The 57,671-nt window shown below is 38.6% G+C and carries 52 protein-coding genes, 1 tRNA gene, 1 rRNA gene, 1 riboswitch and 1 other annotated feature (2 of these 56 only partly in view); of the genes, 41 read left to right on the top strand and 13 right to left on the bottom strand.

Annotated features, from left to right (window positions below; all coding sequences use genetic code 11):
* Together ACZ5AE_RS23910 and ACZ5AE_RS23905 are read right to left on the bottom strand one after the other, a co-directional pair.
* A protein-coding gene (locus tag ACZ5AE_RS23910; RefSeq protein ID WP_464566993.1) for a methionine biosynthesis PLP-dependent protein crosses the window boundary here: on the bottom strand, positions 1 to 345 show its 5' portion. It extends 768 nt beyond the left edge of the window; the window shows 345 of its 1,113 coding nt (coding positions 1–345); the start codon lies at positions 343 to 345; the stop codon falls past the left edge of the window.
* An 82-nt stretch (positions 346 to 427) separates the two neighbouring features.
* Positions 428 to 540, bottom strand: a riboswitch (SAM riboswitch).
* A 98-nt stretch (positions 541 to 638) separates the two neighbouring features.
* Positions 639 to 986: a helix-turn-helix domain-containing protein gene (locus tag ACZ5AE_RS23905; protein ID WP_464566992.1), complete on the bottom strand. Its 348-nt coding sequence runs from the start codon at positions 984 to 986 to the stop codon at positions 639 to 641.
* A gap of 863 nt (positions 987 to 1,849) precedes the next feature.
* On the opposite strand from ACZ5AE_RS23905, the gene ACZ5AE_RS23900 reads away from it, so the two are divergent.
* The 20 genes from ACZ5AE_RS23900 to ACZ5AE_RS23805 all read left to right on the top strand — a co-directional run bounded on the left by ACZ5AE_RS23900 (position 1,850) and on the right by ACZ5AE_RS23805 (position 22,436).
* Positions 1,850 to 3,679 (top strand): polysaccharide biosynthesis protein, encoded by a 1,830-nt coding sequence (locus tag ACZ5AE_RS23900; RefSeq protein WP_464566991.1) that lies wholly within the window; start codon positions 1,850 to 1,852, stop codon positions 3,677 to 3,679.
* A 132-nt stretch (positions 3,680 to 3,811) separates the two neighbouring features.
* Positions 3,812 to 4,921 carry a DegT/DnrJ/EryC1/StrS family aminotransferase gene (locus tag ACZ5AE_RS23895; protein WP_464573725.1) on the top strand — a complete coding sequence of 370 codons (1,110 nt, stop codon included), beginning with the start codon at positions 3,812 to 3,814 and terminating at the stop codon, positions 4,919 to 4,921.
* A 67-nt stretch (positions 4,922 to 4,988) separates the two neighbouring features.
* Complete coding sequence (locus tag ACZ5AE_RS23890) at positions 4,989 to 5,738, top strand: YveK family protein (protein WP_464566989.1); 750 nt, start codon at positions 4,989 to 4,991, stop codon at positions 5,736 to 5,738.
* Entirely contained in the window at positions 5,725 to 6,405 is a 681-nt protein-coding gene (locus tag ACZ5AE_RS23885; protein WP_464566988.1) for a CpsD/CapB family tyrosine-protein kinase, read from the top strand. Before ACZ5AE_RS23890 ends, ACZ5AE_RS23885 begins: the two co-directional genes overlap by 14 nt.
* A gap of 103 nt (positions 6,406 to 6,508) precedes the next feature.
* Entirely contained in the window at positions 6,509 to 7,276 is a 768-nt protein-coding gene (locus tag ACZ5AE_RS23880) for a tyrosine-protein phosphatase (RefSeq protein WP_464566987.1), read from the top strand.
* Positions 7,277 to 7,364: 88 nt separating this feature from the next.
* Entirely contained in the window at positions 7,365 to 8,279 is a 915-nt protein-coding gene (locus ACZ5AE_RS23875; protein ID WP_464566986.1) for a beta-1,6-N-acetylglucosaminyltransferase, read from the top strand.
* 68 nt (positions 8,280 to 8,347) lie between these two features.
* Positions 8,348 to 8,965 carry a sugar transferase gene (locus tag ACZ5AE_RS23870; RefSeq protein WP_464566985.1) on the top strand — a complete coding sequence of 206 codons (618 nt, stop codon included), beginning with the start codon at positions 8,348 to 8,350 and terminating at the stop codon, positions 8,963 to 8,965.
* A gap of 140 nt (positions 8,966 to 9,105) precedes the next feature.
* Positions 9,106 to 10,275, top strand: coding sequence for a glycosyltransferase family 4 protein (locus ACZ5AE_RS23865; protein ID WP_464566984.1), 1,170 nt, complete (start codon positions 9,106 to 9,108; stop codon positions 10,273 to 10,275).
* 15 nt (positions 10,276 to 10,290) lie between these two features.
* Entirely contained in the window at positions 10,291 to 11,601 is a 1,311-nt protein-coding gene (locus ACZ5AE_RS23860) for a nucleotide sugar dehydrogenase (RefSeq protein WP_464566983.1), read from the top strand.
* Between the two features lie 50 nt (positions 11,602 to 11,651).
* Positions 11,652 to 12,836 carry an O-antigen ligase family protein gene (locus ACZ5AE_RS23855; RefSeq protein ID WP_464566982.1) on the top strand — a complete coding sequence of 395 codons (1,185 nt, stop codon included), beginning with the start codon at positions 11,652 to 11,654 and terminating at the stop codon, positions 12,834 to 12,836.
* Positions 12,833 to 14,380 carry a murein biosynthesis integral membrane protein MurJ gene (gene murJ / locus ACZ5AE_RS23850; protein ID WP_464566981.1) on the top strand — a complete coding sequence of 516 codons (1,548 nt, stop codon included), beginning with the start codon at positions 12,833 to 12,835 and terminating at the stop codon, positions 14,378 to 14,380. The genes ACZ5AE_RS23855 and murJ overlap by 4 nt, the downstream gene beginning before the upstream one ends.
* A 36-nt stretch (positions 14,381 to 14,416) precedes the next feature.
* Positions 14,417 to 15,562: a polysaccharide deacetylase family protein gene (locus tag ACZ5AE_RS23845; RefSeq protein ID WP_464566980.1), complete on the top strand. Its 1,146-nt coding sequence runs from the start codon at positions 14,417 to 14,419 to the stop codon at positions 15,560 to 15,562.
* An 81-nt stretch (positions 15,563 to 15,643) separates the two neighbouring features.
* Positions 15,644 to 16,639: a GNAT family N-acetyltransferase gene (locus ACZ5AE_RS23840; protein ID WP_464566979.1), complete on the top strand. Its 996-nt coding sequence runs from the start codon at positions 15,644 to 15,646 to the stop codon at positions 16,637 to 16,639.
* A 62-nt stretch (positions 16,640 to 16,701) separates the two neighbouring features.
* Positions 16,702 to 17,334 carry an acetyltransferase gene (locus ACZ5AE_RS23835; RefSeq protein WP_464566978.1) on the top strand — a complete coding sequence of 211 codons (633 nt, stop codon included), beginning with the start codon at positions 16,702 to 16,704 and terminating at the stop codon, positions 17,332 to 17,334.
* 31 nt (positions 17,335 to 17,365) lie between these two features.
* The gene (locus ACZ5AE_RS23830; RefSeq protein ID WP_464566977.1) at positions 17,366 to 17,593 is read left to right on the top strand and encodes an acyl carrier protein; all 228 of its coding nucleotides are present in this window, start codon (positions 17,366 to 17,368) and stop codon (positions 17,591 to 17,593) included.
* 230 nt (positions 17,594 to 17,823) lie between these two features.
* Positions 17,824 to 19,350, top strand: a complete 1,527-nt coding sequence (locus ACZ5AE_RS23825; protein ID WP_464566976.1) for an amino acid adenylation domain-containing protein — start codon at positions 17,824 to 17,826, stop codon at positions 19,348 to 19,350.
* Positions 19,343 to 19,576, top strand: a complete 234-nt coding sequence (locus ACZ5AE_RS23820) for a hypothetical protein (protein WP_464566975.1) — start codon at positions 19,343 to 19,345, stop codon at positions 19,574 to 19,576. The genes ACZ5AE_RS23825 and ACZ5AE_RS23820 overlap by 8 nt, the downstream gene beginning before the upstream one ends.
* Complete coding sequence (locus tag ACZ5AE_RS23815) at positions 19,573 to 20,637, top strand: 3-oxoacyl-ACP synthase III family protein (protein WP_464566974.1); 1,065 nt, start codon at positions 19,573 to 19,575, stop codon at positions 20,635 to 20,637. The genes ACZ5AE_RS23820 and ACZ5AE_RS23815 overlap by 4 nt, the downstream gene beginning before the upstream one ends.
* Before the next feature lie 38 nt (positions 20,638 to 20,675).
* Positions 20,676 to 21,044: a holo-ACP synthase gene (acpS, locus tag ACZ5AE_RS23810; protein ID WP_464566973.1), complete on the top strand. Its 369-nt coding sequence runs from the start codon at positions 20,676 to 20,678 to the stop codon at positions 21,042 to 21,044.
* Between the two features lie 60 nt (positions 21,045 to 21,104).
* Entirely contained in the window at positions 21,105 to 22,436 is a 1,332-nt protein-coding gene (locus tag ACZ5AE_RS23805) for an O-antigen ligase family protein (protein ID WP_464566972.1), read from the top strand.
* A 122-nt stretch (positions 22,437 to 22,558) separates the two neighbouring features.
* Here ACZ5AE_RS23805 and ACZ5AE_RS23800 read toward each other — a convergent pair whose 3' ends face one another.
* A complete protein-coding gene (locus ACZ5AE_RS23800) occupies positions 22,559 to 23,617 on the bottom strand; it encodes a lactonase family protein (RefSeq protein WP_464566971.1) in 1,059 nt (352 codons plus the stop codon).
* A 211-nt stretch (positions 23,618 to 23,828) separates the two neighbouring features.
* Between ACZ5AE_RS23800 and ACZ5AE_RS23795 the strand changes: the two genes are divergently transcribed.
* A complete protein-coding gene (locus ACZ5AE_RS23795; protein ID WP_464566970.1) occupies positions 23,829 to 24,527 on the top strand; it encodes a DsbA family protein in 699 nt (232 codons plus the stop codon).
* Position 24,528: 1 nt separating this feature from the next.
* Positions 24,529 to 24,951, top strand: a complete 423-nt coding sequence (locus ACZ5AE_RS23790) for a disulfide oxidoreductase (RefSeq protein ID WP_464566969.1) — start codon at positions 24,529 to 24,531, stop codon at positions 24,949 to 24,951.
* An 8-nt stretch (positions 24,952 to 24,959) separates the two neighbouring features.
* Here ACZ5AE_RS23790 and ACZ5AE_RS23785 read toward each other — a convergent pair whose 3' ends face one another.
* Positions 24,960 to 25,850 carry a DUF2935 domain-containing protein gene (locus ACZ5AE_RS23785; RefSeq protein ID WP_464566968.1) on the bottom strand — a complete coding sequence of 297 codons (891 nt, stop codon included), beginning with the start codon at positions 25,848 to 25,850 and terminating at the stop codon, positions 24,960 to 24,962.
* A gap of 86 nt (positions 25,851 to 25,936) precedes the next feature.
* Positions 25,937 to 26,218, bottom strand: a complete 282-nt coding sequence (locus ACZ5AE_RS23780; RefSeq protein ID WP_464566967.1) for a glutaredoxin family protein — start codon at positions 26,216 to 26,218, stop codon at positions 25,937 to 25,939.
* Between the two features lie 231 nt (positions 26,219 to 26,449).
* Between ACZ5AE_RS23780 and ACZ5AE_RS23775 the strand changes: the two genes are divergently transcribed.
* The 3 genes from ACZ5AE_RS23775 to ACZ5AE_RS23765 all read left to right on the top strand — a co-directional run bounded on the left by ACZ5AE_RS23775 (position 26,450) and on the right by ACZ5AE_RS23765 (position 29,945).
* Positions 26,450 to 27,046: a cell wall hydrolase gene (locus ACZ5AE_RS23775; RefSeq protein ID WP_464566966.1), complete on the top strand. Its 597-nt coding sequence runs from the start codon at positions 26,450 to 26,452 to the stop codon at positions 27,044 to 27,046.
* 202 nt (positions 27,047 to 27,248) lie between these two features.
* Entirely contained in the window at positions 27,249 to 28,667 is a 1,419-nt protein-coding gene (locus ACZ5AE_RS23770; protein WP_464573724.1) for an NAD-dependent succinate-semialdehyde dehydrogenase, read from the top strand.
* A gap of 156 nt (positions 28,668 to 28,823) precedes the next feature.
* Positions 28,824 to 29,945, top strand: coding sequence for an HAD family hydrolase (locus ACZ5AE_RS23765; RefSeq protein WP_464573723.1), 1,122 nt, complete (start codon positions 28,824 to 28,826; stop codon positions 29,943 to 29,945).
* Positions 29,946 to 30,218: 273 nt separating this feature from the next.
* Here the strand turns inward: ACZ5AE_RS23765 and serA are convergent, their stop codons facing one another.
* Positions 30,219 to 31,862, bottom strand: a complete 1,644-nt coding sequence (serA, locus tag ACZ5AE_RS23760) for a phosphoglycerate dehydrogenase (RefSeq protein WP_464566965.1) — start codon at positions 31,860 to 31,862, stop codon at positions 30,219 to 30,221.
* 100 nt (positions 31,863 to 31,962) lie between these two features.
* Positions 31,963 to 32,173: a binding site (T-box leader), on the bottom strand.
* 291 nt (positions 32,174 to 32,464) lie between these two features.
* Between serA and ACZ5AE_RS23755 the strand changes: the two genes are divergently transcribed.
* Genes ACZ5AE_RS23755 through thrB form a run of 3 tightly spaced genes read left to right on the top strand, consistent with a single transcriptional unit; the run spans position 32,465 to position 35,728 of the window.
* Complete coding sequence (locus ACZ5AE_RS23755; protein ID WP_464566964.1) at positions 32,465 to 33,760, top strand: homoserine dehydrogenase; 1,296 nt, start codon at positions 32,465 to 32,467, stop codon at positions 33,758 to 33,760.
* Entirely contained in the window at positions 33,757 to 34,827 is a 1,071-nt protein-coding gene (gene thrC, locus ACZ5AE_RS23750; protein ID WP_464566963.1) for a threonine synthase, read from the top strand. The genes ACZ5AE_RS23755 and thrC overlap by 4 nt, the downstream gene beginning before the upstream one ends.
* On the top strand, positions 34,814 to 35,728 hold the full coding sequence (gene thrB / locus ACZ5AE_RS23745; RefSeq protein WP_464566962.1) for a homoserine kinase: 915 nt from the start codon (positions 34,814 to 34,816) through the stop codon (positions 35,726 to 35,728). The genes thrC and thrB overlap by 14 nt, the downstream gene beginning before the upstream one ends.
* Before the next feature lie 28 nt (positions 35,729 to 35,756).
* On the opposite strand, the gene ACZ5AE_RS23740 is transcribed toward thrB, so the two are convergent.
* Together ACZ5AE_RS23740 and ACZ5AE_RS23735 are read right to left on the bottom strand one after the other, a co-directional pair.
* Entirely contained in the window at positions 35,757 to 38,297 is a 2,541-nt protein-coding gene (locus tag ACZ5AE_RS23740) for a bifunctional diguanylate cyclase/phosphodiesterase (protein WP_464566961.1), read from the bottom strand.
* Positions 38,298 to 38,372: 75 nt separating this feature from the next.
* A complete protein-coding gene (locus ACZ5AE_RS23735) occupies positions 38,373 to 38,516 on the bottom strand; it encodes a hypothetical protein (protein WP_464566960.1) in 144 nt (47 codons plus the stop codon).
* A gap of 157 nt (positions 38,517 to 38,673) precedes the next feature.
* On the opposite strand from ACZ5AE_RS23735, the gene ACZ5AE_RS23730 reads away from it, so the two are divergent.
* The 10 genes from ACZ5AE_RS23730 (at position 38,674) to ACZ5AE_RS23685 (ending at position 50,623) form a co-directional block, all read left to right on the top strand.
* Positions 38,674 to 41,913 (top strand): BTAD domain-containing putative transcriptional regulator, encoded by a 3,240-nt coding sequence (locus tag ACZ5AE_RS23730; protein WP_464566959.1) that lies wholly within the window; start codon positions 38,674 to 38,676, stop codon positions 41,911 to 41,913.
* 154 nt (positions 41,914 to 42,067) lie between these two features.
* The gene (locus tag ACZ5AE_RS23725) at positions 42,068 to 43,264 is read left to right on the top strand and encodes a substrate-binding domain-containing protein (protein WP_464573722.1); all 1,197 of its coding nucleotides are present in this window, start codon (positions 42,068 to 42,070) and stop codon (positions 43,262 to 43,264) included.
* 138 nt (positions 43,265 to 43,402) lie between these two features.
* A complete protein-coding gene (locus ACZ5AE_RS23720; RefSeq protein ID WP_464566958.1) occupies positions 43,403 to 44,158 on the top strand; it encodes an ABC transporter ATP-binding protein in 756 nt (251 codons plus the stop codon).
* Positions 44,155 to 44,862, top strand: coding sequence for an ABC transporter ATP-binding protein (locus tag ACZ5AE_RS23715; RefSeq protein ID WP_464566957.1), 708 nt, complete (start codon positions 44,155 to 44,157; stop codon positions 44,860 to 44,862). Before ACZ5AE_RS23720 ends, ACZ5AE_RS23715 begins: the two co-directional genes overlap by 4 nt.
* A 17-nt stretch (positions 44,863 to 44,879) precedes the next feature.
* Positions 44,880 to 45,740: a branched-chain amino acid ABC transporter permease gene (locus ACZ5AE_RS23710; RefSeq protein WP_464566956.1), complete on the top strand. Its 861-nt coding sequence runs from the start codon at positions 44,880 to 44,882 to the stop codon at positions 45,738 to 45,740.
* Positions 45,741 to 45,744: 4 nt separating this feature from the next.
* Complete coding sequence (locus ACZ5AE_RS23705; RefSeq protein ID WP_464566955.1) at positions 45,745 to 46,743, top strand: branched-chain amino acid ABC transporter permease; 999 nt, start codon at positions 45,745 to 45,747, stop codon at positions 46,741 to 46,743.
* A 12-nt stretch (positions 46,744 to 46,755) separates the two neighbouring features.
* Positions 46,756 to 46,935, top strand: a complete 180-nt coding sequence (locus ACZ5AE_RS23700) for a hypothetical protein (RefSeq protein ID WP_464566954.1) — start codon at positions 46,756 to 46,758, stop codon at positions 46,933 to 46,935.
* Positions 46,936 to 46,949: 14 nt separating this feature from the next.
* On the top strand, positions 46,950 to 47,960 hold the full coding sequence (locus ACZ5AE_RS23695; RefSeq protein WP_464566953.1) for a 3-oxoacyl-ACP synthase: 1,011 nt from the start codon (positions 46,950 to 46,952) through the stop codon (positions 47,958 to 47,960).
* A gap of 4 nt (positions 47,961 to 47,964) precedes the next feature.
* Entirely contained in the window at positions 47,965 to 48,867 is a 903-nt protein-coding gene (gene phaZ, locus ACZ5AE_RS23690) for an intracellular short-chain-length polyhydroxyalkanoate depolymerase (RefSeq protein ID WP_464566952.1), read from the top strand.
* A gap of 280 nt (positions 48,868 to 49,147) precedes the next feature.
* Positions 49,148 to 50,623, top strand: a complete 1,476-nt coding sequence (locus ACZ5AE_RS23685) for an acyl-CoA synthetase (protein WP_464566951.1) — start codon at positions 49,148 to 49,150, stop codon at positions 50,621 to 50,623.
* Between the two features lie 112 nt (positions 50,624 to 50,735).
* On the opposite strand, the gene ACZ5AE_RS23680 is transcribed toward ACZ5AE_RS23685, so the two are convergent.
* Positions 50,736 to 51,620, bottom strand: a complete 885-nt coding sequence (locus tag ACZ5AE_RS23680; protein ID WP_464566950.1) for a selenium metabolism-associated LysR family transcriptional regulator — start codon at positions 51,618 to 51,620, stop codon at positions 50,736 to 50,738.
* 215 nt (positions 51,621 to 51,835) lie between these two features.
* On the opposite strand from ACZ5AE_RS23680, the gene ACZ5AE_RS23675 reads away from it, so the two are divergent.
* The gene (locus ACZ5AE_RS23675; RefSeq protein WP_464566949.1) at positions 51,836 to 52,201 is read left to right on the top strand and encodes an SCP2 sterol-binding domain-containing protein; all 366 of its coding nucleotides are present in this window, start codon (positions 51,836 to 51,838) and stop codon (positions 52,199 to 52,201) included.
* A 138-nt stretch (positions 52,202 to 52,339) separates the two neighbouring features.
* A complete protein-coding gene (locus tag ACZ5AE_RS23670) occupies positions 52,340 to 53,593 on the top strand; it encodes a DEAD/DEAH box helicase (protein WP_464566948.1) in 1,254 nt (417 codons plus the stop codon).
* Positions 53,594 to 53,616: 23 nt separating this feature from the next.
* On the opposite strand, the gene ACZ5AE_RS23665 is transcribed toward ACZ5AE_RS23670, so the two are convergent.
* The 4 genes from ACZ5AE_RS23665 to ACZ5AE_RS23650 form a co-directional block, all read right to left on the bottom strand.
* On the bottom strand, positions 53,617 to 55,155 hold the full coding sequence (locus ACZ5AE_RS23665; RefSeq protein ID WP_464566947.1) for a solute symporter family protein: 1,539 nt from the start codon (positions 55,153 to 55,155) through the stop codon (positions 53,617 to 53,619).
* Positions 55,155 to 55,481, bottom strand: a complete 327-nt coding sequence (locus tag ACZ5AE_RS23660) for a DUF485 domain-containing protein (protein ID WP_464566946.1) — start codon at positions 55,479 to 55,481, stop codon at positions 55,155 to 55,157. The genes ACZ5AE_RS23665 and ACZ5AE_RS23660 overlap by 1 nt, the downstream gene beginning before the upstream one ends.
* Positions 55,482 to 55,785: 304 nt before the next feature.
* Positions 55,786 to 55,858 (bottom strand) — tRNA-Ala (locus ACZ5AE_RS23655).
* A gap of 80 nt (positions 55,859 to 55,938) precedes the next feature.
* The gene (locus ACZ5AE_RS23650; RefSeq protein WP_464566945.1) at positions 55,939 to 56,634 is read right to left on the bottom strand and encodes an MgtC/SapB family protein; all 696 of its coding nucleotides are present in this window, start codon (positions 56,632 to 56,634) and stop codon (positions 55,939 to 55,941) included.
* A gap of 572 nt (positions 56,635 to 57,206) precedes the next feature.
* Here ACZ5AE_RS23650 and ACZ5AE_RS23645 point away from each other — a divergent pair.
* Positions 57,207 to 57,671: ribosomal RNA gene (locus tag ACZ5AE_RS23645) — 16S ribosomal RNA — on the top strand; it runs 1,085 nt beyond the window's last position.

The following is a 57,671-nucleotide window of genomic DNA, read 5'->3' as shown; positions in this document are numbered from 1 at the left end:
CAATCCCCATTTTTGAAAGCCCTTTTCTAATAAACGGTAGGTTCCGCCATATAAATCCTCGCTAACCAGCCATTCATCACCAGACTGAAATAAGGAAAGAATTGTTAAAATTGCCCCCATTCCAGAGCTGCAGGCAAAGCCTTGATCTCCGCCTTCTAAATCGGCGATAGTTTTCTCAAGCAGCTGGCGTGTCGGATTTCCGGTTCGAATATAATCAAAGCCAGTTGACTGTCCAATCCCCTCGTGCCGGAATGCAGTTGAAAAATATACTGGGGGATTAACGGTTCCTGTTGTAGTTTCACTGCGGTTCCCAATTTGAGCAAGTTTCGTATCGATTTTATACATGGTTGTCTACACTCCTCATTAATATTAAAAAAAGGCCTTCTATAAGAAGAAGACCTTTGCATGTACAACACATCTGTCACTCTTCTTATCTCGCAAATTTGTAACAATTTGCAGGACTTAGCACCGTTTCAATGAAGGTCATTGAAGGTTGCTGAGGTGTCACCGGGCCCTTCCCTCAACCTCTCTTGATAAGAACATATTAATATTTAGATTATTTATAAAATTTACTACACTAAATGAATGGTGTCAATGTATTTTCTTTATTTTCTAATTAAGTTATTTAAGGAAGCGCTTTATTGCTTTTTTTCCCAGAGTTTAAATTTAATATAGTTAATGTATTCTCGAAAATCATCTTTGTCTATTCCATCTTCAATAGCTTTTTCAATAATTTTTTTCCACTCTTCATCTAATGGTTCATTTTCATTAGAATCAAAATCATCTCTATCAAGTCCTGTTAATAAATATTCAATAGAAACATCCAAGGGTTTAGTAACTTTCGTTAAAAAATAAATAGATGGATTTTTATTTAGGTTCCTTTCAATATAACTTAGATATGATTTTGAGACATTTGCAAGTTCAGCAAGCTCTGTAATAGATAAGCCTTTTTGTTTTCGTAAATTTTTTATTCGTTCGCCAATCATAGTAATCTCCTCTTTACCCAAATTTTCAAATTAATCATCAGTTTCAGGAATAGACCTGAAAGAAATTAAAAAACTTTTATTTGGCAGCTATGAAATACCAAAAATAGGCCGTAATGTAAAAATGTTTGCGGGAAAAATCCATTCAGAAAAAATTTTCTATATCCGGGGGTCAGTATTGCTCTTCATCTGTCGTAGTCACTAGCAGGAAGTTGAAGGGAATTCTATTTGTAATACAAGGAAGAAATAATTTGTTTTTTCTTTAAGAATGATTTCTTTACTATTTATATTTATTCTTGGACAATGAAAATTTCACAGTTAATGATATTATAACTTACAATTAATTCTTTTTAAAGAACAAATTAACGATTGAAATTACGAAGGTAGTTGATTTTATATTGGATTTTTTTGGGCTATTGCCGAAATGTTCTTTATTAGGAACGTTTGGTTGTTGTTGGAAATATTTATCTAATGCTGTTCTTTACGAAGAACACTTTGTTTGTTATAATGTGGATATCGAAGTAATAGGAAAAAAGATATGGGGAAATTGGCCAATGATTATATTGTTGGTGTTTTTTGAATAAAAATGTTCTTAATAAATCATTTTTTACTATTATTTAATGAATGGAATGTTAAATAAGTAATAGGTGAGGTCTCCTAACCATTATCAATGGAGACACTCGGTCATGCTGTGGGTTGAAATAAACCTTAGACGCTAGTCGTCAAGAGTGTGACGTGAGGGGGGGTTGGATGCCCCATTTTTAAATTAAAGCTTCTGAATATCCTGCTTCAGAAAGCTGGGTATTCAAAAGCTTTAATTTAAGATGCATTAAACTATTTTTTATGTACTTAAAAGGGGAGAGATTATGACCTATCGTCAAAGGCTGTCATTATTTTTTCTAGTTGATTCATGTGTTGTAATAATAGTGTTATTCATAAGTAGATTTCTAGTTGACGCAACAACAAATGTATTTACCAATCTGAATATCGTCACTTCAATCTCCATTTTATTAAGCCATCACCTCTTTTCTATTATTTTTAAACTCTATAAAAAAGCTTGGCAATATGCCAGTATTGGGGAGTTGCTCGTTATCTTCAAGGTGGTTACATTCACAATCATGACGGCGGCGGTTTTGCAGAAGCTGTTCTTCATTAAAATCGATTTCAGGCTCCTGGCAGTCATCTGGTCCCTTCATATTTTGTTTATTGGCGGCTCCAGATTTTGCTGGCGGATGTTTCGTGATTCCATCATCAATAAAAACCAAAATAAAAGCCTAACACTGATCATTGGCGCAGGATCAGCAGGAACAATGGTTGCAAGACAGCTTTTAAAAAATCGGGACACACATCTTCTTCCAATAGGCTTCATTGATGATGACCCCAAAAAACAAAAGCTTGATATTCTGGGTATTCCTGTAGTCGGGGGAGTTCCTTCGATAGAATTGGCGGTTCGAGACTTAAATATTAAAAACATTATTATAGCTATTCCCTCACTTAGCAGAAAAGACTTAAATGTTATTTTTCACGAATGCGCCAAGACGGCTGCTAAAACGCAAATCCTTCCGATGCTAGAGGATTTGGTGACCGGAAAGATATCTGTTAATCAGTTTCGCGATGTTCAGGTAGAGGATCTTTTGGGAAGGGAGCCAATAGAACTCGATATGGCCTCCATTTCAAAATACACCACGGGGAAAACGGTCCTAGTTACAGGTGCCGGTGGTTCGATTGGATCAGAAATTTGCCGGCAAGTTGCCCATTTTAATCCAAAAAAATTAATTCTTTTAGGCCATGGCGAAAATAGCATTTATACAATTGAAATGGAACTAAAGGAAAGCTTTAAGGGATCACCTATTCAATTCATTACTGAAATTGCCGACATTCAAGATGATATAAAAATAGATACGATTGTACGAATGCACAAGCCGGATGTTGTCTATCACGCAGCGGCTCATAAACATGTCCCCTTAATGGAACGCAATCCTGAGGAAGCAATAAAAAATAATCTGATTGGCACAATCAATATTGCAAATGCTGCATCTGCTCATGACGTAGAAACATTTGTGATGGTCTCCACCGATAAAGCAGTGAATCCTACAAGTGTAATGGGGGCTACGAAAAGATTGGCAGAAATGATTATTCAGTGGATGGCTCAACAAAGCAGAACAAAGTTTGTCGCCGTAAGGTTTGGAAATGTTTTAGGCAGCAGGGGAAGCGTTATTCCATTATTCAAAAGACAAATTGAAAGGGGAGGTCCAGTTACCGTTACCCACCCTGACATGGTTAGGTATTTTATGACTATACCTGAAGCTTCTAGACTGGTCATTCAGGCTGGGGCCCTTGCCAATGGTGGGGAAATATTTGTGTTAGATATGGGGGAACCGGTAAAAATAGTCGATCTCGCCAGAAATTTAATCAAGTTATCGGGAAATTCCGTGGAGGAGATAGGGATTGAATTTACTGGAGTAAGACCGGGGGAAAAGCTGTTTGAGGAACTATTAAAAGAGGAAGAAGTACATGAAGAGCAAATTTATCCGAAAATTTATGTAGGCAAATCCTCTGACTTATTAATAGAGGAAATTGAAGAATTACTTACTCATTTCAATAGCCTTGAGAGACAGGAGATAAGGGACAGGCTTTTAAAAATTGCTAATTATAAAACAGTTCCCATGCCCCCTGTCCAAACCATTTCGGGCTAGTTAAAGTATTGCCCGCTTCCTAATAAATGGCAGGATGATAGATTTAAAACGGTTATTGGAGATTAAATTTTGGGGGTGTTTATTTTGCAGCAAACAACCAAGAAAAGTAAAGTTCTTCTTTCTCCTCCCCATATGAGCGGGGTAGAAATGAAATACATCCATGAGGCATTCGAATCTAATTGGATAGCACCGTTAGGTCCAAATGTTGATGAGTTCGAAAAAGAAATAGCCAGTTTTACAGGTGTCAAGGGTGCTGTTGCCCTAAGTTCAGGAACCGCTGCCATCCATTTAGCCCTTTCATTATTGGATGTTCAAAAAGGGGATATCGTGTTTTGCTCAAGCCTAACATTTGTTGCGTCTGCCAATCCCATTTTGTATCAGGGAGCGGAGCCAGTTTTTATCGACTCGGAACCAGATACATGGAATATGTCTCCGGCCGCACTTGAGAAAGCATTTTTTGATGCTGCTGCTATAGGTAAACTTCCAAAAGCTGTCATCGTCGTAAACCTATATGGGCAATCCGCCAAAATGGATGAGCTTGTTTCCATCTGCCGGAACTACGGAGTTCCCATTATCGAAGATGCAGCTGAGTCACTAGGGGCCACATATAAAGGAAAGGCCAGCGGAACATTTGGAGAATTTGGAATCTTTTCGTTTAATGGCAATAAAATTATAACAACATCAGGCGGAGGCATGCTTATTTCCAATCATTCTGAAGCACTGAACAAAGCCAGATTTTTTGCAACACAGGCCAAGGATCCAGCCCCGCATTATCAGCATAGCGAAATAGGCTATAACTATCGAATGAGCAATATTTTGGCCGGACTTGGGCGCAGTCAGTTAAGTGTTTTGAATGAAAGAGTTTATGCAAGAAGAGCCATTTTTAATACTTATCAGCAGGAGTTAGCTCATCTTCCAGGTGTTTCTTTTATGCCGGAATTAGAGAACGCATTTTCTACTCGGTGGCTGACGGCACTAACTATAGATGAAGGTAAAACCGGCGTCTCCATAAAAGATTTACTAGCCATCCTCGAGTTGGAGAATATTGAAGCAAGACATGTTTGGAAGCCTCTTCATATGCAGCCCCTTTTCAGCAAATGTAAGTATTATCCACATGACGAACATGAAAGTGTTTCGGAAAGACTATTTAAAACAGGAATATGCTTGCCTTCCGGATCAAACATGGCATTTGAGGATCAAATGAGAGTGATTGCATGTATCAGACAAATAATAGATCCCTAATTAAAAATATGTTTATATCTGCAAAGGATAATAATTGAATTTCAGAATCATATAATTGGAGGACGATATGGGAGGCACTATTAGTCTAATAGAAATATTAACAATCCTTTTTAAAAGATGGAGATTAATTTTACTTATAACATTAATGGCAGGATTGATTAGCAGTCTTGTTTCTTTTTATTTAATGACACCGGTATATCAGGCTTCTACTCAAATCCTCGTAAATCAGAAGAATTCAGAAAGTAATTTTGACTATAGTTTATTGCAAGGTAATGTGGATTTAATCAATACGTATAGTGTAATCATAAAAAGTCCGGCTATATTAGAAAAAGTTATTGACAAATTAGACCTTAAACAAACTGAAGAAGAGCTAAATGAAAATATAACTATCACCAGTAAGGAGAATTCACAGGTCTTTTCATTGTCTGTCCAAGACCACGATTTAGCGAATGCAGTTGAAATTGTAAATACTATATCTGAAACATTTCAACAGGAAATCAAGGGTATTATGAACGTTGATAACGTTAGTATTCTTGCGAAAGCAGAAATAAAGAAATATCCTGTACCTGTTAGTCCGCGGCCATTAATAAATATTGCTGTAGCAGTAGTAATTGGGCTTTTGATTGGAATAGGAATCTCCCTGCTATTAGAGTACATGGACAATAGCTTAAAAAACGATCAAGATGTTGCAGCATATCTTAATTTGCCAGTACTTGGATCTATTCAGGCGTTGTCGGAAGTTCAAAAAAAAGGCATCAAAAGACCCACAATACAAAAAACAGGAAGTGAAACTGGTGTTACGTATGCAGAAAAATAAAGAAAAAAAAAGTGTCCATATAGTGGCCCATACCTATCCGAAATCCCCTATTGCTGAACAATATCGGCTCATAAGGAATAATCTGTATTTTTCATCAGTGGATAAAGAAATAAATTCAATTGTTGTCACTTCGCCTGAGCCATCTGACGGGAAATCAACAACTTCGGCAAATCTGGCGATAGTTTTATCACAGCAAGGAAAACAGGTTTTACTTGTGGATGCAGATTTAAGGAAACCATCAGTGCATTATGCTTTTAATGTCAGTAACATAGACGGGCTAACAAACATTCTTACAAAGGAAATTAATATATCTCAAGCAATTGTAAAGTCGTATGTTCCTAATTTAGACATTTTACCAAGCGGCCCAATTCCCCCAAATCCATCAGAATTATTAGGCTCAACCACTATGGAACTAGTATTAAGGGAACTAAAAGAAATGTACGAATATGTCATTTTTGATACACCGCCAACACTCGCAGTTTCAGACTCGCAAATTTTGGCAAATAAATGCGATGGAGTCATTATGGTTGTAGCAAGTGGAAAGACCAAAAGGGACAGGGCCATGAAATCAAAGGAGTTATTAGAGATGGCGGCATCTCCAATACTTGGCGTAGTTGTAAATGGGGTCGAAGGAAAACAAAATAATTATTATGGCCAATATGGGTAAAAAGCTGATCTGTAAATTGGACTTTACATCGCAATAAATCTATGTTTTTAAACAATTTAAGATTAATTATTAATAACTCTTTTATATAAGGGGTACACGGTACATGATCGATATACATTCTCATATTCTTTCTGACCTTGATGATGGTCCCCAAATTCTTAATGAGTGTCTTGATATGGTGAATGCAGCGGTAGAAGCTGGAATTACCCATTTATTTGCTACACCACATCATTTAAATGGACAATATGAAAATCCAAAGAAAGTTATTATGGGGTGTGTCAATGAGTTAAATCAGTATTTAATTAAAGAAAATATTCCTCTTACTGTTCACGCTGGTCAAGAGTTAAGGATTCATCGGGAAATATTTCTCTCATTGGAAAAGGATGAAGTACTCACCCTTGATAATAAAGGTAAGTACTTATTACTAGAATTTCCTTCGGGGGAGATACCCGATTACGCTCATAATGTTGTCTACGAGCTGCTATTGAAAGGAATTACGCCAATAATTGTACACCCGGAGCGAAATAGGGGATTTATTGACGATCATACCCAACTGTTCAATTTTGTTCAGGAAGGAGCTTTAACGCAGCTTACAGCAGGCAGCATAATCGGCATTTTTGGCAAAAAGATTAAATCCTTTTCGGAAAAGATCGTTGAGCATAATTTGGCACATTTTATTGCCAGTGACGCTCATAATACAACTTCAAGGGGCTTCCTTCTTCAGGAGGCAGACAAAACGATTACCAAAAAGTTTGGGATTGACCGAACTTTTTATTTTAAAGAAAATGCTGAGCTTCTTCTGAACGGTCAACAAATATATGTTGAAAAGCCAGTTCCTTTCAGAAAATTTTTAGATGTCTTTAAAATCTAATTATAAATATAGATATAAAACTCACTAAATTGTCGATGGGGTATTTGGGGGGGGAAGGTATTTATTAATTTCTAAGGGGATTATTAGAATGAATACTATACAACGAACAGCATATATTTTGCAAGTCCACACAAATCCAGAACAAGTAAATAAGTTTATTGAACAACTGATTTCAGAAGATTCAGCTGATGTATTTGTCCATATTGATAAAAGAAGCTATGAAAATATGTATCCAAAAATTATCAAAAGCCCATATGTTAAAGTCATTGACCAGAGTATTATTTGTGAATGGGGAGATATAAGTCAGGTAACGACTACTATTCTGCTGCTAAAAGAGGTATTACAGACAAAGATCAATTATGATTTTGTTTGCTTTAGAAGTGGTCAGGATTTACTTGTAAAAAATGGATTTAAAGACTTTCTAATGGAGAACAAAAACAACATATTTCTTTCTTTAAAAGAGGTCAGTAGAAAAAATCTTGGCTTGATAAAGATTAAATGGCCAAAGATAACACGAAGAAGGTATCCAGTAATTCACCCGTATAGAATTTTAAGGCGATTTTTACAGACCATGTACCAAAAAGGAATAAATATTTTACCTAATACAAATTATTGGCCAAAAGAATTTACTTTTTTTCGTGGTTCACAATGGTTTACTATTCCATATGAAGTTGCTCAATTTATCGTAGACTTTTTAGATAATAATAAGTGGTTTTATACATTTTTCAAAGATTCATTGATTCCCGATGAATGGTTTTTTACTACATTAATTATGAATTCCCATTTTAAAAAGAATGTGGTTAATAATAACTTACTATTCCTCATTATGGGAGAGGGTTTTAATTCAAATTCTCCCCGTTTCTTAAAGATAGAAGATAAAGATTTGATCAATGAATCGGGTCAATTTTTCGCGAGGAAATTTGATCAAAATATTGATAATTCTATCATTGAATATTATGCAAAAACGGTCCGATTTGTTAAAAATAAAATTTTTGGTTCCTAATCCAAAATGATAAAACAGTCAGTCTGAAGCATTTTATTCAAAGCATCAAATTAGGGAGGGATAGGTTTTTGAAAAGGATATTTGATCTCATCTTTGCTTCAATAGTTTTATTAATATTTAGTCCCGTTTTAGTAATTATTACGATACTCATTCGAATAAAACTGGGCTCACCAATCATTTTTAAGCAGCAACGGCCTGGCATGCATGGAAAGCCTTTTATTCTCTATAAATTTCGAACGATGACGGATAAAAGAGCTGAAAATGGGGACCTGTTAGAGGATGAATTTAGATTAACCCGCTTTGGAAACTTTCTCCGCAAATTTAGTTTAGATGAATTGCCACAGTTGATTAATGTATTAAAAGGTGAAATTAGCATAGTGGGACCAAGGCCATTATTAATGGAATACCTTTCCTTGTATTCTGATGAACAAGCTAAGCGGCTTTTGGTTAAACCGGGAATAACGGGATGGGCACAAGTAAATGGGAGAAACGCAATTTCCTGGGAAGAAAAATTTAAATTAGATGTATGGTATGTTGAAAACCAAAGCTTTTTATTGGATTTAAAAATTCTTTATTTGACAGTTATTAAAGTTATTAAATCAGAGGATATAAAAAATGATAATCATACCACCATGCCATCCTTTGAGGGTAATTCTGTAAAAAATTATGAAGACATTTCTATGTAATGAATAGTTAAATAATTTTCGATTGAAAAAAGCTGATTGGAAAACTCCAATCAGCTTTTAATTTACATTTCACAACTACTAGTTATTACATGCTATAGGAAGCAACTTCAAAATTAAAACAAGCAAGGTTGGTAGGGGACATGAAAATATTATATTTACATCAATATTTTTTAACAAACTCTTCAAACGGCGGAACAAGGTCATATGAGTTTGCGAAATATTTATCAGAAAATGGATATAAAGTAAATGTAATAACAGGAACTGAACGTGGAAACAAAGATGATGAATTACAAGATGGGTTGTCTGTATATTCAACCGGTACAAAATATAATAACAAGATGTCAAAGTGGAGGAGAATTATTGCATTTTTTGATTATATTTTTAAAGCGTTAATTAAAGGACTAAAAACAAAAAATATAGATGTTGTATTTGCTACATCTACTCCCTTAACAATTGGCTTCCCGGCTGTCTTGATAAAAAAAATACTCAGAAAAAAGTTAGTCTTTGAGGTGAGAGATGTTTGGCCAGATGTACCGATTCAGTTGGGGTACATTAATAACAGGTTTGTTGCTGGAGTCTTGAAGAAGCTTGAGGCTTGGATATACAAAAATTCCGAACATATCATAGTACTTTCTAAAGGAATGTACCAAAATCTTATTAATAAAGGGATTCCAGCTGAGAAGCTATCAATTATTGAAAATATGTCAAATCTATATCTATATGACAATGTACAAAACTTAAATAGGGAATCTCTTTTAGAGGAAAAGTTTGTTTGTATTCATCCCGGGACGATGGGGCATGTAAATGGTCTTGATTTTGTACTGGATGTCGCTAAAGAAATGATTGAATTAGATAAGGATGTTCTTTTTTTGCTGATAGGTGAAGGGAATCGGAAAGAGCATTTAATTAAAAGAGTGAAGGAAGAAAATTTAACAAACGTACTCATAAAAAATGCAATGCCTAAAGAACAAATCGTAGGGGTTATCAGATCTTCAGACCTTGGAATTATGTGTGTCGATAATAAATATAAAATCTTGGAAGATAATAGCGCGAATAAATTCTTTGACTTCTTAGCAGCTGGTCTCCCAATTTTAATTAATTATGGCGGCTGGCAACAAGAAGTGCTGGAAGAGTCAAGTTGTGGAAGGTCTAATAAAACTCCAAAAGAAATGGCGTTATCTATTCTAGAGTTAAAAACGAACCCAAAACTTAGGGGTGAAATGTCATTCAATTCGAGAAATCTGGCAGAAAATAAATATTCAGATACTATTGCAAAGAATAAGCTGATAAATGTCATTAAAAATATTTAAGAGGAGAAAAATGGCATGGATTTGTTCACTAAAATTGTAAATAAAGAAGAGAAAATCTCTGTGATTGGTTTAGGGTATGTCGGGCTTCCATTAGCAATTGAGTTTGCAAAAAAGTTTGATGTGGTGGGGTTTGATATCAGCCCGGATAAAATTGAAAAATACCTAAATGGGATTGATGTGACAAATGAGGTTGGTGAGGAAGCTCTTAAAGAGACAACATTGCATTTTACAAATAGTGAAGGGAATCTGAGAAATTGCAAATTTCATGTAATAGCCGTACCAACCCCAATTAATAGTGACAAGACACCAGACTTAACCCCAGTGATTAGTGCAAGTAAAACTGTAGGTAGAAACCTGACAAAAGGTTCCGTTATAGTGTATGAATCTACTGTCTATCCTGGGACAACTGAAGAAATCTGTATACCTATCATAGAAAAGGAGTCAGGATTGAAACTGGGTAAAGACTTTAAAGTGGGATATTCTCCTGAAAGAATCAATCCTGGGGATAAAATAAATACACTAACCAAAATTATTAAGGTGGTATCTGGTTCTGATGATGAGGCATTAAATATTATTTCAAGTTTATATGAATCTATCATCGAGGCTGGGGTACATCGAGCTGAGTCCATTAAGGTAGCGGAGGCAGCAAAGGTGATAGAAAACTCTCAGCGGGATATTAATATTGCCTTTATGAATGAACTTTCGATGGTTTTTAATAAGATGGATATTGAAACAAAAGCTGTACTCGAAGCAGCAGCTACAAAGTGGAACTTTTTAAAATTTACCCCGGGTTTGGTCGGGGGTCATTGCATCGGGGTGGACCCTTATTATTTTACTTACAAGGCTGAGCAATTAGGCTATCATTCTCAAATTATTCTTGCTGGTAGAAAGATTAATGACGATATGGGGAAATATGTAGCCTACAATATTATAAAAAATCTGATTAAAGCCGAGCAGCCAGTAAGCGGGGCAAAGGCAGCTATTTTTGGGCTGACATTTAAAGAAAATTGTCCTGATGTGAGGAATTCAAAGGTTATTGATATCATACATGAATTAGAGGACTTCGGGGTCAATGTGTTTGTGCATGACCCAGTGGCCAACAAAGAGGAAGTGTGGGATCAACACCGAATAAATTTGTTGGATAAAGAAGAATTAAAAGGTTTGAACTGTATTATATTGGCGGTTTCCCATACTCAATTTAAGGAGTATGGTTTTGATTTCTATGACCAATTGTATGCCGGCTGTAAAAAAGTAATGATTGATGTAAAAAGTGTACTAAATAGAAAAGAATATGAAAACAATGGTTACGTTTATTGGAGCTTGTAAATAGAAGAGGGTGACAAATAATAAATACGGCAAAAGTTAATGCGTATATTATGGCATTGTTCATTTTTCAATTTGGTTTGCTTCAGCCAATTGCATCAATTGTAAATTCACAGCTTCCTGTAGCTGGATTTACTGTAGTATTGCTAATATTAATGCTTTTAAATAATGGTTTTAGAGTGAAATACTACGTATTTCCTTTTTTTGTTATTTTGAGTTTGTTTTATTTATTAAATGGTTTGATATTAAGTGAAAATATAATGTTGACGGTAACTTTATTTATAGGTTTTATCCTTAAGGGTTTTTCTGGCTTCTTATTAGGAAGTTTAGATACCGATTCCAAAGAACTCTATACTGCATTTTTAAATTTGGCGGTATTAAATTTCATTGCGATCGGATCTTATCCTTTCGTTGGATTCTTAGACTCAATAAACTATATGAGATTTGGATATGCAATGATCCCTTCTGTTATTATGTTTTGGTTCGAGGCAGCTGGACAAAAAAAGACTAACCTAATATGGTGGGGAATGACGATTTTTGCTACTGCCATTACGATTATCTACGGTAGTCGCGGTACTATTCTTGTTCTATTATTGCTCATCTTATTTGTTTTTCTTTTTAGTAAAAAAATAGGAATGGGGAAAAAACTTTTTATAACTTTTTTTAGTGCTGCGTCTATTTATTTAGTAATTCAGTATCAGCTTCCAATTAAGTTTGTAAATTATCTATTTGTGGATCTGGGTATTAAATCTTACGCAGTAGAAAAGCTGAGGATGATGGTAATTGACGGACTTGCAGAATCAAGTTCGGGGCGTGACGAACTCTATAAAACGGTAATTTATTATATTAAGCAAAATCCAATAATCGGTTACGGTATCGGTTATTCTGAAAATGTATTAGGCCTATATCCGCATAATGTATTTCTTCAAATACTATTGGAATCCGGCTTTATTGCTTTATTTTTCTGGATTTGCTTGTGGGTTTACTGTAGCTATAAATACAGGATCATTTCAATGGAACAGGAAACGGAAATATTTAAAATTACAACTCTTGTTATTTCGACAGTATTAGGGCGATTGCTGGTCAGTTCCGATTATTGGATTAGACCAGAATATTGGTTTTTGCTGTCCATGCTGATCAACTACCAGATGAAATCTGCTCTAATAAAACCAAAAACAAACTCCATTTTTATTAATTACCATATCAACGCCGTAGGGACAAAAAGGATATATAAATGAAAAAAACAGTGATTTTTGTCATGCTGCTCACCCTGTTTTCAAAAGTCTTAGGTTTTTTGAGAGATATAATATTATCTTTTTATTATGGAACGTCCGATATTAGCGATGCCTATCTAATCTCCGATACTATTCCAATAATTATTGTATCATTAATCGGAACAGGCTTAGCAACCAGTTATATTCCGATGTACACACAGATAGAAAAAAATGAAAGTGTCGCAGCTTCTGACCGCTTTACAAATAATATTATTGGTTTCGTCATTTTATTATGTACTATTATACTGCTATTTTCACAATTGTTCACTGTGCAGCTTGTAAAGCTTTTTGCTTCCGGATTTAAAGGTGATAGTTTAAATTTAGCAGTTCAGTTTACGAAAATTAGTATCTTGGGAATTTACTTTTCCTGCTTGGTATATGTCTTTACAGGTTACTTGCAGCTTAAAGACAGATTTATTGCAACCTCGCTATTGGGAATACCATACAATATCGTTGTAACCCTGTCAGTTGTTTTAAGTGCTGGGATCAATAGGATTTTTCTTCCTATTGGCGGCATATTGGCCGAGGGATGTAAATTATTATTTTTATTGCCATATATAATGAAGAGCGGCTTTAAATATCAATTCGTTTTAAATTTTAAAGATAAACATTTAAAACACCTGATGTTTTTGGCCTTACCAATTATTATTGGAGTTTCAGTGAATCAAATTAATTTAATAGTGGATAAAACGTTAGCTTCCCGGATTGTTGTTGGCGGGATCTCAGCACTTACATACTCCAGCAGAATTAGTCAGTTAATTCAAGGGGTATTTGTTATGACCATTGCTACTGTTGTTTTTCCCGTCATTTCTAAAGCGGCTGCTGAAAGTAATCAAACAGGCTTTAAAGACTTAATTACAAAAGCCATTTGTTGGATTAATTTAATCGTTGTACCCGCATCTGTCATATGTATTTTATTTGCTGAACCAATAGTCAGGATTTTATTTGGCAGGGGTGCATTTGATCACAGCGCATTATTACTTACTTCTAGTACATTATTATTTTTCTCCATTGGTAATACGGCTATGGGCATTCGAGAAGTTCTGTCCCGGGCCTTTTATTCCTTGCAAGATACGAAAACACCAATGATTAACGCATCTATAGCCCTGTTATTAAATATTATATTGAATCTAACTTTATCAAAATTTATGGGGCTAGATGGAATAGCTTTAGCAACGAGTATCTCTGCAATAATTGGAGCGTTTTTGTTATTTGTTAGTCTGCAAAAAAAAGCAGGACGATTTAGCACTAAAGAGATGTTTTCGTCTTTTTTTAAAATCTCTATTTCTTCCATTGTCATGGGTGTGGTAATAAAGTTGGTCTTTCAAGTGTTAATGGGTCAGTTAGGATTAAGCTTTTCATTAATAGTTTCATTTTTGTTTGGGGCCATCTTGTATGCAGCCCTTATTTATTTTATGAAAATTGAAGAAGTGGATGTAGTGGTGCAGATAGCAAAAAATAAGATAAGACATCTGAAAAAGGAAAAAGAAAAAGGGGTTAGTTTATAGGCAGTGCTGAAAGAATCATTGCGGGGGGATTTGTAATTGTTAGATACGAAAGCCCATTTAAAAAAAGTACTTAATTATGTTAAAGAAAATAAATATATAGGACAATACCGCGCTGCAAATATCATTAATCAATTGCAGCATTCAAATAAGGAAAATAACGATCAATTAACAGAAACTTTAGTCCCCTATATAAATAAAAGCGGCATAGTATTAACATTTGATGATAGTTATCGGGTAAATCATTGGTATCAATATGGCAGGGAAATCTTTGGTTTTTATGATATAAAAGTCACTTTTAATATAAATGCCTTTCATCCATTCGAACATAATCGGATGCATACTCAACAAGAAATTGATATGCTTTTGGAACTTCAATCAAATGGTCACGAAATCGTGCATCATGGCTTTAAACATCGAAATGCAGCCCAGTATTCTAAGGAATTCGGTGTAAACAAATGGGTTGAGGACGATATTATACCACTGTTGGAGTGGATGGAAAATCAATCACATTCTAAAACAGGTAATAAATTCAAAAAACCTGTTTCGTTTGCCTATCCTGGAAGTGCTCATGATGAACAAACACTTTCAGCCATCATCCCTCAATATTTTAAAGTGGCACGGGGACATTTAAGTAACAATAACTTAGTTACGTTTGGACAATCCGGCTTTTTTCCTTCACTTTGCATCGATCAGAATTACTTTTTTCAAATAAAAGATATAAAAAAGGCCATCAAAATAGCTAAAAATACTAGGAAAAACTTAGTTTTTATGTGCCATTCTATTTTGCCGGAAGATTGTAAGTGGGATGATTTTGGCTGGGGAAAGGAATCGGAAATTGCCGGTAAATATAGAATTTCGCCCAGAATTCTAAAAGCAATTATTAATGAGGTAAAACAGAATGATATGGAGTTTTATACACTTGCAGAAGCTTCAGGGGTAGCAACCTTCATTGACTGTAATCTTGAAGAAGGCATAAGGAATATACTCTCTTGCGATGATAAATGGGTATTGATTAAAGATTTAGTCTCTATTAAGGAATTGGAATTAAGCAATAAGAATATTAGAAATCTTGACGGTATCCAATATTTTTTAGAACTGGAAAGCATAGATTTGAGAGGTAACAGTATAGAAGATTACAGGTTATTGGATAAACTGCCAAAGTTAAAAAGAATTTTGACATAGAAAAAGTACCTCTGGTGCATAAAACAACTATAGATAATGGCGGAATTTTAAACAGAAGAGTTATTTAAAGGGGAAAATGGTATGTACGAGGTCAAAGAAGTAAATTTAGATTTACTTAAAAGTTTAGAATCCAATAAGGATATAAAACAAACAGTATTTATGACTAAGGAATGGCTGACTTTCCTCGAGGATAATGGGAAAGGAAAGCCAGTGGTTCTACAAATAACAAAGGGGAATGAAACAATAGCATTTTTCGTTGGTATGGTCTTTAAGCAATTTGGGATAAAGATAATGGGGAGTCCCTTTGAAGGTTGGGCAACCTGTAACATGGGCTTTTGTGCAGGTGAAACTGTTGATAGGGTAAGCCTGATTGAAAGTGTAAAAAGGTATGCATTTAAAAATCTCAATTGTTTATATATGGAGATTGTAGATGTTCATATAGGCTGCGATAGCTTAAAAGAATTAAAGTATCATTATTTACCACATAGCACATACGTATTAAATATTAATCGTCCTGACGAAGAACTTTTTAAATCATTTAAATCGAATTGTCAAAGATTAATTCGTCAGTTTGAACGACGTGGTGCAACTATTTCCCAAGTAAAACCAACCATCGAATTTGCCAATGAATATTATGATCAATTAATAGATGTTTTTGAAAAGCAAAATTTAAAACCTAACTATAATAGAGAAAAAGTGATTGATTTAATCAAATCATACCAAGATAATCCTGATGGACTGCTTTGTTTAAAAGTATGTGATCCAGATGGAAAATGCATTGCAACATCCATTTTCCCAGGTTTAAATGATACGTGTTATTTCTGGGGCGGAGCCAGCTATAGGGAATATCAACATTATAGACCAAATGAGTATATGTTCTGGTATGCCATAAAGTATTGGCGTAGTCGTGGGGCTACAGCAATGGACATGGTGGGATTGAGGGACTATAAAAAGAAATTCAGCCCGGAGTTAGTTGTTTATCCGCGTATTATTATCTCAAAATACAGATTTCTCATACCTGCCCGAAATGGGGCTAAAAAAGCAATTCAGTTGTTTAGAAAAATCCGCGGTGCCTAATGAAAGATTTATAGTCATTAAATTTTACAGTTACTTATTATACCGGGAGGCAAAGGGGCATTATGGAAAGATTAATAATTATTGGTGCGGGTGGTTTTGGCAGAGAAATATTAACTTGGGCCAAGGATGTACAAAAAGAAAACAACTGTTGGGAAGAAATATGCTTTATTGATGATAATATAAATGATCTTAGTCAGTTTAATCTGGATAATAAAGTTATCAGCACAATTGAGGAATATGAACCCCAAAAAGGTGAATATCTAATCTGTGGGATAGGCAGTGTTACGGATAAAGTCCGCATATGCAATCAACTTTTAAAAAAGGGGGTTAAATTCACCAATTTAATTCATCCTACTGCCATAGTTGCTGAGAATGCAGCCTTGGGAATAGGTGTTATCTTATGCCCCTATTCCATTGTTTCTAACAATGCTGCAATGGGTGATTTTGTTACATTAGATAGTTACTCGATTATAGGTCATGATGCAAAAGTCGGGAACGGCTGTATGGTGGCAGGACACAGTAACATCATGGGCAACGTAAGAATAGAAGACTCTGTCTATGTAGGTGGGGGAGTAACGATCTTACCGCAAATTCGCATTCAAAAAAATGCAACAATTGGCGCTGGAAGTGTAGTAATACGTAATGTAAAAGAAAATATAACAGTATTCGGAAATCCTGCAGTAAAAGTTTATTAGAATATTAAATTATTTTGAAGGGGAGATTTATATGCAAATGGTAAAAGAGGAGTTAATTAACAAAATTGCAGAAGCCTTATTTGAAGAGGAAATTATTTTAACCAATGATACGGTTCTAGAAGAGTTAGATGGTTGGGATTCCTTGGGGCGATTAGGTATTGTTGCTTTATTTAAAGAGGAATTTGGAAAAACAATCGATTCAAAGTCCCTTCTTGATTGCAAAAAGGTTGAAGACATTATGAAATTAGTTTACTTGTAAACAATCATTTGCAAGGAAACTAATATTCGATGTCTTTTTTTTAAAAAAGGGGAGGATACCTAACTAGAAACGTAAAGTATGATAGTCCCCTTTTTGTTTTAAGGTCTGGAAGCCAGCAACTACACAACATCAACTAAACTTTGGTTAGGAAACAGGAATAAGTTAACTTTAAGTGCTCTTCAGCAGGATTTACAACATAAATAAGTGCATAGTTTGAGGAGTGGATTTCTTTGAGAATTAATGTATTAGAGTATCTAAGTGATACAGCAACCCAATATCCTAATAAGGCGGCAATCATTGATGGAGACAAGAGTATCACATTTTGCGAGTTACAATTAAAATCGAAATGGTTAGGTTATGTAATAAATAAAAGAGTAAATAAAATTAATAATCCTGTTGCGGTTTTTTTACCAAAAGGGTTGGACAGTATTGTTTCTTTTATTGCTGCCCTATACAGTGGAAACTTTTATGTACCAATCGATATCAAGTCACCGAAAGCAAGATTACATGCATTATTATCAAATCTGAATCCATCGCTAATCATTACAAATAAACAATATAAAAGTATTTTACTTTCCTATGGTGTACCTGAACAGATAATAATACAAGTTGACGATGTTGAACAGGGACCGGACGATTTTGATCAGAGTTTTTCGAATCAAATATTAAATCACCTAATTGATACAGATCCCATTTACACAATCTATACATCTGGTTCAACAGGAGTCCCTAAAGGAGTATTAATCTCTCATAAAGGTGTCATAGATTATATTGAGTGGGCTAAATCAACGTTTTATGTAGATGCTGAAACTATCATCGGTAATCAGGCACCTTTTCACTTTGATAATTCAACTTTGGATATTTATCTTTCAATGGCCACTGGTGCTACATTAGTAATAATTCCTGAACAGTATTTTGCCTTTCCTATAAAACTAATGGAATATGTTAATGAATTAAATATTAACTTCATATTTTGGGTACCATCAATATTAATCAATATAGCCAATTTGGATATATTGAATCATTTACCTAATTGCAGTTTAACCAAAATATTATTTGCTGGTGAAGTAATGCCTAATAAGCAGCTTAATTATTGGAGACGAAAGTTACCTAATGCACTGTATGTTAATCTGTATGGACCAACTGAAATTACAGTTGACTGTACATATTACATTGTGGATAAGGATTTTGATGATAATGAACCATTGCCAATAGGAATTCCATGTCGTAACAGCAATATAATTATCCTGAACAAGGATAATAAGAGGGTCGGAACCAATGAAATTGGTGAGTTATGTGTAAAGGGGAGTTCCTTAGCACTAGGGTATTGGAATGATCCAGTAAAAACTAACGCAAGCTTTGTACAAAATCCTTTAAATCAGCATTACGAAGAAAAAATATATAAAACTGGTGATTTAGTATTTATTAATGAAAATGGGGAAATCATGTATGTTGGTAGAAAAGACACTCAAATTAAACATATGGGATATAGAATTGAGCTTGGGGAAATAGAAACTGCTGTCTTAAGCATCGATTCAATATATAATGCCTGTGTTCAATATAATCAGGACAAAAAGGAAATTGTTTTAATATACGAGTCAAAAGATGAATTGAACGTTTCTAATATAAAAAAACAATTGATAACTTTATTACCAAAATATATGATCCCAAATACAATTATCTGGTTAGATAAACTACCAATAAATCCAAATGGGAAAATTGATCGATTAAGGTTAAAGGAGTTAGTTAATGGATAATAAAGTATTGAGTTTTTTAGATGAAATAAGGCCTGAATTTGACTTTCGGAACTCCAATAATTTTATTCAAAACGGGTTTCTAGATTCGTTTGATATCATTATTCTTGTTACCATGCTGGAGGAATCTTTCAATATTTCCATAAACGGAACAGATATTATTCCTGAAAATTTTAACGATATTGAAGCTATAAATAAACTTATATTGAAATGTGGTGGGATTGCATGAACTTTACTTTCCTAAATAAAAAAATAACAGGCATACTGACAGTGGTTCCAAAAAATGAAATAAAGTTTGAAGATGAAGCTGCAAACTATAACTTTCCCATTGAAAAGTCCTTAAGGCTAAAAAAAATAATGGGATATAATAAACATAGAATTGTTGATAAAGAGACATGTGTGTCAGATTTATGTGTTTATGGTTTAGAATATTTAATAGAATCCGAATTTTTGAATAAGGATGAAATAGACGCTTTAATTCTAATCACACAAACTCCTGATCATTTTATGCCTCCTACTAGTAACATCATTCAAGGGAGACTTGGCTTAAAACATGACATGATTTGTATGGACATTAATCAAGGATGTGCCGGATTTTTATTGGGATTAATTCAGGCTTTCATGCTTTTAGAACAAGACTCAATTAACAAAGTTGTCTTATTAAATGCAGATGTATTAAGCAGAAAGACGTCTTCAAAGGACCGTAATAGTTATCCAATTATAGGGGATGCTGCTTCAGTAACTGTTGTTGAAAAAGGAGATAACAGCAATCCTATAAACTGCAACATAAAAATGGACGGAAGTAAAGGAGACGCTTTGATAATACCGGCAGGAGGATTAAGGATACCTTCTACACCAGAGACTAGTAAACTTGAAGAAACAGGTGATGGGAACCTAAGAAGTAAGGAAGATTTTACAATGGATGGTACGAGTGTATTTAATTTTGTTCAAACAGAAGTCCCTCCAATGATTTATGATTTATTGGAATTAAGTAAAGCAAGCAAGGAAGAGGTTGATTATTTTATGTTCCATCAACCAAATAAGTTTATTCTTGAGAAGTTGGCGGATAGTATGGAAATCCCTTATGAGAAAATGCCGAATAATATTGTAGCTAACTTTGGAAATTCAAGCAGTGCATCCATTCCAACAAATATTACATTTAACTTGGGGAAAAAAATGCAAGAAGAATCATATAAGCTATGTTTAGCAGGATTTGGTTCAGGTTTAACGTGGAGTTCAATGCTAATTGAAGTGGGGAATTTAGGATTTTGCGAAATAATTGAATATTAAAATTTAATTTGATGCTTTGGAATTGGGGAAAACAATCTATGTACATTGGTGTTGATATGATCGAAATAGAGCGAGTTTCAAAACTCCTAAATTACGGGAACCAGATGTTAAATATATTTACCAAGAAAGAGTTGGATTTTGCCAATAACTTTGGGGCAAAAAGAAAAATTGAAACTTTAGCAGGTAAATTTGCTGCAAAAGAAGCTGCAGCAAAAGCACTTGGAACAGGATTTAACGAACTAATTAAGGCAAATGAAATTGAAATTTTAAATATGGACAATGGAAAACCCTACCTTGTGCTGCATAACGGGTCGTTTGAGTATGCGAATAAGTTAGACATACATGAATACCACATATCTATATCACATAATATGACAACGGCTATTGCATTTGTCGTACTCACATAAGGGTGTCAAAAGAAGTAAGTATTCTTTTTTTTGTAATAGTATAATTTTGAGGTAATTGTGATGGCCTACTTTATTGAAAAAGCGTACTATTCTTTATTTTATTTCTTTCTTGGTATATATGTATATCTCATTTATCCCTGGGGAAAAACATATTATTATGCGGATGTAAAAGCCTACTATTTCATTGGATGGATTCTTCTGATATGTGTTATTTACCTTTTAAGATTTTTATTGGGTAAAAAAAAGTTGATTTGGAAATTAGAAAAATTAGAAATACTTTTAGTTGTTTTCTTATGCTTGCTCTTATTCTCTACTTTTCAGTCTATTAAACCATCTTTGGTTGGGGAGGGGACGGAGCATCAAGGATTTCTTGTCATGCTTTCCTATATAGTATTATTCAGTTTGGCTTCACGAATAAATGCAGTGTATTTAGGAAGGCTTAGCAAAGTTATTATCATAGGTTCAGTCTTTGCTTCTTTTTATAGTGTTATTCAATATTATCATCTCGGCATTTTGCCTCAAGATTCAGTTTATAAGTTACAATTTGGTCAAAGGACTTATTCCTTTTTTGATAACCCGAATTATTTTGGTTCCTATTTGGTATTGGTCATTCCTTTGACTATAACAAACTATTTTTTATCGCAAGAGAGGAAATGGCGCGTTTTTTATTTTATCATTTTATGTTTTCACTTCCTTTCTTTAATTGAGTCACAGACAAGGAGCGCTTGGCTAGGAATAGGTATCAGTTTAACAATTATTTTAGTTTGGGTCTTCTGCAATTGGAAGGGGCTTAGGAAGAAATTAGCCTTTATATTAATTTCAGCATGTTTAATTTTTACTATCTCTGATCTAGTTTCACAACAGGGGTATTTTTCTCGTGCTTTAACAATTACAAATGATGTTCATAAAATCATCACGAATAATGATGCCGGTTCTGCTGGTGCTTCCCGTTGGGATATTTGGCAAATTTCTCTGCCCCTTATATCTGAACACTTTTGGCTTGGATCTGGTCCGAATACATTTGAACAGGTTTTTTATTCACAGGATTCAAATATAATAAAAGATTATTTAGGGAAAGGGAATGAAGTTCATGATGTAAACAATGATTATTTACAAATAGCCTTAACAATGGGAGTGCCAGCGTTAATATTATATTTACTAATCTTATCCATTATCGTTTTAACAGGGATTAAACAAGTCAGACAATTGGATATTCACCAGCAGTTGATTTCTATTGGCATATTGGCGGCAATTGTTGGATATTTAGTACAGGCATGTTTTAATATAAGCGTCGTTTCTGTGGCACCTTATTTTTGGCTGTTATTAGGGTTTTTCGTGAATAAGAATCGATTACAGTGCGTAGAAGAAAATCCTATTAGGGGTGCGGGTTAGGAATCCCTATTAAGCGGGCTTATCCTGGCAATAATAAAGAAACTCTAACCACCTTTGGTTAGAGTTTTACCATCTTAATGATGAAGTCAAATGAAACACTGCTTATTTCCAGCTCCGAACTTTTATACATGCAAAAACTTTACACATACCGGATATGGAACCTCGATATCTGATTTTAACAATGTAAGCTTTCCTGACTCAGAATCCCTTGCATATAGAACAAGATTGCCGGTTTCCTGATTCGAGGCAACAATGAATTTTTCAGATGGATCCAACGAAAAATCCCTCGGCCAGTCCCCCTCAGTAGACGCATGCTCAATAAACGTTAATTCACCTGTTTCCCCATTAACACTAAAAACAGCAATGCTGTTATGCCCGCGATTTCCTGCATACACGAACCTGCCATCGGAAGAAATATGGATTGCACTTCCCTGGTTATTCTCATTAAAATCCTCGGGAAGAGTAGAAATATATTGTTTTTCAGTAAAATGGCCATTTTCTGGATGATAGGTCAATACAATTACCTCAGAACTGAATTCTGTCATCAGATAGGCGATTTTCCCGTTTGGATGAAAGACCAAATGACGTGGTCCGCTGCCTGCTTTTAATGGCACTAACTTCACTTTTGTGAGTGTTCCGTCTTCCTCCACTTGATAGGCGATAAGGGCGTCAATTCCCAGTTCGACAACCGCTAAATATTTTTCATCAGGGGTGAGGCCTGCATAGTGGGTATGGGCTTTTTCCTGCCTTGGGTCCGGCCCGCGCCCTTCATGTTTGATACTGGATACAACAGGCTGCACGGAACCGTCTTCTTGGTTAATAAGATGTGACTCGACGGTTCCTTTATGGTAGTTGGCGCTGAAGACATATTTAGTCTGGCTGTCCACACTAACATGGCAAGGCGGTGAACCGGCGCTCATTTGACGGTTAATGACACTTAGGCTGCCATTTTCGTTGATTGAAAAGGCGGCCACACCACCAACTTCCCCCTCTTTCCCCACTGAGTAAAGAAAACGATTGTCGTTGCTAATCGTTAAGTATGTAGGGTTTTCCAGCTCCGCTGCCACTTTCACATTTTCAATCTTTCCTTCCTCGGTATTTAAGGTGAACGAGTAGACTCCTTTGCTATCTCCCTTTGTGTATGTTCCAATATAACCGGTGTACCTACTGTGATTCGTCATTGCTGTGCTCCTTTATATGAGTAATCTGTCTTATTTTATCAATTTTAGTTTAAAGTTATAAAAAATAACAACTTTAATAACTGCAATTCGCCTTCAATACATATATTTCGGAACCAATTATTTGCTTTATTCCAATAGATAAGTAATATTAAAACTATCTGGGAAAATAAATTCATCATATATAAAATAGTTTTTTCGAAGGAGTCTGATCATGGCAAATAATAAAAAAACAAACACGAAAAATTCATCATCAAAGTTTATTTTTTGGGTGGTAGGCTTAATTGCTTTTGGGATTTTGGCACTTATTTTTTTAGGCAACCACTCCAAAGATAAAGAAACCGTGAAATCGAATGAGATTGACTACAGCCATCAGCCGTTCTTAGGTAAGGAATCTGCCCCAGTATCTATCATTGAATTTGGGGATTATAAATGTCCGTATTGTAAGGAGTTTTCTGCATCCGCTGTTCCGTTTATTGAAAAGGAACTGATCGATACGGGAAAGGCTAAATTATACTTCTTTAATGATTCCTTTATTAACGTCGATTCTGAGCGTTCGGCAAAATTTGCGGAATCTGTTTATGCTGAACTTGGAAACGATACATTCTGGAAGTTCCATGATCTTCTTTATAAAAAGCAGCCTGAAGATCAGAAATATGAAAAAATCGATCTTTATACGGAAGAGTTCTTGACTGATACACTAAAGGAAGTGGCCAGTGACAAAGAAGTGGATAAGGTGGTTAAGCACTTCCAAGCCGACAAATCTAAGGATGCTTGGCAAAAGGATATGGATTATGTGAAAAAATTAAATGTTCAAGGAACACCCGCCTTATTTGTGAATGGTAAAAAGTTCGAAGGTCAATCCATCGACGACTTAAAAGAGATGGTCGAAAACGCCGCGAAGGGGAAGTAATATGAATAAATCCCTGCTTCTTTCCTGGATTGCCGCGCTTGTCGCCACTTTAGGGAGTTTGTATTTTAGTGAAGTGATGCATTTTATCCCTTGTACACTTTGCTGGTATCAGAGGATATTGATGTACCCGTTGGCAATAATGTTAGGGATTGCTGTATATCGTAACGATCTTGACATATATAAATATGTACTGCCATTATCAATCATCGGTATGCTGATATCCGGCTACCATACGCTGCTTCAAAGGCTTCCTTTCTTACAAAGGTTTGAAATGTGTACGAGCGGCGTACCATGCTCAAAGGACTATATTAATTGGCTCGGGTTTATCACCATCCCCATCTTAGCGTTCGTTGCCTTTACAATCATAACGATAAGTCTGGTGATCGTGGCGCACAGCCAAAAAGAAGAGACTATCCGCGGATAGTCTCTTCTTTATAACCTTTGCTGCTCTTGTTGTTTTACTTTCAATCGTTCTTCTAAAACATGCACGATTTGCAGGAAATGGTCTGCCTCTCTAACGACATGATCGGCTAATAGCGGATCAATGACATTTCTAATTTGGCAGGTTTTAATAAAATCTAGGCCGGCTTGCTTGAAAGCACGCAGTTCCTGAGTGGCTGTTTCACTGTCTTTATTAAGTTTGCCAATAATAGGATACGTAGGGCTTTTCTTATACAACATTGATTCAACATCTCGTGCCTGATTTAGGAGGACCTCAAAATCATCCCCAAATTTTCTGGCGGCAATCACCAGGTTCCGTTCAGATTGATCGAGAAGGGAGGCAATGAAGCGGGAATGCTCCATCATAATTTTTAGCCAAAAGACATTTTCTTTGATTATCGCATCTTGAATAGGGTCTAATATACCATCATTTAATTTTTTTAAAGTCCTCATAAAGTATTCAGCTTCACGGGCGATATGGTCTACAAGAAGCGGGAAGTTAAACCCCATGACTTTACAGTTGATGATTAAGATTAGCAGATTCCGCTTAAAGTTTCGCAATCCTAATACTAGCTGAATAGTATCTTCATTTAATTTCCGTACTGCTGTTACATTATAAGGAGTTTGATGAGCCCTTTTTTCTTGCTCAGCAAAGTATTGATAGAATCGATCTGTTTGCTGAATAAGCTGCTTGTCTTTTCTATTGAAGCCTTCCCCTAAAAAATAAGAATGCTCCTTCATAATCCTCAGCCAAAATTTATTTTCGGTTAAAGAACGTTCAATAAACATTTGCTCCGTAAGAGATTCGGGTGGTGATGCAAAGTTTTCCGGGGCAATTAACATTTTGTTAAATTCCTGTTCGCTCAGTCCCTGATAGACCATTAGCCGCCCTCCTTAAAACACGCATAGTACATTATATTTTGAGTTTTAGGGTTTATGTTAGGCAGCTTGGTCCAGTTTAAGAATTCTTACGCTAATCCAAGAAGCTTGTTTAATTTCTTCTCCTGAAAACCCAATATCAGTTTTCCATCAATAAAGGTAGCGGGGGTCGCAAAAATTTTCTTTTCCTTTAACTGATCCAAGTACTCCTTATTGGCAGAAGCATTCCGCTCTTCGAATTCAATTCCCTTTTCCTTTAAAAATGTTTTTACCTGATTGCAGTAAGAGCAGCCATTGCTGCTGTATACAATTACTTCATGAGGGACACCTGAAAAACCTCCATATTCAATCTTGTTATTAAAGATAATCAATCATTTACAATATTACAAGCTTGAAACATTATGTAAAAAAACAACCATAATATCCCAAAATTACAAACAACTAGTCGGTTAAAAAAGTTGGATGTTAATTCCAAGGGGCTAATGAAAGCTGAAATGTTAGGTGTTAGGTAATCCTTCCACATTTTGGTGAATGAATAAGTGTGTTACAACTGATAGCCTAGGATGTAGAGAAAACGAGCTACGAATCTAGGAGGTTATCAAATGAATAAACTTAAAAAACTAGTAATTGCAGCCGGATTAATGTTATCAATGTCAGCTTTTACTTTAAATGGACAAACAGAAGCAGCCACAACTACTCACACTGTACAATATGGTGAAACATACTGGAATATAGCAAAAGGATTCGGTGTTCCTGTTAATAGCTTAATGGCTGCGAATAATAGCAAACCGCTGATCGCAGGAAAAAATATTACTCTCCCAAACTCTCCAGTTACTTCTGCAGACAAAGAGTTAATGGCCCGTTTAGTCCGTGCTGAGGCTGTTGGTGAGCCATTTGCAGGGAAGGTCGCGGTTGCAGTTGTCGTCCTGAACCGAGTAAAAAGTGATCAATTCCCAAACAGCGTAAGGGAAGTTATTTATCAAATTTCAAATGGACATTATGCGTTTACTCCTGTAGAAAACGGTCAAATCAATCAGGCCGCTGATGCTGAATCAAAAAGAGCCGTAAACGAAGCAATTGCATTAATGGGTAAAGGAAATGGTTCTCTATTTTTCTATAATCCTAATACCGCCCAGAGCTCTTGGATTAAGTCACGTGCTGTGACTGTAAGAATCGGCAACCATGTATTTGCAAGATAATTTTAGTATTTGTAAAAAATTAATTTTTATTAAAGAGCAGTAATTCCAACATTTGGAATTACTGCTTTTTTGTTCCTTAATTTCTTATATATAGATGCTTCTAATAGCCGTGTGCTTGGTTGAGTTGATATAATAAAAGCAGTATAGAAGGGAAGGGGAGAATGCAATGGATACTTTAGGACAGAAATATCAAATATACCCAATGTATCTTGATGGTAAATGGGTGGGTCATGATTATGAAGCTATAACGGAAGTCGTAAACCCGGCGACCAAAGAAGTTATAGGAGCAGTACCAACTGGAGGTGCTTTTGAAGCGGAACAGGCTGTTGATGCAGCCCATAAGGCATTTAAAACCTGGTCGAAAAAAACAGCTGAAGAACGATATCAGCTTCTCATGAAATGGTACCAGTTGATTGATGAGAATAAACTTGAAATTGCTAAAATCATGACAATGGAGCAAGGGAAGCCTTTAAAAGAGGCAGTGGGTGAAGTCCAGTACGCCAATAGTTTCATTTCTTGGTTTGCGGAGGAAGGCAAGCGGGTTTATGGGGAAACGATACCGGCTTCTCATCCAAACAAGCGCATTCTTGTGCGCAAGGAGCCTGTCGGTGTTATTGCGGCGATTACTCCTTGGAACTTCCCGGCTGCGATGATTACTAGAAAAGTGGGTCCTGCTCTTGCTGCCGGTTGTACGGCCGTAGTTAAACCGGCTAATCAGACGCCTTTAACCGCGTTAAAGATAGCTGAATTAGCCCATGAGGCTGGAATCCCTGAAGGTGTTTTGAATGTAATAACAGGCCGATCGTCGGAAATTGGGGATGTTTGGTTGAAAGACTCTCGTGTTACAAAAATCACTTTTACCGGTTCGACAGAGGTTGGTAAAACATTAATGAGGGGCGCTGCCGAAACGGTGAAAAAAGTATCACTTGAGTTAGGCGGTAATGCACCGTTTATCGTCATGGACGATGCTAATTTAGCAAAGGCAGCGGCTGGCCTTGTCCAATCAAAATTCCGCAATGCCGGACAAACCTGTATTTGTACGAACCGAGTCTATGTACAAGAGGGTGTCGCAGAGGAATTTACGAAACTATTCCAAGCGGAATTGGAAAAGCTTAAAGTAGGAAACGGACTTGAAGACGGTGTTGATATTGGTCCATTAATCGACCAAGCAGCCCGCAGTAAGGTGGAAGAACTTTTACAAGATGCAATTGAAAAGGGAGGCAGGGTCGTTTATTCAGGGCTAAAGCCGGCAGAAGAGAATGGCTTTTTCTATGCCCCTACAATTTTAACGGATGTGCAAGATGACATGGAATGCATGAAGGATGAAATCTTTGGCCCTATTGCACCGATTGCGACCTTTAAAACGGAAGAAGAAGTGATTGAACGGGCCAATAATTCTAACTATGGTTTGGCTGCTTATGTCTATACTGAGAATTTGAGCCGTTCGTTTAGAATCACAGAGCAGCTAGAATATGGTATTGTCGGTCTCAACGATGCGCTTCCTTCCATCGCACAAGCACCGTTCGGCGGATATAAAGAAAGCGGTATTGGCCGTGAAGGCGGTCATTTCGGAATTGAAGAGTTTTTAGAGGTGAAATATATTTCCATTGGTTTGGACTAAAATAAAAAACAAGCCGTGTACCTGAACAACGGGTGGCACGGCTTGTTGTTTTTTTTGCTAAAACTGGACCATGTATCTTTTTACTTTTATTCATTTCGTTTACTGTGGTACGATAACGTATAAAAGCAGACAGGGAAATGGGGTTATAGGAAATTGATGAAAACGATTTTATTCGACGTTGACGGGGTTCTATTAAGCGAAGAACGTTACTTTGATGCTTCGGCGCTAACCGTCTGGGAGCTGTTGATAAGCAGTAATTACTTGGCTTTATCTCCTGAAAAATTTAAAACAGACTATAGCGATAAAGAAATAGAAGAAATTCGAAATCTTGTATTTGAAAATGATAAAATCCTAAAATTCCAAAAATCACGCGGTCTTAACGCCAATTGGGACATGATCTATCTAACTTTTGCTCACCAACTGATTCACCTTTTATCGCAAATCAAAGAATATGAAAATGAAAATATTAGAAAATGGTGTCAGGAACCCATAAATCGAGAGACCTTATTAGAGATTGGCGGGGTGTTGAATAATTATTCGGTTAAACTGGATTTCGGCTTGTTTGTGAGGGAGTTTGAGAGGTCAGAGGCAACTAAGCAAGAACTGCTTGATTATTTAAATGTACTTGTTTATGAGAAGCTGGGGGTGGATACCTCTAGTTTTCAGAAAGGGGAGCTTTGGTCGGTTTGTGAGCATGTGTCTCAGGAATGGTATGTGGGGGATGATAATGTTATTGCCTCAACCGGCAAACCATCTGTGCAGACGGGCAAGAAAGGCTTTTTGGTAAATGAAACAACTCTAGCCCCCAAAGAGGAGATAGAAGAGCTATTTAAATTTTTAAGTTCTTCAGAGATTGAGATTGGTATCGGAACAGGCCGCCCTGAATTGGAAACGATTCAGCCGTTTCAGCACTTGGATTGGTTAAAGCATTTTGATGTGAGCCGGATTGTCACTGCAGATGATGTCGCCAAGGCTGAAAAAGAACTTCCAGATGGGAAATCTTTATCAAAGCCGCATCCATATACCTATATATTGGGTCTGCATCGCAAAGGTCTGACCGTTCAGGAGTGTTTGAATGCGCCGCTGCCAATCAAAGATGGAGCTTCGGTCCTGATTGTAGGGGATTCATTGGCTGATCTTCTCGCTGCAAGGAAAATTGGCTGTCAGTTCGCCGCAGTTTTAACCGGGCTCTCAGGAAAAGACGCAAGAAGTGAGTTTGAAAAGCATAAAGCGGACTATATTCTCGATTCTGTACTTGATTTAAGAGAAATTCTTTAAAAAGAGCCTGCTATTAGCGTAATTTTTAAGTCTATTAGCGATTCAAAGTCATTTATTAGCGAATTTTAACGTTTTATTAGCGAATCTATAAATATAAACCGAGGGCCTAAAAAATTTCTATCGGCGGATTTTTGGTTCCAATCGGCGAATCTCAGCCCGCAATCGGCGAATTCAACCGTTCTATCGGCGAATCAAAAAGTTCCAATCACTCTGACCCCAAAAACAAGGCTGCTCCTACAAAAATGGAGCAGCCCTAAATAAAACACCTAAAAATCACACACTCTCCACAGCCTGCGGCTCAACGCGGCCTGCCTCAAACGTATCTACATTCGATAACTCCAAAAATTGTGCTTCGTCTAAACCCGGAATTTGGACTAGTTCACGGATGATTTCATTGCCGAGCGTCTTATCAAGCGTCAACACCATGATGGCCTCTCCGCCAACTTCTGTACGGCCAACCTGCATCGTACCGATGTTGATTTGATAGTCTCCAAGTAAAGATCCTACCTTTCCAATCATACCAGGCACGTCCTGGTGTTTAATATATAATAAATATTTCTCAGGCTTCACGTCAATCCGGTATTGATTAATCTTTACAATCCGGGCACCGTAGCCGTTCAACACAGTGGCCCCAATCCGAGCAGTTTCATCACCTTGCGAAACTGAAAGCTCCAAATAGTTGGCAAAGCCTTTATTTGTAGCGTTTTTCTGCACATTGTAGGAAACACCTTGCTCCTTCAATAAATGAAGCACGTTGATGAGATTGACAGAATCACTTAAATGGTAGGATAAAACACCTCTAAGCATTGTCCGTGTCAATAATTCTGTATCCTCATCGATTAGATCACCAAAATAATTGATTTCTATTTTTGTAGGTGCAGAGTTTTTCAATAATTGTATGACAAGCTGGCCCACTTGGTCGCCAAGTACTAAATACGGCTGAAGCTTGGCTTGCGTTTCGCCTGACATTTGCGGCATATTTACCGCATTTTGGATGGATTGTTTTTCAAAAATCTCAACGATTTCCGCGCTGACTTCCTCAGCTACCTTTTCCTGTGCTTCAACGGTGGAAGCGCCAAGATGCGGAGTAACGACAATATTCGGATTTTGCAATAGCTCTGGGTCAGCAACCGGTTCTTTTTCAAATACGTCAAGGGCAGCACCAGCAACATGGCCAGACTGAATGGCCCGGACTAATGCTTTTTCGTCAATGATACCGCCGCGGGCACAGTTTACGAAACGAACGCCTTTTTTCGTTTTGCTTAAAAATTCATCATTAATGATGCCCCTCGTATCATTGGTAAGCGGAGTATGAATCGTAATAAAATCTGCTTCCGCTGCAATTAAATCAAGGCTAGCCTTAGTAATGCCAAGCTTTTTCGCACGATCTTCCGTTAAATATGGATCAAAGCCTAAAATATTCATGCCGAAGCCTTTTGCACGTTTGGCAACTTCAGTACCGATCTTGCCCATACCGACTACACCAAGGGTCTTTTTGTACAATTCTACTCCTTTAAAGGAGTTGCGGTCCCATTCACCGCCGGCGGTCTTTTGGTGGGCCTGCGGGATTTTTCTTGCCATCGCCAGCATCATCGCCAAAGTGTGCTCAGTTGCAGCAATCGTGTTGGCACCTGGTGCGTTTATGACGATGATCCCTTTTTTGGTAGCAACGTTGACATCAATATTATCTACGCCGACACCTGCTCTAGCAATGACACGCAGGCGGCCCGCAGCCTCAAGAAGCTCTCCTGTTACCTTTGTTTGGCTTCTAACAATAAGGGCGTCATAATTACCGATAATCTTTTTTAATTCTTCTGTCGGCAGTGTTGGCTGTCTTTCCACAATGAAATTGGCATGGTCGACTAAGCATTTTAAACCTGTCTGGCTGATTCCGTCGGTTACAAGCACTTTGTACATTTTTAAAACCTCCAGTATGTTTTTTATAAAAATTTTAATAACTTACGGTATTCATATAAAAATAAAAAACGTCCCTCATAACAGACACAGTGGTCGTGTTATGAGGGACGTAAATAAACGTGGTGCCACCCTCTTTTACCGCAACACCGGTGCGGCCTCAAAGCAAATAACGGGTTATACCCGGGCTAACCTACTAACAATTTCAGCAGCCAGTTCAGAAGTGCTGGGCATTATAGAAATTAGCACCGGTTCACAGCATCCACCGGCTCTCTGAAGCTATCCCCTATTGCCGTCTTCATCATCACTTTTTCATTAATAGAATACACCTAATTGAGTGAAATTTCAAAATTTAATTGAATATAGCCATTATTCTACATCCCGCTTTCGGGCTTGTAAAGGGGGGAAGTTCAAAAAAATTTGCCAGTTTTCTCTGAAAATTTTTACTCAAAATGAAGAACCTTGCTATAATGCAATGGTAAGCGATTACAATAGGGAAAAGTCAGAAATATATCTATTGTAAAAAAATGAACAGACCCTTATAATGTCTACAATAGAAATACAATTGTTCACACCAGAAGGACATAGGAACGGAGGGGAAATGGGTGAAAGCAATTTCGATTGGATTACTGGGGTTGGGTACCGTTGGCTCAGGTGTTGTCCAAATTATTAAAAATCATCAAGATAAACTAATGCACCAGGTGGGCTGCCCAGTAACGATTAAAAAAATTCTGGTTCAAAATTTAAGTAAAACTAGACCTGTTGAAATAGAAGCAGGAATATTAACGAATAATGCTGATGACATCTTATTGGATGAAGAAATCGATGTTGTCATCGAGGTTATGGGCGGCATTGACGACACAAAAGACTATTTGATAACAGCCCTCCGTCAAGGCAAGCATGTTGTGACTGCTAATAAGGATTTAATGGCGCTCCATGGCTCCGAATTGTTAACGGTGGCATCGGAGTATGGCTGTGATTTGTTTTATGAGGCTAGCGTGGCTGGCGGGATCCCGATTCTCAGAAGTCTGGTGGATGGTCTTGCTTCTGATCGTGTTACGCAAATGATGGGGATTGTCAATGGAACGACCAACTATATTTTAACGAAAATGAGCAACGAAGGCCGCTCCTATAATGAGGTGCTGAAAGAGGCGCAGGCGCTCGGTTTTGCTGAGACTGACCCGACATCTGACGTCGAAGGATTGGACGCAGCCCGTAAAATGACCATCCTTGCTACATTGGGCTTTTCCATGCATATTGATTTAGAGGATGTAAAGGTGAAGGGCATTTCGGACGTAACGGAAGATGATATCCGCTATGGGAAACAGCTCGGCTATACGATGAAGCTGATTGGCTATGCCCACCGCGAAGGAGAAAAGGTTGAAGTCAGTGTCGCACCTACCTTCTTGTCTGACAATCATCCGCTTGCTTCCGTTCAAAATGAATACAACGCTGTTTATGTATACGGTGAAGCTGTAGGTGAAACGATGTTTTACGGGCCTGGAGCAGGCAGTCTGCCAACCGCAACCTCCATTGTTTCCGATCTTGTCGGTGTGGTGAAAAATTTACGGCTTGGTGTGAATGGGAAAAGTGCTGTGACCCCGCAATATCCAAAGCAATTAAAGGATGATAACGAAAAATATTCGAAGTATTTCCTGCGTATCCACGTCCGGGATGAAGTTGGCGTTTTTGCCGATATTACAACGATTTTTGCCAAGTATGGGGTCAGCTTTGAAAAAATTCTCCAGCTGCCAATAAAGAAACATGAAACATCAGAAATTGTCCTAGTAACCCACAAAGCTTCTTTAACAAGCTACGATGGAATTCTGCAGGAGTTAAATGACCTGCAAGCTGTAAAAGAAATAAAAAGTGCATATAGAGTAGTGAGGAAAACAATATGAGATGGCCAGGATTAATTGAAGCATATAAAGAATTTTTACCAGTAAATAATGAGACACCAAAGCTAACGCTAAATGAAGGAAATACCCCTCTAATTCACTTGCAGAATCTATCCAAGGAATGGGGAGTAGAGCTTTATGTAAAAGTAGAAGGAGCCAATCCAACCGGTTCCTTTAAGGACAGAGGAATGGTCATGGCTGTTGCCAAAGCCGTTGAGGAAGGCAGCAAAACTGTCATCTGCGCTTCCACCGGAAACACTTCCGCTGCTGCTGCAGCCTATGCAGCCCGGGCGGGGATCAACTGTATCGTAGTAATTCCGGAAGGAAAAATTGCCATGGGCAAACTTGCACAGGCGATGATGTATGGGGCAGAAATCATCTCCATTGAGGGGAATTTTGACCAAGCTCTTAAAATGGTGCGAGATATAAGCGAAGTAGAGCCAATAACATTGGTTAACTCAGTTAACCCGTTCCGTCTGGAAGGGCAAAAAACAGCTGCATTTGAGGTTTGTGACCAGCTTGGTTCAGCACCTGAAATTTTAGCGATCCCTGTTGGAAACGCTGGTAACATCAGCGCTTATTGGAAAGGCTTTAAAGAATATAACAGCAAAAAAGAAACTGGTCTGCCAAGAATGTTCGGTTTTGAAGCTGCGGGGGCCGCCGCTCTTGTACATAACCGTGTATTTGAAAACCCGGAAACAATCGCAACAGCGATTCGGATTGGCAACCCGGCTAGCTGGGATTTGGCGGTTAATGCAGTAAAAGAATCGAACGGCCAGTTTGATGAGGTTACCGATGATGAAATCGTCGCGGCTTATAAAAAATTAGCTTCCACTGAAGGTGTTTTTGCAGAGCCGGCATCCTGCGCTTCCATCGCTGGTGTTTATAAATCATTACAAAACGGGAAAATCGCCAAAGGTACCAAAATTGTCGCTGTTCTTACAGGAAATGGCTTGAAGGATCCGGACACAGCTATTCAGAGCAGCTTGGTGAAACCTGTTGTATTGCCAAATGATGAAAAGGCAGTGTCAGCGCATATTCGAGGGGTTGTCGGGCATGCCGCTGAATAATCAATGGATGATCAAGGTTCCGGCAAGTACAGCCAATCTTGGTCCAGGATTTGATTCTATGGGATTGGCGGTAGATCTTTATTTAACTTTAGAGGTGGAGAAAAGTGACCATTGGGAATTCTTTTCTCCTAACCCTGAATTAAAACAGCTTCCAACTGATGAAACCCATTTTATCGCACAAATTGCCCTTGAGGTAGCTAAGAAATATGGAAAAGAGCTAACTCCCTGCCGTGTAAAAATGGAAAGTGAGATTCCCTTGGCACGCGGTCTCGGTTCAAGCGCTTCTGCTATTATTGCCGGGATTGAACTTGCTGATATCGTGGGTGGCTTAAACCTGACAAAGGAAGAAAAGCTTCTATTGTCAACTGATATAGAGGGCCATCCGGACAATGTCGGGGCATCCCTTTATGGGGGGCTTGTCATTGGAAGTTATCGGCAAAACGAAGTGGAGATGCTAAGCTTTACTAATCTATCATTTGAGATGGCTGCGGTTATTCCGAAAGAAATCCTATTAACCAAGGATTCACGCGGGGTACTGCCAAACAGCTTTTCGATGAAAGAAGCGATTGAGGCTTCTTCGGCAGCGAACGTATTGGTGGCATCCCTGTTAAGTGAAAATTGGGAAATGGCCGGAAAAATGATGGAACGTGATCGGTTTCATCAGCCTTATCGGAGACCGCTGATTCCTTTTTATCAAGACGTTGAACAATTTGCCAAAGAGAATGGTGCATTTGGAACAGCATTAAGCGGCGCTGGCCCAACTGTTCTTTGCTTCGCAGAAAAAGGAAATGGCGGACAGCTGGTTACTGATATCCAAAAGGCCTTCCCGGAAATGACCGTTAAGCTCCTGCAAATTGATTCCTTCGGCAGCAGAGTCTGTGAAACCGCGAAACGGAAGTAATTTAAAACAAAAGCAAAAAGAGGCTGAATCATTCAGCCTCTTTTTGCCTTCTCAAATATTCCTCAAAATCACTATTATTTAATGGTCTACTAAATAAATAGCCCTGCATTAAACAACAATCTCTAGATAGTAAAAATTCCTTCTGATAATCCTTTTCGACTCCTTCTGCAATCACTTTAAGCTTTAGGCTTCGCCCCAGATTAATAATTGCTTCAGGTATCTCGGAGTTCTCATAATCCGCTTCGATATTCTGAATAAATGATTTATCGATTTTTAAGCAATCAATCGGTAAATCTTTTAAATAGCTTAAGGACGAATAACCTGTCCCAAAATCATCAATAGAAATGGAGATTCCCATATCTTTAAGTGTTCGAAGTGATTGTACGATTTCTCGTGAATTATTTAAGAGAATGCTCTCTGTAATCTCAATTTCAAAACAGTTAGGACGTAATTCACTTTTGGCAAGAATTTCTTCGACCATCTTTACCATTTTGCGCGGTTCCTGGAACTGCCGGGCAGAGAAATTTACACCTACTGTTAACGGAACAGGACGGTTCCTGTTCCATACGCTTACCTGACGGCAGGCTGTTTTCATCACAAATTCCCAGATTGGCTGAATTAATTCTGTTTCTTCGGCAATCGGGATAAAGACTTCCGGCGATACAAAGCCCAGTTCAGCATCCGTCCATCTTAGTAATGCTTCAACCCCAACGATCGTACCGTCCTTTACATTCATTTTTGGCTGATAATAGACTTCTAACAATTCTTTTTCAATAGCCTTTCTTAGGCGTGCTTCAAGTTGTGGTCTTTTAATATTCGCCTTTCTTAACTGTTCTGAAAAAACAACCACTTTGTTTCCACCCATTTTCTTCGCCGTATACATGGCCGTATCTGCAAAGATGATGAGGCTTTCGATATTTTTCGTGTGTTCTGGGTAGATGCTGACACCGCAGCTGGCTCCCATATAAATTTCTGTTTCATCGAGAAAATAAGGGGCTTTTAGGTTGGATATAATGCTCTCTGCAGCACTCTTTGTATCTTGTAAACTATGATTGATCAATAAAATAATAAATTCATCGCCGCCCTGTCTGATGATGAAATGATTTTCATTATTGGGCAGGCTATCTTTTATGCGCCTGGCAGTCATTTTGAGGATTTCGTCCCCTTTGGAATGCCCAAAGGAATCATTAACTTCCTTAAAACGGTCCATATCCATGAAAATAACCGATAAGGTTTCTCCATTTTGATTTGCCCTTTTTACAATCGAAGGCAGTTGTTCTTGAAAATATCTTCTGTTAAGCAGTCCTGTCAACGGGTCATGGTTTGCTTGGTATTCGATAAATTCCCTGCTCTGCTGAAGGTCCGTTACATAGTTGTGAAGGTCAATTGACAATGCATTGACGTTTTCCGCCAGCATGCCTAATTCATCTTTGCGTTTCAAATGAAGGTTTTTGCCAAAATTACCTTTGGCGATTTCATTGACCCGATCCACAATGTAACCAATTGGCCTAGTAATAGAGTTTGAAAAAATAAAACTAATAATTAACACGATAATCATAATGAAGATGGAAAGCAGGATATGAACCTTCAGTTCATGCGCCAGTTCATTTTCAATAAGGCCATAATCATAGACAAGGCCTGTCACAAATGCCGTTCCATTGGCTGAACCGGGCACAAAGGTTTTCATTACGCTTTTTCCATTTAATTGAGCTTTATAGGATTGTGTTTTCCCCGTTTTCATCGCTTTCTTGATTAAAGTAGTATCTTTCTTATAGTTTTTGTAATTTTTATAGTCACCATACCACCAAGGTTGGGCAGAAATACGCATATAACTGTTTCCGTTTAAAAAGACGAATTCTTTCTTTTTTCCGAAATTCTTCGGATTAAATACCGTTATCTCTAAAACGCCTTTTTGCATTGTATAATCTTTAATAAATTTTTTGGGACCAAAAAGGTCCTCGTATTCTATTGCTTCGCTGTCCCGGAAATAAGGGTTGATGATATAATTCGTTGACCCATCATAATAATAGCCCCATTTGTCAATGTGATCCGGATTCGAGGAGGCAACTTCGATCGGCCCCGACCAATAATTTGGCAGCGTTAGCCCTTTACCGACCGTAACAGGCTTTAAAGCAATAAGCTGCTGATAGGCATCATACCAATAGCCCCATCCCTTGGTGGACATGTTTATTTCTTGCGGATCGGATGATTTCACGCCAATAATGTCATCCTCTGTTTTTGCCAATAAGGTAATATGTGAGACTCCGACATCCTTGGCTATTTTTTGTAACTGCTCGTTTGAAACATCCTCCCAGCGGGGCGGCAGCTGCTCCTTGATGGCAAGGGAGGCAATCCGTAAATCCCTGCCAAGAATATTCTCAACATATAAGGAACCCTTAGTTGTATTTCTAACATGATAGGAAATTTCCTTTGTAATCATGGAAATCTCTCTATTGTTATTACTAATAAGCTGATTTTTTGACCGAATATAATGAAAGGCATTATTCGTAACTAAAATAATAAAAACAAGCAGACAAAATAATAGCGGAAGTTTTTTCTTTATAGACAAGCTTTAACACTCCAATGAGTAGCATACACTCCCATTGAGTAAGGGTGTGTATGCCGTTGTAGATTAGGGGACAGATTAACCCTTTATTCCATGGAGCCATTCTTCATAGCATTCATCACATAGCGTTTCATGCCTTTCTTGAGTGGCTGAGACAAAAGAAACTTGATGAAGATGTTTTTCTTCAAATTCATTTGTGCAATAAAAGCATGTATCAGGCATTACTAATCCTCCTCTATAAATATAGATAATATAGTATCTTCCCGCAATGTAAGATTTATGAAATAAAAAATTATTTTAGTTAACTCGTCCAGAAATATTCCAGTATGATAAAATAGTGTAAAAATTAGGAAAACTTTTAGAAGGGAGGCCTTCAAGTGTGAAGCTTCCGATTATTCAAACAAAGCTGCGGGTTCCTGTAGTGAAAGATGAGTTTCTAAGAAGAGCAAATCTTACGAGGAAGCTGAAAAAAATACCAGAACATCCCCTAACTATTATTCATTCCGGGGCAGGCTTTGGAAAAAGCACCGCACTTGCTTTGTTTATGAAGGACGAAAATATAAATGGCTGTTGGTATTCTATCTCTTCTATGGATGATGATATCCTTCCGTTTCTGTCTCATATTATCCATTCCATTCGAAAAGCTGCCCCTGAGTTTGGCAGAGAGTTGTTAACCTTTGTGGAAACCACAGATCGTTATATCCGCAATGAAGAAATAGGTTTCCTCTGTTCTTTGTTTATTAATGAAATCCTTGAAACCAGTACTGAAATCATTTTGATTTTGGATGATTTTCACCAAATTGAACAGTCCTATACTATTAATAGTTTCATGGAAAATCTTCTCGAGCATATCCCTGCCAATTTGCATATGGTAATCTCCAGCCGAAGCTGTCCTGTTTGGAAGCCACTTACAAAAATGAAAGTGTGCGGACAGTTGCTGGAAATTACCAAAGAGGACTTGATTCTGACCATTGAGGAAATGGAAATGCTCTTGTTGGACTTATACGGGCTGGAGGTGGAGCATCATCATTTATTAGCCATCTATCAAGTAACAGAAGGATGGATTATTGCCACTTGTATGATTGCCCAGCAAATTCCCTTGAAACAAGACATTTCCACTTTAATTGAGCAATCTTCCCTGTCCCTTCATGACTTTTTTCAGTATCTAGTTTTAGAAGTGTTTTCAAAGCAGCCGCCCATCATTCAGCAATTTCTTGAACAAACATCTATTTTTGAGGAAATTGAAGAGGAATTATGTGACCTGGTCATCGGCATTCAAGCGGCCTCAAGCATGTTGGAACAGTTAAAGGAGCGAAACCTTTTCATCCAAAAAGTCGACTCAAGGCATTATCGTTACCACGCGTTATTTAAAGATTTCTTAGAAAATTATTTTGAAAAGAATCATCCGGAAAACTTTACCTTCCTTCATGAACGATGTGCCCGTTTTTATGAAAAAAAGGGGCTTTGGGAAAAGGCACTTTATCATTACAAAAAAATAAAACAGTATAAAGCGATTGCCACCATATTGCAGGAAAATGGCTTTCACATGCTGGAAAGCGGTAAATTGGAAAGCTTAGCGGATTTATTAGGGAAGATCCCTGAGGATGAGTTCGATTCCTACTATCTTCTTTGGCTATTAAAAGCGGAAGTATACCGATACCGTTCCCAATATCTTGAAGCAGAAGAATATTATCATGTGGCTTACGAAGGTGCCCATAGGAGAAGTGATTTCCTGGGGATGAGCCGGGCTTTAGAGGGAAAAGCGAAGATTTACTTGGACACAATTCAACCTCAGCGTGCAGAACAGCTTTTATATGAAGCGATTGCCCACCGCGAAAAAAGCCATAGCCCCGTGGAAGAAAGCGGCAGACTTTATGAATTATTATCCGAGAATCTGCTTAACTCCGGGAAAGCAAGAAAAGCTGCGGTTTGGCTAAAAAAAGCCAAGGAATCTACTATTTCCAAGCTTGACGGAAGTCTTGAGGCAAGATTGTATCTACGAACAGGACGGTTTGAGGAAGCAAAGAAATTTCTATATACGAAAAAGGCTGAAGTGAAGAATGTTCAATTTTCTTCCTTGCCGCGGGCACACCGTGAAATTGACTTATTACTTTCCATTATCGAGGCTTTTACAGGAGAAGGGAATAAAGCAAAAGAGCTTGCCCAGGCAGGCATTCAGCAAGGAATCAGCTTGAAGGCTCCATTTGTGGAGGCGTGCGGATGGATTAGGATGGGGCACGCTGTTCAAATTTTGAATAAATATGATTCTTCGTTAGCGGAAAACTGCTATCAGACGGCACTTGATTTGATGGATAAATTGCATGTTGATCGTGGTAAGGCAGAGCCATTAATGGGACTTTGCATTTTATATGGTGCAAGAGGGGAATTCGAACGGGCAATGGTGGCCGGTAAACGTGCTTTGCAGGAGACGGAAAGAGTGAATGACCTTTGGCTTTCGGCCATGATTACGCTTGGCATGGGGATCACTTGCATTCATAATGAACGATTCTCAGAGGCCCTGGATTACTTGGAACAAACGAATAACATGTTTATACAATGTGAGGACACTTATGGTCAAATGCTCAGCAATTTCTGGCTGGCCTATTGTTTTCACCTCAAGAAAAATCGCGGGCATTTCAGGCAGACGTTTGCTGAGTTTTTGAATATTGTCCAAACACACGAATATGAATTTATTTTTCATAAAAGATCTGTCTTTGGTCCAAGAGATTTGCAGATGTTCATTCCTATGTTAATAGACTATTTAAAAGATGACGGACAATCAGGATATACGGCCAAAATCCTCCAGGATATGGGGATTGCCGCTTTGGAATCCCATCCAGGTTATTCCATCAGGGTCCAAACCCTTGGCCAATTCAGGATTTGGCTGGCGGATAAGGAAGTCGGTGAAAAGGAATGGCAGAGAGAAAAGGCAAAGGAGCTATTTCAATTATTGATGACTACTGGTGAATTAATTTCAAAAGAAGAGATTATTGCTATTCTTTGGCCAAATCACGATCGAAAAATGGCTGACCGAGACTTCAAAGTGGCCTTACACAGCCTGCAGAATGTCCTTGAACCCTCGAGGAAGGCAAGGTCTGCCCCTTTTTTTGTGATACGGGAAGGAAGTTTTTATGGATTAAATCCACTGGCGGTGATCGAATTGGATACTGTCCTTTTTCAGGACTTGATTCAAAAAGGGCTTCAGGAAACAGAACATGAGAAAGGGCAGCTTTTTTTAGAAAAGGGTTTAAAGCTCTATCAAGGGGAGTATTTGCCTGACCGCCGCTATGATGATTGGTGTATCAGCAAAAGGGAGAGAATGCTCGTTTGTTTCCTAAGAGGTGCGGAAAAAATGGCTCAAGGCTATGTTCGTAAGGAAAATTATGACGGGGCCATTTTTTGGTGTGAAAAAATATTGGAGCGGGACCGTACCTGGGAAGAGGCATACCGTCTCCTCATGTACTGCTACTATCGGAAAAATAACCGTCCGCAGGCCTTAAAATGGTATCAAAAATGCACCGAGGTCCTCGAAAAGGAACTTGGTGTTTCACCGCTTGAGCCAACAAAGCATATGCATGACATGATTTTGAAATCTGACAGTTATATCCAGCCGATCTGACAGCCTGAAAAAAGGGCTGTTTTTTTTTGTAACTTCTTTGTAACTCCTATTTCCTATGATGAAGTCAAAGCATTTCCATGATTGTGGTGAAAAATTTTAAGGGGGAAGAAATGTGAAGGGAAGCAGAAAAAGATGGGCATTTTTAGGATTACTTATGTTTGTGATGCTGTTTGCCAGTGCATGCAGCTCGGACAAATCATCATCAGAGCCGAAGGACAACGGCGGAAAGAAGGAAGAAAATAAAGCACCAATTAAAATTGGTGTGCTTGCTTCCAAAACGGGAGCCTTGGAGTCATACGGCAAGCAAACATTAAGAGGCTTTGAGCTGGGACTTCAATATGCTACAGACGGAAAGATGGAAGTAGATGGCAGAAAAATTGAATTCTATGTGGAAGATACCGAAACGAAGCCGGAAGTAGCTGTACAAAAAGCAACGAAACTATTAGAAGAAGATAAGGTAGATTTCTTGGTTGGATCGTCTAGTTCGGCTGATACATTAGCAGTCCTGCCGCTGGCTGAGGAATATCAAAGAATCATGGTGGTGGAACCTGCAGCCGCCGATACCATTACAGGTTCTGAGTTTAATCCTTATATTTTCCGTACCGCAAGGAATTCTTCACAGGATGCAGTTGCAGGTGCAGCAGCCATCGCGAAAAAGGGTGTCAAAATTGCGACCCTAGCTCCTGATTATTCATTTGGACGTGACGGGGTAGCAGCATTTAAAGAAGCGGCTAAGAAATTAGGCGCTGACATTGTAAAGGAAGAATATGCAGATCCGGCAGCAACGGATTTTACCTCTAATATTCAAAAAATCATTGATGCCAAGCCTGATTACCTATTCGTAGTCTGGGCAGGTGCTAACTCTCCATGGAAACAGATTGCCGATATGAAGGTTCAGGAAAAAGGCATTAAAATCTCTACCGGAGCACCAGATATTGCGGCCTTATCGACGATGGCACCGCTTGTAGGAATGGAAGGCTTCACTGTCTATTATCATGATCTTCCTAAAAATAAAATCAATGATTGGCTTGTCGCTGAGCATAAAAAGAAATTTAACAATGAGGCTCCCGACCTATTTACGCCAGGAGGTATGAGTGCAGCAATCTCCATCGTGGAAGCCGTTAAGAAAACAAAAGGCGATACTGATGCCGATACATTGATTAAAGCGATGGAAGGAATGAGCTTTGAAACTCCGAAAGGAAAAATGACTTTCCGTCCTGAGGACCACCAGGCACTGCAGACACTTTATGCGATTAAGCTTGAGAAAAAGGATGGCGTAAATTATCCGGTTCCGGTATTGATGCGCGAGCTGACTCCTGAGGAAACCTCTCCACCAATTCGTAATAAATGAAAACTCGCCGATTGGCGAGTCCGATAGGACGGTTCATAAGGCGTTGCTAATTGAAAATGAAGATGTGAATGGGGGGCTTATGTGTGTCTTAATTTGGGTCCCCCTCTTCCTATTTTGTAATCTAAGGTGGTGATATGTTTGACAGCATTGATCGAAACAAATGATTTAACGATAACCTTTGGCGGTCATACAGCGGTTGATTCAGTTACATTATCTGTTCCTGAAAAACACTTTAAATCAATTATCGGGCCGAATGGCGCCGGAAAAACGACCTTTTTTAATCTATTAAGCGGGCAGCTTACGCCGACAAAAGGGAAAATTTATTACCGCGGGAAAGACATCACTGCCTTTTCACCGACCAAGCGAACCAGGGCAGGAATTGGCCGTTCCTTTCAAATTACAAATGTATTTCCAAATTTAACTGTTTTGGAAAATGTCCGGCTCGCTGTTCAATCACGGGCGGGAGTCCGCTATCAACTGCTCTTTCATTATAAAAAATATCGCCAATTTGAGGAGAAGGCGATGGAATGGCTGAGGCTTATGCTTCTCGATGACAAACGGGACTCACTTGCCGCTAACCTTGCCCATGGTGAAAAGCGGAAGCTGGAAATTGCTATGTTGCTGGCATTGGAAACGGAGGTTTTATTGCTGGATGAACCGACGGCAGGAATGTCTTTGGAGGAGGTTCCAGCGATTTTGGAAGTCATCAAGCGGATCAAGAAGCAAGGGGATCGGACCATCATTCTTATTGAACACAAAATGGATATGATATTAGATTTGTCCGATTCTGTCATGGTTTTGTTTAATGGCAGGCTTCTTGCTGACGGGACGCCGGAGGATATCATGAAAAATGAGACGGTTCAGTCGGCCTATTTAGGAGGGCTTTACGAATGAGCGAACTACTGCAGCTAAAAGACATAGAAACATATATAGGCCAATATCATATTCTTCAAGGTGTTTCGTTGGAAGTGAAAAAGGGAGAAGTGACCGTTCTGCTTGGCCGAAATGGAGCAGGTAAGACGACCACTTTACGGACTATCATGGGGTTTACACCTGCTTCCAAAGGAAGTGTGATTTTTAAAGGGGAGTCCATTCATACTCTTGCTCCCTACACCATTGCCAAAAAAGGGATTGGCTTTGTCCCAGAAGACCAGGGGATTTTTTCAGGCTTAACCGTTGAGGAAAATATGAAGGTTGCAATGCAAAAGGAAAATACAGAAACCTTGAAGAGAATGGATTGGATCCTGGAACTGTTTCCCGACTTGAAAAAGTTTTGGAAAAAGCCGGGCGGGCTGTTAAGCGGCGGGCAGAAACAAATGCTGGCCATTGCCAGAGCCTATATTAATGAAAATGAATTGCTATTAATCGATGAGCCGAGCAAGGGATTGGCGCCAATCGTTGTGGAAAAGGTAATGGAATCCATTACTCAAATGAAGGAGCAGACAACCATTGTTTTGGTGGAGCAAAATTTCATGATGGCAAGTACAATCGGTGATTGTTATTACATTATCGATGACGGCCAGACAGTAAGCCATGGAACAATGCAAGAATTGAAAGAAAACGAGGAAAAGAAACGGAAATTTTTAGGGATTGCCTAGGAAAGGGGAAGACCTTTGTGGATTTATTCTTCAATTTGGCCTTAAACGGGCTGGCGACAGGGATGCTTATTTTCCTGCTGGCAGCCGGATTAACGCTAATATTTGGATTAATGGATGTATTGAACTTTGCCCATGGCGGATTATTTGCCTGGGGAGCTTACAGCGGTTTATGGATTTATGGAAAAACGGGGAGCTTTCTGATTGGGATTGCCGTCGCCGTTCTGACCGGATTCCTTTTGGGCATCATTACGGAAAAATGGATTATCAAACCGGTTTACGGAAACCATGTCCAGCAAATTTTAATTACACTTGGTCTTATGCTTGTGCTTTCGGAAATGCTGAAGGTGATTTGGGGACCTAATCAAATTACCGCCACGCCGCCGGATTATTTAAAGGGAAGTTGGGAACTGGGCGGCGTGATTATCATTAAATATCGGGTATTTATTATTTTGGCTGGCCTGCTTATTTATACGTGCGTGCAATTTTTGCTCAAAAAAACGAAAATCGGCCTTGTTGTCCGAGCTGGTGTAATGAATAAGGAAATGGTTCAGGCGTTAGGTATCAATATTCAAAAGGTATTTATGTTTGTATTTATGATTGGTGCAGGTATGGCCGCTCTTGGCGGCGTTCTTTTAGGGCCATATTCCGGTGTCATCCATGCCGGGATGGGAATGGAGTTTGCCATTTTAGCCTTTATCGTGGTAGTCATCGGGGGAATGGGGAATTTCAATGGCTCCATTTTGGCAGCAATCCTCGTGGGGCTGTCCGGTTCGTTTATGGCGTATTATGTTCCGGACTTGTCGCTTGCTGTTAATATGCTGTTGATGGCAGTTGTATTGATTATTCGGCCGCAAGGGCTATTTGGGGCAAAGGGGTGAGAATATGACGTGGTTACGAACCAATAAGGGGACAACATTATTTTGGATAGTTGCAGCATTTCTCTTCCTCTTGCCATTTGTCTATGAATCTCGTAATCTGATGATTTTGTTAACGCAAATATTTATTTTTTCGGTATTTGCGATGAGCTATGACCTGCTGCTCGGCTTTACAGGTATTGTTTCCTTCGGTCATGCCATGTTTTTTGGAATCGGAGCTTATTCTATCGGGATTTTTATGAAGCGATTTGAGCCGACAATGCTGAATTTCCTGCTGGCACTCTTGGCAACGCTTGCTTTAACTGCGTTGATAAGCTTTATTGTTGGACTTATGACGCTTCGGTTAAAAAGCCACTTTTATGCGATGTTAACCCTGTCGTTGGCAGGCTTGTTTTTAGTTGCTGCGGAAAAATGGCGCAGCTTGACCCATGGGAATGATGGCTTCACGTTCCGCGTTCCAGAGCAATTTATTGACCGGACAGATTACTATCTGCTTTGCCTGTTGATTATGGCGGCAGTGTTTATAATTTTAAAGCGGTTTACCAATTCACCATTGGGACGGGTGCTTCAGGCGATCCGCGAGAATGAGCAGCGCACCGAATCACTTGGATATCATGTCCTCCACTATAAAATTGCCGCAAGCATCGTTTCCGGAGTATTAGCTGGTGTTGCGGGTATTCTTTATGCGATGTCACTACGGTTTGTCAATACAAGTGTTTTTTCGATGGACATCACATTGGATGCGTTGTTAATGACGATTATCGGCGGTGTCGGCACACTATACGGGGCGATGATCGGTGCAGGATTAATTGAATTTGCCCATGACTGGCTGACAGAGCTAGCGAAAGAGCATTGGATTTTTGAACGTTGGATGATCTTTTTTGGCATTATTTATATTTTAGTGGTCATGTTTTTTCCAAAAGGAATTGTCGGTACGTTAAGGACTATAACCTGGAAACGGAAAAAGCAGCAGGAAGTCAGAAAAAAAGAAAAGCTGGCGGGCTAGAAGGAGGCCGCGATGGATACGAATCTAGTTACCTCCTTTGTCGTTCGTTTTCACTTGGCTGCAGTCGAAAAGGAGACCGGGTCTCGGCACTGGAGGATTAAAGTGACCCATGTGCAGGAAGACAGGGAAACTTTATTCGAAACGATTGAAGAGGCGATGTTGTTTATGAAGGAAATTGCAGAAGATTCATAGAGTAGGTGATCGTTTTGCAAATAGGCATAGTAAGTACAGGGATATACTTGCCGGAAAAAATAATGACTGGTCAGGAAATAGCCGAAAAGGCAGGCATACCGGTGACCGTTATCGAAGAAAAAATGGGGATTAAGAAAAAGCATATTCCAGGTTCCGAGGACCATACCTGTGAAATGGGCATCCTTGCTGCAAGAAAGGCGCTTGAGAAAGCCTCGTTTAATCCTCTGGATATTGACCTTGTCATTTATATCGGTGAGGAGCATAAGGAATATCCAATCTGGACGGCAGGAATCAAGCTGCAGGAAGCAATCGGCGCTTTTAATGCATGGGCGTTTGATACGGCTTTAAGATGCGGCACAACCGTGATGGCGTTGAAGGTAGCGAAAAGCATGATGCTCTCTGACCCAGGTATACGCACAGTTCTTCTCGCCGGGGGATACCGAAATGTTGATTTCATAGATTACGAGAACCCCAGAACAAGATTTATGTATAATCTCGGTGCTGGCGGCGGTGCCATTCTTCTTCAAAAAGATTATTCGAAAAATCTGTTGCTGGAGACGGAAATCCTGACGGATGGTTCTTTTTCCGAGGATGTCGTCGTCGTTGCGGGCGGCACCAAACATCCGATTACTGCCGAGGCGATACGCAAACGCTTAAACATGCTCGACGTTCTTGATCCTGAAGGGATGAAGCAGCGCCTTGAGGAAAAATCAATGAGCAATTTTTTAAAAGTCATTCGTGAATCGGTTCGAAAAAGCGGGTATACAGTGGAGGATATTGTATATTTAGCTATTCTTCACATGAAAAAATCCGCTCATGAATATGTATTAAGAGAACTGGGCTTGTCCAACAAGCAGGCAATTTATTTGGAGGATTACGGTCATATTGGGCAGATAGATCAAATCTTGTCGTTGGAGCTGGCTTTGCAGGAAGAGAAAGTAAAGGACGGCGATCTTGTCGTTTTTGTCAGTGCCGGGATTGGCTATGCGTGGGGAGCGACAACCATTAAATGGGGAAAGGGATGATAGGATGGTAAACATATCTTTAAAGAGTGTCGAGCTTACAAATGGAGAAACGCTTTTCTACCGGGAAAGGGAAGGCGGAGAAATAAAGGTATTATTAGTTCATGGTAATATGACTTCATCCAAGCACTGGGATCTCGTTCTTGAAAACATGGATGAGAAATATAAATTGTATGCCGTTGATTTGCGGGGATTCGGACTGTCTACCTATAACAACCTAATTATGTCGATTAAGGATTTTGCAGATGATGTCAAACTGTTTGTAGACGCGATTGGTTTGAACGACTTTGCTCTTGTCGGCTGGTCAACCGGAGGTGCAGTGGGGATGCAGTTCGCCGCTGATTATCCAGGTTATTGCAATAAATTGATTTTATTAGCATCTGAATCTACCAGGGGTTATCCGTTTGACGGAAAATTGAACGATGCTGATGAGCCGCGCCGATTTACCTTGCATGACGAGATAAAGCGAGACCTAGTTCGCACCATACCTGTGCAAGCCGCTTACGATACCAATGATGTCGCTTTACTGAAATTAATTTGGAACGCTGTCATTTACACCCACAACCAGCCAGCACCTGATCTTTATGATGAGTATGTTCAGGACATGCGGACGCAGCGCAATCTGGCTGAAGTACATCACTGCAATAATACCTTTAATATCAGCCATGTTCATAATGGACTTGTTCCTGGAAATGGTAAGGTCGATGACATTTATGTTCCTGTTCTGGTGTTATATGGTGAAAGGGATATGGTTATTGCCAGAGAAATGACGAACGAGCTATTGGCCGATTTGGGAGATAAGGCGACTTATGTTGAATTGAAAAACTGCGGCCACTCCCCATTAGTGGATGACCTGCCGCAATTGTTGGAGGAAATGACAAAGTTTTTGGAGAGGGAAGTGCAGGTATAAGAAGTTATTGGAGGCGCCTTCAGAAGGGGGCGTTTTTTTGACGATTTGATTTAGTGTCTGCATGGTGCACTTTGAAGATATGTTCCTTAAATTTGTAGATATTATTAAAAAATTGTAGATATCCTTAATAGTTTCGTAGATATCTTTAAAGAATTGTAGATATAATCCGAAAAGTGTTAATGACCCATTCCTATAATCTAGGACCCCCCATCTGTTGTAACTCCTCTGTAACCACTCCCAGCTAAAATAGCACCATCTAGTAGTGAAGGAGCGAGTTTTGGTGAGGTGGGAATTGGATTGGCTGGAAAATAGAGCGAGATTATCGCCAAATAAAGCTGCCATAATCGATGAGAAGACAAACGAGACTTGGACCTATAAAGAATTGAACGAACGGGCGAACAATACTGCCGCAAACCTGCAAAACAGAGGCATAAAAAAAGGCGATCGAGTTGCTCTCTTAGCCCCAAACCATATATGCTATTTTGATTTATTATTTGCCTGCGGAAAAATTGGCGCCATTTTTGTACCGCTGAACTGGAGGCTTTCGGCTCATGAAATAAACGAAATATTGCAGGACTGTACACCGGTTCTGATTGGGGTGCATGAACAATTTATTCATATTTATGATCAGTTTCCTGGCAAAAAACCACCATCTTTTAATGTCGGAGCTTTTGAAAAAAACATTTTAAAAAAAATAGAAGAAATATCAGAAACCGACCCATTAGCGATGATTTACACAGGTGGTACAACCGGGAAGCCAAAGGGTGTTGTATTAAGTCATCGATCAATCCTCTGGAATGGGATAAATTCCATTTTCAGCTGGGGGCTGACGGATCAAGAGGTCACAGTCAATTATATGCCCATGTTTCATACAGGCGGCCTGAATGCATTAAGCATTCCCATCCTTATGATGGGCGGGACCGTTGTCATTGGGGACCAATTTGATGCGGCGGCAGCAGTAGGATCCATCAATCGTTACAACTGCACAATCATTCTCCTAGTGCCGACGATGTATCATATGTTAATCCAATCGGAAGAATTTAAAAGCAGCCATTTTCCTTCTATGAAAATCTTCTTATCTGGGGCGGCACCCTGCCCCTTACAAATTTATGAGGCGTTTCATAAAAAGGGCTTGGCCTTTAAAGAGGGGTATGGGTTGACAGAAGCAGGGCCGAATAATTTTTATATAAGTCCGAAGGAAGCGCAGATAAAGCGCGGCTCAGTTGGCAAACCCATGATGTTTAATTCAATCATCCTTGAAAAAACAGATGGCAGAGAAGCCGGAGCTAACGAGGTTGGCGAGTTATTAATTAAGGGTAAACATGCTTTTTCGTTCTATTGGGATAATGAACAAGCGACGAACGAAACAATGACGGATGGCTGGATCCGGACAGGAGATTTAGCCAGAAGGGATGAACAGGGCTTTTATTATATTGTCGGCCGGAAAAAGGATATGATCATCACTGGCGGCGAAAATATTTATCCCTTGGAAATTGAGCATTGGCTTGCGGAACACCCCGCTATTGAAGAGGCTGCTGTAATCGGCCTGCCAGATGAAAAATGGGGTGAAGTGGCAGCAGCTTTTATAGTTTTCAAGGAATGGAGCATAACTGATGGGGAACTTAAAACATATTGTGAAGTCAAACTAGGCCGTTATAAAATTCCCAAAAAATTCATTCAAGTAAATGAACTTCCGAAAACTCATGTGGGAAAAATTGATAAGAAGAAATTAAAGGAAATGGCCATCAAAATATAAAGGCATCAAAGTAATCCTTAAACCTTAAATCACTAAAGTACTTGGGTCGGGGAACTGCCGGATGTTACACTTTACAGCAGCGGGGGCATGACCCCCGTCAAAGTTTTTGTTTTTAGAGCAATTCAGCGGCTTTTTCAATAAATAATTTGGCTAGGATGGATTGGGTTTTATGGATGTTATAGGTGAGATAAAAGTATCTTTCCTCATCAAATCCAGGAATTTCATACATTTTAAGTCTGTTTTGGGCAGCATACTCTCGTGCGGCTATTTCGGAAATAATTGAGATGCCTATGTCTTGTATGACAAACTGTATTAAGCTCTGACTGGAATCTGTATAAGCAATGATATTCAATTTATCCTTAGATATTTTATGTTTCTTTAGAACCCTCTCAAGGATGGCATTTGTGCCCGACTCGGAGTTCCTCATGATAAATGGATACTTCAAAATCTCTTGAATGTTTACCGGTTCTGTTATTTTTCGTTCATTTGCTGAAATCAGAACAAGCTTCTCCTTTAATAACGGTATATAGTTTAGTTTATCGCTTTCATATTTTTCTCCTAAAAACCCAACTTCGATGGATCCGTTTAGTACTTTTTCCACGACATTTTTTGAGGAGGACTGGCTGATTTGAAACATGGCATTTTCGTACTCTTCTCTAAATCTCTTGACCATTTTCGGAAGAAGGAACTGCCCCGGCACCGAGCTTGCGGCTACCCGAATCATCCCCCGAAGTTCAGTCATTCCTTGTTTTAAATCCATTAAAGCTTGGTCCTTTAAGAGCAATAGTTTTAGCGCCCATTGATAGAGCCGCTCCCCATGGGGAGTTAGAATACTTTCACGGCCAACGCGATCAAACAGCTGCACATTCAATGTTTTTTCCAAAGCTTGAATATGGGAACTAACAGTAGATTGACTTAGAAAAATATCCTCAGCGGCCTTCGAAAAGCTTTTATGTTCAACCACCTTTGTAAACACATATAACTGGTGTAAATCCAACGAGAGATCCTCCTATGTTTCATTCGTAATATTAGATAATTGGTACCCGAATTAATAGATAGTTTAAATATATCATTGATATTTATGAATCCAATATTTTTAAAAAGCAAATTTTTTAATACGTATTTGAAAGAGTTCATAATATTGTCACTTTATCCTTATGATACGAAACAGTATCATGGAATTAAAGGTTTATATAAAGGAGGGCTTCCTTAGTGGAAAAAGCGATTCAAGAGTATTCTTTAACGGATTTAATGGCAAGAATTGAGGAGATCTTTAATGAAAATCCAGGTCCAATCAAAGGATTTAACGCTGTAGTTCAATACGATGTATATGATCAGTTGCCGTCAACTTTCCAACATTATTTTCAAGATGGTACATTAACAATTAAAGAAGGAGCCCAAGTTGCTCCGGACGTGATGATGACTTTAAACTATGATACCTTCAAAAAATTTGTTTTGTGTAAAATGAGCGGTACGATGGCCCTGCTGACAGGTAAAGTGAAGGTAAAAGGTGACGTAAGCACTGGTTTGAAAATAGAAAGCATTCTCAAAAAATATAATCTAAAAGAACCTCTATAAAAATGCCAAGCTGCTTGAGAAATCTCAGCAGCTTTTTGCTTTTATGCTGGTAAATTCAATTATCATAAATGAATAATTGAATTTATGGTGGAAAACAATCATTATTAGTGGAAGGTAATACAGAAAGTAGGCGGTTTTTTGTCAGAATTTTTATCATTAGGGATTTCAACCAAATTAGTGGATACATTACGTGGGTATGGGATCGCAACTCCAACACCGATTCAACACCAGGCGATTCCGATTATTATGAATGACAAGGATACCATTGCCCAGGCCCAAACAGGTACAGGCAAGACTCTGGCCTTCATCCTGCCCATCCTTGAAAAATTGAATCGAAATGACGGCCATATTCAAGCCCTTATTGTGACACCAACGAGAGAATTGGCCCTGCAAATTACGGATGAAATTGAAAAATTGATTCATGATTTCGATGATATAAATGTTCTAGCTGTATATGGCGGTCAAGATGTTGACAAACAATTAAAGAAATTAAAGTACCATCCACAGATTGTTGTAGGAACTCCGGGCAGGCTTCTGGATCATATTCGAAGGGGAACAATCCAATTAGCAAATGTTTCTTATCTTGTTCTCGATGAAGCAGATCAAATGCTTCATATTGGGTTTCTCAGCGAGGTTGAGGAGATCATTAGGGAAACGCCCGCAAGCAGGCAGACCATGCTTTTCTCAGCAACGATTCCTCCTGAGGTTAAAAAGCTAGCAAATAAATACATGCGGACCCCGGAATATATTCAAGTCGAAAAAGTTCAGGGCCCCGCTGAAAATGTGAAACAGATTGCCATTCATACGATTGATCGTGCGAAACAGGCAACTCTTATTCAATTAATTGAAACGCATCGGCCATTTTTAGCAGTGATTTTTTGCCGGACAAAACGGAGAGTTACTAAGCTTTATGAAATTTTAAAAGGCCATGGATTTCCCTGTGATGAGCTGCATGGTGATTTGTCACAGGCAAAACGAGAACAGGTCATGAAACGGTTTCGGGATGCGGAAATACAATTGCTAATTGCCACCGATGTAGCAGCAAGAGGACTTGATGTAGAAGGTGTAACTCATGTGTTTAATTATGATATTCCTCAGGATCCCGAGAGTTATATTCATAGAATCGGCAGGACAGGGAGGGCAGGAACAAAAGGACTTGCTATCACCCTTTATTCTACTAAGGACCGAGCGACTCTTGAATTAATTGAAAAAGAGCTGAATATTAGAATAAATAAACAAAATCTAGGGAATGCGAATAAGGAAAAGGAAACTCGGCAGGACACTTCCGCAAAAAAACGTCAAGATGGACAGCAAATTAAAAATGTCCGTCATAAGAAAAATGGTGAAAGAAAACATCAGAAGAAGAATTTTGCAAGAAAAAAACCCCATTAATGGGGTTTTTTAACCTTTATTTTTTATCTTCCCAAACCAATCCCTGTATTGGATTTAACGAGTACTTCCTCATATTTTTTAACATCCGCTTTTTGTCTGGAGAAGATGGTTCCAAGGTAACCTGCTAAGAAACCAAGCGGAATCGAAACAATCCCTGGAGTAGTATATGGGAAAATAGGATTTCCCACAAAAATTGCTTTGCCAACTTCCGGACTGAATACATTCGGGCTGATTAACACTAACCCAATGGCCGAAACAAGTCCGATTACCATGGCCCAAACTGCACCAGTTGTATTAAAACGTTTCCAGTAGATGGTATAAATAATTACTGGTAAATTCGCGCTTGCAGCAACGGCAAATGCAAGTGAAACAAGGAAGGCAACGTTCAGCGTCTGTGCTCCTAAGGCAAGAATAATAGATAAGACAGAAACCCCAATGGCTGCGTAACGGGCCATCAATACCTGTTGCTTTTCGGTTGCTCTTCCTTTTTTAAATATCTCATTGTAGAAGTCATGGGCAAATGCAGATGCGGCTGTCAGCACAAGCCCTGCAACAACTGCAAGAATTGTTGCAAACGCCACCGCAGAAATAAAGGCAAACAACATGTTACCGCCAATTGCTTGAGCTAATAAAGGCGCTGCCATATTTCCGGCTGGGTTGGCAGCAATAATTTTTTCATTGCCGACAAATGCTGCAGCACCGAAACCAAGGAAAATGGTCATTACATAAAATAATCCAATAACCCAGGTAGCATAAACAACAGACGAGCGTGCCGTCTTGGCATCCTTTACGGTAAAGAAGCGAACAAGAATGTGCGGAAGCCCTGCCGTCCCAAGAACAAGTCCCATGTTTAGAGATAATGTATCCAGACCGTCTTTGTACTTTACACCTGGATTTAGGAAGGATTCCTTTAAAGGAGTTGCCGTTTTCATTTGGGCGAACATATCGGTAATACTGAAATTGAATTTGGCAAAAACAATCATAGAAATAATGAAGGTGCCGCCCATTAACAGGATCGCTTTAATGATTTGCACCCAGCTTGTTGCATGCATTCCGCCAAAAATAACGTATACCGTCATTAACACTCCGACGATTAAGACAGAGGTTGTATACTCCAATCCCAATAGTAATTTAATAAGTGCACCAGCACCGACAAGCTGAGCAATCATATAAAAAATAGAGATCGTCATTGTATTCATGGCAGCGAATCCGCGGATTTTTTTGGCATCAAAACGTGCCGCTATCATATCAGCAAAAGTGTATTTGCCCAGATTTCTTAACGGTTCCGCTACCAAATAAAGAACGACAAGGTAAGCCACTAAAAACCCAATGCTATAGAAAAATCCATCAAAGCCGGTCAGGGCTACAGCACCGGCAATTCCTAGGAAAGAAGCTGCAGACATATAATCACCTGCGATGGCAAGTCCATTTTGCCAGCCGGTAAGACCACCGCCAGCAGTGTAAAATTCACTGGCATTCTTAGTTTTCTTGGAAGCGAAATATGTGATGACCAGCGTTACGAGAACAATGGCCAGAAACATTAGGAATGCAGGGGTATTCATTAACTATTCCCCCTTTCTTGAATGACCTGGGATGATAACTCATCAAACCTTGCTGCTTTCTTAGAATAAAGCATGCATAAACCCCATGTCATAACAAATTGAAGGAAAGCAAATACCCATGCCCAAGTAATATTTCCGATAAATTTTGTATTAAGTAAGGTAGAATAAGAGGTTAAGATTGGCAAAGCAAAATAGAAACAGAAAAAGAAGATAGTAAAAGGAATAATAAATTTTTTCTTTTCGGAGAGTAATGTCTGAAACGAAGAAGATTGGACGATAGAACTGTAATCGCTTTCACTTTGAGCGTTTATTTTTTTTGCTTCCAAATAGAAGCTCCCCCTTTCGTATAAACCCTTGGATTAAAGAATGTAGAAGTAAGATAAAAAAGATGATGGCAGGTAAATGATGCAAGGGCCAAAGGTGTTTGAATACTTCTGATACAATCTGCCTGAGATTTCCCTCCTTCCAATAACAGATATTTCTAAAATTTGAGAATATTCTACGTCCTTTATTATAATTTTAAGAGAATCATAGACACAAGGGAAAATTTTCTTATTTTGAAAATTTTTTATTGACTTATGAAAAATAAAAAAACCTCTGCAATTGCAAAGGTTTTTTCGAGAATTTTGATGGAGACTATCGGGATCGAACCGACGACCTCTTGCATGCCATGCAAGCGCTCTCCCAGCTGAGCTAAGCCCCCAATGGATTTGTACAAGAAAAATTATATCTGTATTATTATCGTATTGCAAGAGGAAATTTCGAGAATTATAAAAAAAATTTTTAACTAATGCTTTCAATTTCCACCTTTTTAACACCTTCTAAATCGGAAACCGCCGTATATACATCTGTTGTTTTTTCGCGATAGTCAACCGCAACTAAAATTTGTACCAGGTGGTCACCGTTATCTAAATCTTTAATCCGTATTCTGCGCAAAATATATTTTTTTTCTAGTAAATATGATATAGATTTATCAATCTGTTCCTGGTCTCGAATAAATAATTGAAGCATGATTTCTTTTTCCCGTAATTGCTTCGGTCCAAAAATTTTCATAACGGCAGGGATAAATTCCACACTAATAATAAGTAAGGCAACGCCGACAAATGCTTCTATATAAAATCCTGCGCCTACTGCAATCCCGATACCAGCAGCCCCCCAAATCATGGCAGCTGTAGTTAAGCCGGAAATGCTGTCATTTCCTCTTCTTAAAATAACACCAGCTCCAAGGAAACCAATTCCCGAGACGATTTGAGCTGCCAAACGCAAAGGATCCATGGTAATTCTAACTTCCTTTGAATCAGGGAACATATAAGCCGATTCAATAGATACAATTGTAAGTAAACAACTGACAACTGAAATGACGAGGCTTGTTTTTAATCCAACCGGCTTTCTTTTTAATTCCCGTTCAAGGCCAATAATTAGACCTAATACAGCAGAAATTCCCAATTTTATCAGTATATCTATATCCAAGCTGCTCATACATTCACGTCCATTTTATATATTCGTCTATTTTACTTTTGAAATCGCATTTTTCATATATACTCTGATTTTTGCATAAAGGAGCGCAATATGGAAGAACAAATGCGTACGCTTTATTAATTACATATACAATTGTTGTTTGTTTTATGTATTGGCAGGAATCTGTTAAATGTTTCTAACATTTTCTTAAGGATAAATGAAAAGGATAAGATTCGTTTCTTGAGATTAATAATATTTTTTATGGATATTTAGGTGGAGCCTCTAAATTCATTTTAATAAAAATTAATAAATTATATTGCAAACATTTATTTATCATGGTATATTAATTCTCGTCCTCTTCAAGAGTGTCAAATAACGAAAAGAAATTCAAAAAAGTTGTTGACATTGAAAAGTAGACTGTGATAAATTAAAGAGGTCGCTTTGAGAGCGAGGCAAGAAAATAGCGAGTGGACAAGCACTCAACAGTAAGATAGTTCTTTGAAAACTAAACAAACAAAAACGTCAACAAACAATAATATTCGTTTCGAACGAAACGAAGCCAACGTAACATTTTTGAGCTAATCAACTCAACTTCATTGGAGAGTTTGATCCTGGCTCAGGACGAACGCTGGCGGCGTGCCTAATACATGCAAGTCGAGCGAATCACTGGGAGCTTGCTCCCGGTGGTTAGCGGCGGACGGGTGAGTAACACGTGGGCAACCTGCCTGTAAGACTGGGATAACTTCGGGAAACCGGAGCTAATACCGGATAATTTCTTCCCTCGCATGAGGGAAGGTTGAAAGTCGGTTTCGGCTGACACTTACAGATGGGCCCGCGGCGCATTAGCTAGTTGGTGAGGTAACGGCTCACCAAGGCGACGATGCGTAGCCGACCTGAGAGGGTGATCGGCCACACTGGGACTGAGACACGGCCCAGACTCCTACGGGAGGCAGCAGTAGGGAATCTTCCACAATGGACGAAAGTCTGATGGAGCAACGCCGCGTGAGCGATGAAGGCCTTCGGGTCGTAAAGCTCTGTTGTCAGGGAAGAATAAGTAT

The sequence above is a fragment of the Neobacillus sp. S1227 genome (genome assembly GCF_055385255.1).
The sequence above is the reverse complement of the archived record's forward strand: the minus strand, read 5'-3'. Positions and strand labels throughout refer to the sequence as shown.

Coding starts and splice junctions, on each gene's coding strand:
- ACZ5AE_RS23905 (WP_464566992.1), bottom strand. CDS start 986: ATGATTGGCGAACGAATAAAAAATTTACGAAAACAAAAAGGCTTATCT.
- ACZ5AE_RS23900 (WP_464566991.1), top strand. CDS start 1,850: ATGACCTATCGTCAAAGGCTGTCATTATTTTTTCTAGTTGATTCATGT.
- ACZ5AE_RS23895 (WP_464573725.1), top strand. CDS start 3,812: ATGAGCGGGGTAGAAATGAAATACATCCATGAGGCATTCGAATCTAAT.
- ACZ5AE_RS23890 (WP_464566989.1), top strand. CDS start 4,989: ATGGGAGGCACTATTAGTCTAATAGAAATATTAACAATCCTTTTTAAA.
- ACZ5AE_RS23885 (WP_464566988.1), top strand. CDS start 5,725: ATGCAGAAAAATAAAGAAAAAAAAAGTGTCCATATAGTGGCCCATACC.
- ACZ5AE_RS23880 (WP_464566987.1), top strand. CDS start 6,509: ATGATCGATATACATTCTCATATTCTTTCTGACCTTGATGATGGTCCC.
- ACZ5AE_RS23875 (WP_464566986.1), top strand. CDS start 7,365: ATGAATACTATACAACGAACAGCATATATTTTGCAAGTCCACACAAAT.
- ACZ5AE_RS23865 (WP_464566984.1), top strand. CDS start 9,106: ATGAAAATATTATATTTACATCAATATTTTTTAACAAACTCTTCAAAC.
- ACZ5AE_RS23860 (WP_464566983.1), top strand. CDS start 10,291: ATGGATTTGTTCACTAAAATTGTAAATAAAGAAGAGAAAATCTCTGTG.
- ACZ5AE_RS23855 (WP_464566982.1), top strand. CDS start 11,652: ATGGCATTGTTCATTTTTCAATTTGGTTTGCTTCAGCCAATTGCATCA.
- murJ (WP_464566981.1), top strand. CDS start 12,833: ATGAAAAAAACAGTGATTTTTGTCATGCTGCTCACCCTGTTTTCAAAA.
- ACZ5AE_RS23840 (WP_464566979.1), top strand. CDS start 15,644: ATGTACGAGGTCAAAGAAGTAAATTTAGATTTACTTAAAAGTTTAGAA.
- ACZ5AE_RS23835 (WP_464566978.1), top strand. CDS start 16,702: ATGGAAAGATTAATAATTATTGGTGCGGGTGGTTTTGGCAGAGAAATA.
- ACZ5AE_RS23830 (WP_464566977.1), top strand. CDS start 17,366: ATGCAAATGGTAAAAGAGGAGTTAATTAACAAAATTGCAGAAGCCTTA.
- ACZ5AE_RS23820 (WP_464566975.1), top strand. CDS start 19,343: ATGGATAATAAAGTATTGAGTTTTTTAGATGAAATAAGGCCTGAATTT.
- ACZ5AE_RS23815 (WP_464566974.1), top strand. CDS start 19,573: ATGAACTTTACTTTCCTAAATAAAAAAATAACAGGCATACTGACAGTG.
- acpS (WP_464566973.1), top strand. CDS start 20,676: ATGTACATTGGTGTTGATATGATCGAAATAGAGCGAGTTTCAAAACTC.
- ACZ5AE_RS23805 (WP_464566972.1), top strand. CDS start 21,105: ATGGCCTACTTTATTGAAAAAGCGTACTATTCTTTATTTTATTTCTTT.
- ACZ5AE_RS23800 (WP_464566971.1), bottom strand. CDS start 23,617: ATGACGAATCACAGTAGGTACACCGGTTATATTGGAACATACACAAAG.
- ACZ5AE_RS23795 (WP_464566970.1), top strand. CDS start 23,829: ATGGCAAATAATAAAAAAACAAACACGAAAAATTCATCATCAAAGTTT.
- ACZ5AE_RS23790 (WP_464566969.1), top strand. CDS start 24,529: ATGAATAAATCCCTGCTTCTTTCCTGGATTGCCGCGCTTGTCGCCACT.
- ACZ5AE_RS23785 (WP_464566968.1), bottom strand. CDS start 25,850: ATGGTCTATCAGGGACTGAGCGAACAGGAATTTAACAAAATGTTAATT.
- ACZ5AE_RS23775 (WP_464566966.1), top strand. CDS start 26,450: ATGAATAAACTTAAAAAACTAGTAATTGCAGCCGGATTAATGTTATCA.
- ACZ5AE_RS23770 (WP_464573724.1), top strand. CDS start 27,249: ATGTATCTTGATGGTAAATGGGTGGGTCATGATTATGAAGCTATAACG.
- ACZ5AE_RS23765 (WP_464573723.1), top strand. CDS start 28,824: ATGAAAACGATTTTATTCGACGTTGACGGGGTTCTATTAAGCGAAGAA.
- serA (WP_464566965.1), bottom strand. CDS start 31,862: ATGTACAAAGTGCTTGTAACCGACGGAATCAGCCAGACAGGTTTAAAA.
- thrC (WP_464566963.1), top strand. CDS start 33,757: ATGAGATGGCCAGGATTAATTGAAGCATATAAAGAATTTTTACCAGTA.
- thrB (WP_464566962.1), top strand. CDS start 34,814: ATGCCGCTGAATAATCAATGGATGATCAAGGTTCCGGCAAGTACAGCC.
- ACZ5AE_RS23735 (WP_464566960.1), bottom strand. CDS start 38,516: ATGCCTGATACATGCTTTTATTGCACAAATGAATTTGAAGAAAAACAT.
- ACZ5AE_RS23725 (WP_464573722.1), top strand. CDS start 42,068: ATGTTTGTGATGCTGTTTGCCAGTGCATGCAGCTCGGACAAATCATCA.
- ACZ5AE_RS23715 (WP_464566957.1), top strand. CDS start 44,155: ATGAGCGAACTACTGCAGCTAAAAGACATAGAAACATATATAGGCCAA.
- ACZ5AE_RS23705 (WP_464566955.1), top strand. CDS start 45,745: ATGACGTGGTTACGAACCAATAAGGGGACAACATTATTTTGGATAGTT.
- ACZ5AE_RS23700 (WP_464566954.1), top strand. CDS start 46,756: ATGGATACGAATCTAGTTACCTCCTTTGTCGTTCGTTTTCACTTGGCT.
- phaZ (WP_464566952.1), top strand. CDS start 47,965: ATGGTAAACATATCTTTAAAGAGTGTCGAGCTTACAAATGGAGAAACG.
- ACZ5AE_RS23665 (WP_464566947.1), bottom strand. CDS start 55,155: ATGAATACCCCTGCATTCCTAATGTTTCTGGCCATTGTTCTCGTAACG.
- ACZ5AE_RS23650 (WP_464566945.1), bottom strand. CDS start 56,634: ATGAGCAGCTTGGATATAGATATACTGATAAAATTGGGAATTTCTGCT.